Annotated in this window: 41 protein-coding genes (2 of these 41 only partly in view); 15 read left to right on the forward strand and 26 right to left on the reverse strand. The window is 33.0% G+C overall.

Going from position 1 to position 57,671, the window contains the following annotated elements; genetic code table 11:
* The 3 genes from Q0975_RS16520 to Q0975_RS16530 all read right to left on the reverse strand — a co-directional run.
* Positions 1-468 carry the 5' portion of a hypothetical protein gene (locus tag Q0975_RS16520; protein WP_299438654.1) on the reverse strand. It extends 447 nt beyond the left edge of the window, so 468 of the gene's 915 nt are visible here — the first part of the coding sequence; it begins with the start codon at positions 466-468; the stop codon falls past the left edge of the window.
* Between the two features lie 76 nt (positions 469-544).
* On the reverse strand, positions 545-9,115 hold the full coding sequence (locus Q0975_RS16525) for a LamG-like jellyroll fold domain-containing protein (RefSeq protein WP_299438656.1): 8,571 nt from the start codon (positions 9,113-9,115) through the stop codon (positions 545-547).
* A gap of 12 nt (positions 9,116-9,127) precedes the next feature.
* Positions 9,128-9,997 (reverse strand): tail fiber protein, encoded by an 870-nt coding sequence (locus Q0975_RS16530; protein ID WP_299438658.1) that lies wholly within the window; start codon positions 9,995-9,997, stop codon positions 9,128-9,130.
* Positions 9,998-11,249: 1,252 nt separating this feature from the next.
* Between Q0975_RS16530 and Q0975_RS16535 the strand changes: the two genes are divergently transcribed.
* A complete protein-coding gene (locus tag Q0975_RS16535; RefSeq protein ID WP_299438660.1) occupies positions 11,250-12,047 on the forward strand; it encodes a DUF1080 domain-containing protein in 798 nt (265 codons plus the stop codon).
* Between the two features lie 66 nt (positions 12,048-12,113).
* On the opposite strand, the gene Q0975_RS16540 is transcribed toward Q0975_RS16535, so the two are convergent.
* From Q0975_RS16540 to Q0975_RS16590, 11 genes are all read right to left on the reverse strand, one after another.
* On the reverse strand, positions 12,114-12,401 hold the full coding sequence (locus Q0975_RS16540) for a hypothetical protein (RefSeq protein WP_299438662.1): 288 nt from the start codon (positions 12,399-12,401) through the stop codon (positions 12,114-12,116).
* 48 nt (positions 12,402-12,449) lie between these two features.
* Positions 12,450-13,217, reverse strand: a complete 768-nt coding sequence (locus Q0975_RS16545) for a hypothetical protein (protein ID WP_299438664.1) — start codon at positions 13,215-13,217, stop codon at positions 12,450-12,452.
* 87 nt (positions 13,218-13,304) lie between these two features.
* Entirely contained in the window at positions 13,305-13,568 is a 264-nt protein-coding gene (locus Q0975_RS16550; RefSeq protein WP_299438666.1) for a hypothetical protein, read from the reverse strand.
* A 115-nt stretch (positions 13,569-13,683) separates the two neighbouring features.
* Entirely contained in the window at positions 13,684-14,487 is an 804-nt protein-coding gene (locus Q0975_RS16555) for a bacterial transcriptional activator domain-containing protein (RefSeq protein WP_299438668.1), read from the reverse strand.
* 6 nt (positions 14,488-14,493) lie between these two features.
* On the reverse strand, positions 14,494-15,006 hold the full coding sequence (locus Q0975_RS16560; RefSeq protein ID WP_299438670.1) for a hypothetical protein: 513 nt from the start codon (positions 15,004-15,006) through the stop codon (positions 14,494-14,496).
* 60 nt (positions 15,007-15,066) lie between these two features.
* Positions 15,067-16,068, reverse strand: coding sequence for an NAD(P)H-dependent glycerol-3-phosphate dehydrogenase (locus Q0975_RS16565; RefSeq protein ID WP_299438671.1), 1,002 nt, complete (start codon positions 16,066-16,068; stop codon positions 15,067-15,069).
* An 18-nt stretch (positions 16,069-16,086) separates the two neighbouring features.
* Positions 16,087-19,323 carry an HAD-IB family hydrolase gene (locus Q0975_RS16570; protein WP_299438673.1) on the reverse strand — a complete coding sequence of 1,079 codons (3,237 nt, stop codon included), beginning with the start codon at positions 19,321-19,323 and terminating at the stop codon, positions 16,087-16,089.
* An 8-nt stretch (positions 19,324-19,331) separates the two neighbouring features.
* On the reverse strand, positions 19,332-20,495 hold the full coding sequence (locus tag Q0975_RS16575; RefSeq protein ID WP_299438675.1) for an alpha/beta hydrolase: 1,164 nt from the start codon (positions 20,493-20,495) through the stop codon (positions 19,332-19,334).
* Positions 20,496-20,499: 4 nt separating this feature from the next.
* Positions 20,500-21,438, reverse strand: a complete 939-nt coding sequence (locus tag Q0975_RS16580) for an alpha/beta hydrolase (protein WP_299438677.1) — start codon at positions 21,436-21,438, stop codon at positions 20,500-20,502.
* Positions 21,439-23,274 (reverse strand): wax ester/triacylglycerol synthase family O-acyltransferase, encoded by a 1,836-nt coding sequence (locus tag Q0975_RS16585; protein WP_299438678.1) that lies wholly within the window; start codon positions 23,272-23,274, stop codon positions 21,439-21,441. It abuts the gene before it with no gap.
* 314 nt (positions 23,275-23,588) lie between these two features.
* The gene (locus tag Q0975_RS16590; protein ID WP_299438680.1) at positions 23,589-24,473 is read right to left on the reverse strand and encodes a carbohydrate kinase; all 885 of its coding nucleotides are present in this window, start codon (positions 24,471-24,473) and stop codon (positions 23,589-23,591) included.
* A 270-nt stretch (positions 24,474-24,743) separates the two neighbouring features.
* Here Q0975_RS16590 and Q0975_RS16595 point away from each other — a divergent pair, with 270 nt between their 5' ends.
* Entirely contained in the window at positions 24,744-25,151 is a 408-nt protein-coding gene (locus Q0975_RS16595; RefSeq protein WP_299438682.1) for a response regulator, read from the forward strand.
* Between the two features lie 101 nt (positions 25,152-25,252).
* Here the strand turns inward: Q0975_RS16595 and Q0975_RS16600 are convergent, their stop codons facing one another.
* The 12 genes from Q0975_RS16600 to Q0975_RS16655 all read right to left on the reverse strand — a co-directional run bounded on the left by Q0975_RS16600 (position 25,253) and on the right by Q0975_RS16655 (position 38,119).
* Complete coding sequence (locus tag Q0975_RS16600) at positions 25,253-26,398, reverse strand: PAS domain-containing sensor histidine kinase (protein ID WP_299438684.1); 1,146 nt, start codon at positions 26,396-26,398, stop codon at positions 25,253-25,255.
* A gap of 331 nt (positions 26,399-26,729) precedes the next feature.
* Positions 26,730-28,007, reverse strand: coding sequence for an argininosuccinate lyase (gene argH, locus Q0975_RS16605; RefSeq protein WP_299438686.1), 1,278 nt, complete (start codon positions 28,005-28,007; stop codon positions 26,730-26,732).
* A 121-nt stretch (positions 28,008-28,128) separates the two neighbouring features.
* The gene (locus Q0975_RS16610; RefSeq protein ID WP_299438688.1) at positions 28,129-29,313 is read right to left on the reverse strand and encodes a M20 family metallo-hydrolase; all 1,185 of its coding nucleotides are present in this window, start codon (positions 29,311-29,313) and stop codon (positions 28,129-28,131) included.
* 79 nt (positions 29,314-29,392) lie between these two features.
* A complete protein-coding gene (gene argB, locus Q0975_RS16615; protein WP_299438690.1) occupies positions 29,393-30,178 on the reverse strand; it encodes an acetylglutamate kinase in 786 nt (261 codons plus the stop codon).
* 164 nt (positions 30,179-30,342) lie between these two features.
* Positions 30,343-31,287 carry an N-acetylornithine carbamoyltransferase gene (locus Q0975_RS16620; RefSeq protein ID WP_299438692.1) on the reverse strand — a complete coding sequence of 315 codons (945 nt, stop codon included), beginning with the start codon at positions 31,285-31,287 and terminating at the stop codon, positions 30,343-30,345.
* Positions 31,280-32,068 carry a glutamate 5-kinase gene (gene proB, locus Q0975_RS16625; protein WP_299438694.1) on the reverse strand — a complete coding sequence of 263 codons (789 nt, stop codon included), beginning with the start codon at positions 32,066-32,068 and terminating at the stop codon, positions 31,280-31,282. The genes Q0975_RS16620 and proB overlap by 8 nt, the downstream gene beginning before the upstream one ends.
* Complete coding sequence (locus Q0975_RS16630; RefSeq protein ID WP_299438696.1) at positions 32,052-33,248, reverse strand: glutamate-5-semialdehyde dehydrogenase; 1,197 nt, start codon at positions 33,246-33,248, stop codon at positions 32,052-32,054. Before Q0975_RS16630 ends, proB begins: the two co-directional genes overlap by 17 nt.
* A gap of 2 nt (positions 33,249-33,250) precedes the next feature.
* Positions 33,251-34,390, reverse strand: coding sequence for an aminotransferase class III-fold pyridoxal phosphate-dependent enzyme (locus Q0975_RS16635; RefSeq protein ID WP_299438698.1), 1,140 nt, complete (start codon positions 34,388-34,390; stop codon positions 33,251-33,253).
* A gap of 85 nt (positions 34,391-34,475) precedes the next feature.
* Entirely contained in the window at positions 34,476-35,270 is a 795-nt protein-coding gene (proC, locus tag Q0975_RS16640) for a pyrroline-5-carboxylate reductase (protein ID WP_299438700.1), read from the reverse strand.
* Positions 35,271-35,325: 55 nt separating this feature from the next.
* Positions 35,326-36,303 (reverse strand): N-acetyl-gamma-glutamyl-phosphate reductase, encoded by a 978-nt coding sequence (gene argC, locus Q0975_RS16645; RefSeq protein WP_299438702.1) that lies wholly within the window; start codon positions 36,301-36,303, stop codon positions 35,326-35,328.
* Complete coding sequence (locus tag Q0975_RS16650; RefSeq protein ID WP_299438704.1) at positions 36,300-37,490, reverse strand: argininosuccinate synthase domain-containing protein; 1,191 nt, start codon at positions 37,488-37,490, stop codon at positions 36,300-36,302. The genes argC and Q0975_RS16650 overlap by 4 nt, the downstream gene beginning before the upstream one ends.
* Positions 37,478-38,119, reverse strand: a complete 642-nt coding sequence (locus Q0975_RS16655; RefSeq protein WP_299438706.1) for a GNAT family N-acetyltransferase — start codon at positions 38,117-38,119, stop codon at positions 37,478-37,480. Before Q0975_RS16655 ends, Q0975_RS16650 begins: the two co-directional genes overlap by 13 nt.
* 883 nt (positions 38,120-39,002) lie before the next feature.
* Between Q0975_RS16655 and Q0975_RS16660 the strand changes: the two genes are divergently transcribed.
* The 13 genes from Q0975_RS16660 to Q0975_RS16720 form a co-directional block, all read left to right on the forward strand.
* Positions 39,003-39,716, forward strand: a complete 714-nt coding sequence (locus Q0975_RS16660) for a FadR/GntR family transcriptional regulator (protein ID WP_299438708.1) — start codon at positions 39,003-39,005, stop codon at positions 39,714-39,716.
* Between the two features lie 322 nt (positions 39,717-40,038).
* On the forward strand, positions 40,039-43,185 hold the full coding sequence (locus Q0975_RS16665) for a TonB-dependent receptor (RefSeq protein WP_299438710.1): 3,147 nt from the start codon (positions 40,039-40,041) through the stop codon (positions 43,183-43,185).
* An 87-nt stretch (positions 43,186-43,272) separates the two neighbouring features.
* Positions 43,273-44,766, forward strand: coding sequence for a RagB/SusD family nutrient uptake outer membrane protein (locus Q0975_RS16670; RefSeq protein WP_299438711.1), 1,494 nt, complete (start codon positions 43,273-43,275; stop codon positions 44,764-44,766).
* Entirely contained in the window at positions 44,766-47,183 is a 2,418-nt protein-coding gene (locus tag Q0975_RS16675; RefSeq protein ID WP_299438713.1) for a polysaccharide lyase 6 family protein, read from the forward strand. Before Q0975_RS16670 ends, Q0975_RS16675 begins: the two co-directional genes overlap by 1 nt.
* An 18-nt stretch (positions 47,184-47,201) precedes the next feature.
* A complete protein-coding gene (locus tag Q0975_RS16680; protein ID WP_299438715.1) occupies positions 47,202-48,752 on the forward strand; it encodes an IPT/TIG domain-containing protein in 1,551 nt (516 codons plus the stop codon).
* A gap of 51 nt (positions 48,753-48,803) precedes the next feature.
* On the forward strand, positions 48,804-51,065 hold the full coding sequence (locus Q0975_RS16685) for a heparinase II/III family protein (protein WP_299438716.1): 2,262 nt from the start codon (positions 48,804-48,806) through the stop codon (positions 51,063-51,065).
* A gap of 4 nt (positions 51,066-51,069) precedes the next feature.
* Positions 51,070-51,438, forward strand: a complete 369-nt coding sequence (locus tag Q0975_RS16690; protein WP_118457114.1) for a cupin domain-containing protein — start codon at positions 51,070-51,072, stop codon at positions 51,436-51,438.
* 4 nt (positions 51,439-51,442) lie between these two features.
* Positions 51,443-52,717 (forward strand): MFS transporter, encoded by a 1,275-nt coding sequence (locus Q0975_RS16695; RefSeq protein WP_299438718.1) that lies wholly within the window; start codon positions 51,443-51,445, stop codon positions 52,715-52,717.
* Positions 52,718-52,789: 72 nt separating this feature from the next.
* Entirely contained in the window at positions 52,790-53,551 is a 762-nt protein-coding gene (locus Q0975_RS16700; RefSeq protein WP_299438719.1) for an SDR family NAD(P)-dependent oxidoreductase, read from the forward strand.
* A 19-nt stretch (positions 53,552-53,570) separates the two neighbouring features.
* Positions 53,571-54,575, forward strand: a complete 1,005-nt coding sequence (locus tag Q0975_RS16705; protein WP_299438721.1) for a sugar kinase — start codon at positions 53,571-53,573, stop codon at positions 54,573-54,575.
* 1 nt (position 54,576) lies between these two features.
* A complete protein-coding gene (locus Q0975_RS16710) occupies positions 54,577-55,257 on the forward strand; it encodes a bifunctional 4-hydroxy-2-oxoglutarate aldolase/2-dehydro-3-deoxy-phosphogluconate aldolase (RefSeq protein ID WP_299438723.1) in 681 nt (226 codons plus the stop codon).
* Between the two features lie 182 nt (positions 55,258-55,439).
* On the forward strand, positions 55,440-56,507 hold the full coding sequence (locus Q0975_RS16715; protein ID WP_299438725.1) for a T9SS type A sorting domain-containing protein: 1,068 nt from the start codon (positions 55,440-55,442) through the stop codon (positions 56,505-56,507).
* A gap of 98 nt (positions 56,508-56,605) precedes the next feature.
* On the forward strand, positions 56,606-57,671 hold the 5' portion of the coding sequence (locus tag Q0975_RS16720; protein WP_299438727.1) for a T9SS type A sorting domain-containing protein. 59 nt of this gene lie beyond the right edge of the window; the window shows 1,066 of its 1,125 coding nt (coding positions 1-1,066); its start codon is at positions 56,606-56,608; its stop codon lies off the right edge, out of view.

Raw genomic sequence — 57,671 nt, forward strand, 5'->3', positions numbered from 1 at the left:
AAAAATTTTATCTTTAGCAACAATGTTCTCAAAATCAAAATTTATTATTTCTGCTTCATCATTTAAAGGAGGACTAGCTATACTATATGCCTGAAATACATCACCATAATGTTCATCAATTTCAAAATTATGAGTCTTATTTACTGTAATAACTCTATCATTTGAAGAGTCATAAATTTCGAAATTTATAGATTCATTATTTTCATTTGAGAAAACCGTTAAGTAAGCATAATATCTACCTTCAGTTTCTACATACGTAAGGTTTGTTACTCCTCTGCAGATACCATTAACAAAAGCTCCAACTTTATCATTAGAGCTTTCTAAATTATTTCCATCAATATTTAAAAAAGCTACGAATGACATGGTATATTCATAATCATTCTCATTAACCGACCAAGTCGGGTTTTGTCCAAATCCCTGCACCCCTATGAGGAGTAAGATTATGGTACTATATATATATGTTTTCATTTTTTTAGATTTTATGTGAATAATAACTCTTAAATCTTATTGAAAAAAACAAGATTTAAGAGCATTAACTGTATTACTAATTCTTAATGATTTTCCTGTTTATTGTATTCTCATTCATTTCCATTTGAAGTAAGTATATTCCACTTGCCACTTCTGGTGAAATTCTCAAGGAATTTACACCGGATGTTACTTCCAGTTTTTTAGAAAAAATAAGCTGATTCGTTAAGTTAAAAAGCTTAATAAATATCGTTTCACTTTTAACTGTATTTGTCTGAATGATAAAATCATTATTAAAAGGATTAGGATATATAGTAACCGTATCCTTTAATTCTCTTAAGATAATTGGATCAGTAATAGTTCCAAGTACATCGTTACTTTTAAAAGGAATAGTATACGCTGTTGGCTTTTTTTGAAATCCATCTCCAATATAAAATTCTAGATTTTCTGGAACATCACCATAAATGGTAATAAAACTCAATTGAGTATTGCTAACATCCTGATTTAATGCGACTCCTTTTAAGATTCCTTTTGTATCATAAACGAACAATTCATGATACCCTTCAGGTAAAGAAACCACAGCATTCATATTTTGCGAATATGATTTAAATTCTGACATCATATCTTGGTTTCCACCATTATTCAGAATATAATCTTTGGACTTTCCTGCCTTAGTGCTTAGATAGGTAGGATAGCTAAAACTTTGATCTAAGCTTGATTTCATCATGTATCCATTTCCAGCCTCTAGATAGTTTAACGTCCCTTTCCAACCATTAAGTGGATCATAAATCGCAAATGAGCTTTGTGATTTAATAACATCACCTTCTTGAGCTTCAAAATATGCTAATGCTTCGTTAATGGGTTGATTTGCACCAATAGGGTAAGGTAACCAGTTCCAGTTTTCTTTAACGGGGAAATCCCAGTTATCAATATCAACAATATTTCCTCTAATTGTCAACGCTTGTTCTTCAGCTAATCTAATCTTATACATCTTAGAAATTGTCAATCCTCCATCCGCAGTTATATCTCCTGACCAACCCGATCTTGTAGGAACAGATTCATCTTTATAATACGTTTCTAATAAAGAAGGGGAATGACTTAATATTCTATCAGATGTTTCTAAACTTAAGTTCTCAGTAAGTGTATTTAAATTAGAGAAATTAGCATCATTAACATTTAGAGACACCCAGGTCCAACCTTGATTCATTTCAATTTCTTGAACGATGATATCTGTATTCTCAAAAATTGCTGAATTATTCAGGGTACCAATAACTTCATTTTGTTTAAAGCTAATTGTAGCATTTGTATCTATTGATGCGCCTAATACTTTGCCATCAGAAGCATCCCAAATACTGAAATTAATGGATTCTCCAGAAACAGTTTCACTATAAACTGTAACATATATGAAGTATTCTTGGTATAAAGGATCATATATTAAGTTAGCGACTCCTCTGACTTCTCCTTCATGGAATGCGGCTACTTTATCATATAAATCATTGGAAAATACTCCATCAATTTTCACTTTACCTACAATATTCATGCTGTATTCAAAGTCATTAGGATTAACATCCCAATCAGGTTCTGGCGCCAATACTCGAACTTCAAGTTGTAATTTTTCGTCGTATCCAAAATCAGTTTCTAAATACAAGTTTTCTAAATATTCCCCAGCTGTTAATTCTCTATCAATGGTAGCTGTAATTACAATACTACTATCGGGATCTAAAGTCCCAGAAGTTGTACTTAGCGTTAGCCAATTTGGCACATTAGAGATATTGAATGGTTGTCCATTACCCCCTTTATTAAGGACAGTGATTTCAAAAGATTTTTCTTCATCATCATTTTTTACAATATCAATAATTTCATTATATCCTTCTGCAAACCAACTAACTTCATTCCTCTTAATATATGCTGTCCAAGTGATTGGTGATTGTTGCATATTATTAGAAGCATCAAACATTCTGTGAACAGTTATATCAACGATTTGTCCTTCTAAAGATGCCCAATCTGAAATGACAGGTTCCAAAATCATTTCATCTTCATTGATAACTTGATTTACCTGAAATTTAATTAAACTTCTTTCTGGTCTAATACCAGGAACATCATCAGAATAATTGACAGTACCGTTAGAGAGTATTGCATTACTAGGAATAATGGTTAGGTTACTATATGCATGATAATATCTAGGACCATTTCCTGTAGGAGTTTCTGGAGTATTCATCCTTGCATACAGTAACATACCTATGCTTTCGAAATCCACTTCATTAAATCGATCTCTGCTTATTTGCTCTACATTACGCAAGGTATTCCAAAAACGGAATTCATCAATTTTTCCTAAAAATGGTTGATCTATAGTTTCATTTCCCGCTAGATCGATACTTCCTCTTGCTCCTAACCATGCCTTATTTCCAGAAAAGCCTCCTATATCAGCTATTGGATTAGATGAAACTAACTCTGCATCTATGTAGGTCCTTAGCGACCCTATACGATTAAAAAGTAAAGTTACATGATGCCAAGAATCATCCGCTATGCTCTGAGTAGTTAATGGATAGGAATTCCCTTCGCTTTCTAAGTTTAACGTCCCTGTTGTTGTCATGCTTATAGCCCATTTATTAGCTAAGCCATTAGATTGAACAATATCAGAGCCATCACCTCTACCATTAGAAAATATAGTTCCTACCTGTGGAGTATCTGTTTTTACCCAAAATGAAATTGTAGCATCCATTTCATTATTTAACACGACAAAATCTACATTATCCATCTCGAGCGACTGCCCGTCTTGAAACTGATAAGAATTTCCTTTAGGCTTAATATCCCAAGATGCATTTACAGTAGCATGTTTAAATCGAGCTAAATCTTTTGCTAACGTACCTCTACCTTCATTCATCGGCCAATATCCAATCAAACTATTTTCGTTTCCGATTAGTTTTGTAAATCTATTAGCATATGCATCCTCTAGACTTATAGCTTTGCTCCAAATACGTAGGTCATGAATATTTCCTATAAAGGTATTACCTCCAACAACAAGTTCGTTATTAGTGGTGAACTGTGTCTCTGGGGTATCAGTATTTCCAGCTATTTCTGAATCATCTTCATAAATACTAATCTCACCAGTACTATTTTTATGAGTAAAAGTATAATGATGAAAAAGATTATCATTTGATATAACTCCTCTCGTCGTAAGGTCATTAAGCGTATAATAGATCTCTCCATTTTCAAGCCCGATATTTATTCCATCGGTTTGACTAATAATTGAAGCTGTAGAAGATGTAGTGCTGTTTTTCATCCAAAACTCAACGGTAATATCACCTGAAGTAATTCTTGGATTATTAATAACCGCTGTATTAGCGACACCTTCAAAATATAAAGACACATTATTATTGATAGGTAACTGATTCGTCTCTCCTTTTATTTCAATATTACTGACTGCAGAATTATAAAAAACAGATTCGCTAAAGCTCACTTTTAAATCCTCGCCTGAGGATAAAATTCCATCAGTAGGCAACGGTGTACCAAAACGTTGGGGTGCATGGAGATCAACACTACCTGTGATAACCTCTGATATAAATTCAGTACCATTTGTACAGCTACTTCGTGCTCTAATCTCATATTCTCCATCTTGTAATCTCAATCCAGCAATATCTAATCCAAATGACAATGTAGGACTAGATATTAATGAGATATCCGTTTCATTTGCCAAAACTGCTTCATCATAAAATGTCTGATTACTGTAATATGTTTGTAAACGACTCCAGTTTGGTGAAGAAGCTAAACGATATTCCAAATCAATTTTCTGAAAGCTATCAAAAGAAGTATTAAACCCAAATAAATCTATGTTTAATGAGTTTGTTGTACCGTCTAGGTTATAGGCCGTATCTATGTTATATACCCAATTGTCTAGTGGAGCGTTAATTTCTACTTCAGAACAAGAAGGAATAAATTGAGCAGACACATATACATCATCAAATACATTTACAGGGTCACATCGGGATTGTAATACAACTCGTATATCTTTATAATCATATACGTCAGAAACTGATTTACCTAATGTCATCGTATAATACACTGGTTCTCCGTATGGAACATATACGATGTTCGCATTCGCATTAATATTAATTAATGCATTATTAGGATTAGTTGTATTATCAATAAGAAGTTCAAAGTAATTGAAATCTGCTGCATCACTTGTTAAGTCACTTCTGTTCTCTAATTTCAATACGAACTCAGCATTTTGTCCTTCTGGCACATTGCTTACATCTGCTACCTCTACACTTATCAAAGGATCTTCTGCTTTCTGAGTCGCATAACTTAGCTGTTCCTGTTGATCAGAAGAAAGTTCTACTATTTCGGTTGCATCAGGATCATAGGTCGTATGATTATAAAAATTAGATAATTCTGGACCTTCATATGGACAAGATGTTTTCCCTCCAATAGTACTAAAGACAGGTCCATTACCATCAAAAAGATTAACAACATCTACACTTAATAAATTTGCAGGATCATTATCTTTAAAAGTATAACTAACATTTATTGTTGATTCTTCTTCTTCCGTTATTGCTGCATTAATATCCTGTTCGAAGAAAAAAGAAGTAGTACTTATAAGACCTGTACTATTAAACTGAAAACCAAATTGAATCGCAAGATCTTCCTGAATATTCAGGTTGATCTTTTTGGTTGTTGAAGTAATAGTGGATGTTTCTATACTTCTTGAAAATTCACCAACTCCTGCATCAAAAGAAATATTATCCTCAAAATTACTATCTAGCAATGTTTTCAAATTATTGGAGGCTGCCAATCTGTCTTTTAGGTTATTTTCTAGTGCTGGTGTTAAATCGCTATCCTCTAGTGCCTCATTGATTGTACTATTGAAATCATTAATACGATCAGTAACAATTGACTTATACGCAGCACGATCATTTTTGACCACATATTTAAGTTTTTCATTTTCTTGTATAATGCTTCTCCATAATCTGATTTGTTCTACATATTCTCTACGAGTTAATACTCCTTGATCTCCTTCATTAATGATTCCGTTATCAAGATTAGAAATAATCAGTTCTAGCTCTGGTATCAAACTTTCTAATAGGTATTTTTGGGAATACACAAAGAATGTTTCCGAAGGTTCTTCTACGAAATACATTGCTTTTTGCTTACTGACAAAGATACTTTCACCTGCAGTATTTGTTAATTCATAAGAAGGAGAAGTTCCTATTATTGCTGCTGATGTTTGGATATCATCATATGAGCCATAGAAATAATTTTTAGATTGACCTATGTACAGATCTCCTTCAGCTCCTACAAACTCTGGATCATCACTTGTGGATATAGTTTGTGTAAATGTATATTTCTTGGTTACACTCTCTCCATTAGTGGATGTCCTAGAAAGTTTAATTCCTGCGTTTATATTGTCAGTAGTCTCTGCATCTATCACAGGCCCAGCTAAACCACCGCCGGTTTCAAATCTAACACCCAACTTCAATTCTAAATTTACAGACTCTCCAATAGTACTGGCTAAATCTGTTTCTGAAGTAAAAGAAATACTTTCTCCTTCTTCTATAGAAGCAAAACTATTAGATCCAGGTGGATCTCGCAGAATAATATCCGGAGTATCCGGAGCTGCAGTAATAAACGTTTGACTTCCATCAGATTGACCACCTAGTATAATCCCATTTGAGATGTAATTTTCAGCAGGATAATCTACTCCTTTGATTCTGTATTTTATATCCAATGTTTGGATAAATGGAGAAGAAATTGCTGGCAAACCTCCTTTGAACGTATAGTTTATAATACTAGCATCCTGAGGATCATTTTCTACTGTTGTAGACCCTTCTAACGCTAAATTATTATTAATAATTAATTCCCCGTCAATTACAGGAACTAAATCTTCTACCGGCGCATCGTCATTATTTATATAACGTTCAAAACTGTTCAAAACAATCTTATATGATCCAAACTGAGTATATACAGGGTACTCAAAACCATCTGTGCTGATATCTACATCATCTATACTGACCATTTCATCAGAGGTTTGTTCTGTAACTCGTAATACAGGAACCGAACGATAGGTGAAACTTTTTTCATAATGATATGGTTCACCTTCCTCAATACTTCCATCCTCATATACATACTCTGGAGTAGTTACATCGATAACATCAGAGATATTTACAGATTCGTTAGCATCTAATAGGTTAATACTTGTATTAGTATTAATTTTTAACCCTGTTGTTTGATTTATTTCATAATTCAACGGCAAGGCTTCTGTTCTGTATTCTCCAGTTTCACTATTCGTTTCAAAATAAAATTTAGTGTATGGAGTTACATTTGCTCCCACAGGAGCGTAGTCTAAAACAATGTTTGCTATTCCAATGTTGTTTTTAGAACTGATACGTGTCGTTGTCACTATACCGTCATCATCTGTACTAGAAGTTTCGAACAATCCATCTTGCCCAAAACCAATAGGTTTTTGTGCTTCAACAGCACCTCCAACAACTTTACCTACTAGTGTAACTTTAGTATTATCAACAAAAATTACTTGTTCATTAGCATCTTCAAAGAATTCTTGGAACGTTCCTGGATCTGCTGGAAATCTACCATTATAATTGAACTCATGACCATTTTTCTTAAGGGTGATATAATGATTTCCTATAGGAACGCTGATATCGAAATTCCCTTCTACATCAGAAGTTAAAGGAGTATTATTCTCATCCAACACAATCTGACCATCAATATAAATACTAACTCCTTCTGAAGCAATTCTTGCGTACCTTTCTAAATAATCATCCGTATCATCATCAGAAGTTCCTGCGTCATTGTACCAATATTCTCCTTTAGAAAATTTTTCTGAGCCTTTCTGATAGTAATTATAGCCTTCATCAAGTATACCAGGACCACTTATGTATTCATCACCATCTGTTAAGCCTGAGAAATCAGGAACATCTGGGTCAATACTGTTCACATCTACAAAGGATCTAAATACTTCTCTAGAATCAAAGAGCACTTTCCCTTTAAAACTAAAAGAAGATACATCGACAAAATCAATCTTATTAACAACTTCAGAACCTTGCCCTAAAAACACTAACTGTTGATTTGGTTCGAATTGATGTTGTCCGTATAAAGGTGTAATCGTAAAAGATTCTCCTGTACCAGAATAAGGTATCGCAGTTATCTCATAATTTCCATTACTATCACTAACACCCAAAATACCTAATTGATCTGATGTAGGGATATTACCTGCTCCATTTATCCACAAAACTTTATCAGATTCAGCAGTAGAAGCATTCCATAAAACTCCATGATTTTTGTTATAGTTAAATCCATTTCTAGATAAATCATATGCATAGGCACCCACATTTTCATTAGCACTTAAATAACTGATTAATCTAGAATCATTACCACTTATGTAGCGTCTGTAATCTGTTCTGATACTTAATGGATCAACTACTGCATTCCAAATTCGTACTTCGTCTACATCTACAGATTTTCCACTACCGATATATACATCATCCCACTCCGTGGCAACTCCTCCCAAACTTAAAATACTAGGCTGAGTCGGAGTAGAAACTTCTAGATAAGGGCCAGCATAACCTTCATTAAATTCATCCAATTGGGCATTAATTTCATTTTTATAATCATCATTAATAGCACGCCCATTTATATATAACAAAGGAACTTCGCCATCATTAAGCACTATAGAAAAATGCACAAAATTAGTATTGAAATCTGTTATAGGTAATAATTCATCATCTCCTCTAGTATTCAATTTACCAGATGGATAAAAATTCTGTAATTGATATTCACTACCTCCTATATTTACGGATAATGTATTAGAAGAAGGATCTAAATCTATATTAGCATCAAAATAGTTAAACCCAAAATTAACAAGTCTAAATAATTGTATAGAAGGATCTGAACTAGTCGTAAAATTGGTTTCAGGACGTATCCAGGCTTGTATTGTAGCTGCAGTGGTAATCGGAGAATTAAGGTTTTCTATTTTTACTTGTTCTGTACTTGGGATTCGTAAAACACTACCAATAGTACCGTTACTCCCTTCAGAATTAGCTTTGATCGTAACATCTTTAACAGGACTTCCTCCTTCATAACTAATATTTCCGGTGACTACGGCAGTTGGGTTTCTATATCCAATCCCTGTTATATAAGTTGAGTAAAGACTTTCGATTTCACTTACTCCATCAGCTTCTACTTTGTATTCATATAGAACACCACCTTCTACGTACTTATCTTCATACGTTGTCTGGTCAGGAGCAATACTACTGATAGCTAGAAATTCATTGCTACCGTCATCCGTGTATTCTCTACGATATATAACAATTGTACTTATTAAGTCTAGATTACTTCTTAGTGTCCAACTTATAAGTACTTTGTCTCCGAAATACCCTTTAGAAACATCAAAGGATTCTTCTGAAAAGGTATTGAATAAATATAAAACATCCCACGGAAATCTAACATCTGCAGGTGTTGTATTTCTTACTCCGCTACTGGTATCTTGCCCTAAAAAAGGCAGTCCTACTTGTATCGTATATCCACTATTTTGTATGGCTTGTGATACTGGAGCAACTTTAGCTCCTTGGTCGTTCTGTGCATAGAGTCCTATAGAGAAGAGCCCTAAACACAGCAATACTATATGTTTTTTCATACCTATATCGTCTTATAATTTGATGATATAGTTCACTCCATAGTTTACAGGTCGTGTTTCTGCATCTCCTCTATCTTGTACTCCTCCATTCACTGTATGATTATGAGTACCTCCCGATCCTGTAGTTCTAGCTCTATCTGTACCATTAGTTCCGTCACCATCTGCATAATCACCAGAACTTGTACTATCGTTAATATATCTATCATTATAACCATGTGTGTGACTACCTCCATTGGCAATAGAAATATTATCAGGGTGATTATGGCTTTCAAAAGAGTCTTGCTGAGTTCCTTTTAGAGCAGGTCCAGATTCATTGTTTACAGGACTCGTACCTGTTCCTCTAAGAAACATACCTTGTAAATTTGGTGCATTATTAGATCCCAATAGTGTTCTTAAATTAGCGGATCCAGTAATTGCTGTAAGACTTTGTCCATTACAAAGCACCCAACCTGCAGGAGCATCTGTACCTATAAAAGGCATAATAGATCCCGATGGAACACCATTATTGGCAGCAATTGCATAGGGTACATGTTTTAATTGTTCGTCAGAAATAACTGTTGGCCCTTCTGTTATTCGTAAATACGCTTGGAAGTTTGCAAAATTAGCATTGTTCTGAAATGTAGGGTCAATCACATGTGAGAACACACCAAATGCATCTGTTTCTAGATTTGCTGTCTCTGTAGAGATTTGTACTTCTGTAGAAGCTACCTTATGGTAGATAAAAAAGGTAAGGCTTATCGATGCATTTGCTCTAGCTGTATTATTATTGTCTCTGGCAATTCCTTGTACAGCAATTCCTGCAGTAGACGCAGAAGTTTGTGAGTAACTAGCGGAGATAGTAAATAACATTAAAAATGATAGAAAAAGTAATTTTGTTTTCATAATTAAAAAATTAAAAATAGTTAGCTGAATTGTTTTTTTGTTATAAAAGTATTGCCCTAACAAATACATCTAATTGATTGTTAGGATTAATGATGTGAAAATCTAATGTAATATGAATGGAATGTTGATGAGGGTTTTCTCATACATTTTTTTCATACGTTAATGAAATAATTGTGGAATATTTTTTTGATAGTGTCATCATCTTATTATTTTAGGGCTTAATTTTATTTATATACTGCGTAAAACTAGGCATAAATACCTTGATTCGATCCCCGTATAAACCCCCGTTGTACGTTTTAGTGGATAACTAATAAAATGATCTTATTTGTGAAACATAACTCGGTTATTATTCATATTTACGTTTAAGTATATACATCTGTGATGTAAAATGAACTAACAATTTTTGTGTAACACTGAGTGTAATCTCATAAGGGAAATTTTATCAACTGTTCTTTGACGCGTTGAATTTCTTGTACGCTATCTCTTTGTCATAAGCAAAGGCTGTATAGCTTCTGTGATTAAGCCTCCAAAAAAATTCTGTTTTTTTTTAGATTTTAAGATAAAACATATTCTAATTAGAGCTTAACCCTCAATATTATTTCACCAAGGTAAGACAAAAATTATGACTATAAGATTTTTTATGCATTTTATCTGAATAAAAGCGTGTTTTATCGTGTTTCATGTCATTTGTTTTTAGTGAAGTATGAAAAGAATTACAATCATTATATCTGCTTGCGTAGTACATTTGGAGGCATTTACAAAAAAATCATAGAGAGATGTATTTTGATCAATTGGATATTTTGCGAATACGGTTAGTAAATATGTAAATGATTGCGCTATATCTAAATATTTTAGTAATCGAACAATGGGAAATGATTATGGTATCTTGTGCAAATTAAATCAATTGTCTTTTTATTAATTCGGATACCCGTCTGTTTGTAATGAGGTCTTTCTTTTTGAAACGAAATAGCTAAAATAAATTTAAAAATGAGGGATATTTTACCGGATAAACCAATATTCCTTCTCATTCTCCAACATATTACTTGCCTATAAATTAATAAATCAAATGATTAAAAAAACAAGATTATTGATGTCCTTTTTTACATAACCAACAAACACTAGAAATGAAAGTTTTTAGTGTTTGTTTATTATCTATTTAGGTTATCTCAGATTTTCATATTTCAGTATATTTACATATCACATAAAAGTTATTAGATCACAGGGATTGATCTAACTAATCAAAACCATCATAATGAAGAAACTCACATACCTTCTATTAACCCTTCTTGTTATAGTATCGTGTAAAGAAAACGCTACAACATCAATCCAAGAGGAAAACCAAAAGGAAGAAATCACTACTCCACCACAAAAGGAAATCACCGATCCTAAAGAAACCGAAATCTGGGATCCGGAGCCTAAAGCAGTTTCTTTTAACGATATCAATGTACCATCAGATGCTATCCAACTTTTTAATGGAAATGATTTAGACCAATGGATCTCAACCAAAGATTCTACAACGGCGGCTTGGACTATCAATCCTGATAAAACAATGACTGTAAAACCTGGGACAGGTGATATACAAACAAAAGAAAATTTTGGAAGTGTCCAATTACATTTGGAATGGAAAGCTCCTGATATTGTTAAAGGAGAAGGACAAGGAAGGGGAAATAGCGGAGTTTTCTTTCAGAATAAATATGAAGTGCAAATTCTGGATAGTTACCAAAATCGTACTTATGCCAATGGACAAGCTACTTCTATTTATAAACAACATATTCCATTAGTTAATGCTACTAAACCTAACGATCAATGGCAAACGTATGATATCATATTTCACACACCAACGTTTAGTGCAGATGGCAAAAAGACTAAATCAGGATCTTTTACTGTGATTCATAACGGAGTACTTGTGCAAGATCACGTAGAAATTTTAGGAAGTACGGAATACATTGGGCCTCCTAAAAATGAACCTCACGGTAAAGGTCCAATCAAATTACAGGATCATAGTAATCCAGTGCATTATAGAAATATTTGGATAAGGGAGTTGAAGTAACTGAGTGTTTTATAAACAAAAAAAGAGTGCTAAAAGCACCCTTTTTTATTAATATAGTTTAAAAGATTAAGCAAAAAGCTTTGTGAATCTTTTTTTACTTTCTGTAACGTGATCTTTCACCATCTCTAATGTATCAAACACTATCTCTTGTTGGTTATTTAATAATTTAAGACCACCTTCTAAAGCTTTGTTACCAACTTCTTGCCACTGGCTTACTACAGATATTGATTCTAATACAGTAGTTTCAGTAGTTTTTAAAGCATAATTATTTGCTTTTTTTGCAGTTTCTTTAGTAGTATCGATAGCAGTGTTAATAGTACCTACAACACTTACTTTTTTAGCTTTTTTACTCATACTATATATTTTAATATTTTATTACTTCTTTTTCTGATTTACTACAGCTTATTTCTTAGCTTCAGTTACTTTTTCAGTTACAACTTTAGCTTCAGCTTTTTTTGCAGGAGCTTTCGTAGCAGCTGTTTTAGCTACAACTGTTTTTGTAGTAGAAGCTTTCTTAGCTACAGTCTTTTTAGCAGGAGCTTTCTTTGCTACTGTTTTTTTAGCTGGAGCCTTTTTTGTAGGTGCCTTTTTTACTGGAGCTTTCTTTGCTACTGCTTTTTTAGCTGGAGCCTTTTTTGCAGGAGCTTTCTTAGCTGCAGCTTTTTTAGTATCCTTTTTATCACTAAGATCAATATCGATATCTGTATAATCTTCGATCTTTTCTTTTACTTCTTCAATAGTATTAGCAATATCTTTTTTAAGTTTAACAGACATTTTCTCTGCTTTCTTAACTAGTTTATTTTTAGATACTTCTTCCTGAATCTTATTTTTTACTTCTTCTACTTTCTCAACAACTGGATGATCAGTAACCATTTTCTTTACTTGATCAACCATCTTTGGATCATAACCAACTAATGTTTTTAAACGATCAGTTCCGCTTTCTAATTGTCCTTTTAAAGTTTCAGCAGTTTCAACAAACATATTCATTTGTTGTTTTGTTAATGGCTCTGCCTTCTTTATTAACTTAGAAGTTAATTTTTGCCATTTTTCTCCAGTTTCTACTGTAGTTTCAATTGCTTTAAATGATGCATCAATTAAATCACCGTTGATTTTTTTAACGATATCTTTAGCTTTTGCAATTTTGTTATCTTTTTTACTTTTAGCTGCCATAATATATTTTTTTTACTTTAATTCTTAATTTTCTTTTGCAAACATATAAACCACAAGTTGCAAATGAGTTACAATTTTAAATCGGGGTTATTTTTTATTAAAAAAAGATGTCACTTTTTCTTTAGACATATCCAATGTATCAAACATTGTGTTTTGTTGTTTAGCACTAAAACTTAGTCCTTTTTTAATATTCTTATTCGTAAAATCCTGACATTTTTCTGCTACAGATAATCCTTTCATAAATCCTTTTTCTGTAACGTCTAATGCTTTCTTATTTACTGTTAATACAGTATCGATTACGTTTTCTACTGTAAAAAATGCTACTTTAGAATTTCTGTTTTTAGTTTCCATTATTATATTTTTTAATTATTATTTCAATATTTATACTGCAAACATACAATGGTGCAGTTACAAACGAGTTGCAAATAATAATGACGACGTTTAAATGTATACTAAAGGAAGTGATTTAACCTATTTCTTCTATAGCTTTGAGTAGTTCTTTAGTTTCTGGAAGTGGCTCTATACCATACTCCTTATCTAGTATGGTTTCGCATTTTGTGTATGTTTTAATTGCTTGAGGACGATTGCCCTTTATCAAATATGCCCGCATCTGAATGCGATACGCATCTTCCCAGGTAGGGTCTATTGATAATGCATTTTGTGCTAATCTAATACTTTCGATTGGGTTATCGTTTACTAATATTTCGGCTAAAGTGATATAAGCTCCTAACACGAGCATCTGCGTTTTTTCGCGTTCTTCAGAAGACCAATCTTCATAGATGCGATTTGGTAAATACACACCTTTATATAAATCTATGGCTAATTTATACGCAATTTTTGAAATTTCATTATCCGTACCATAAAACTCATTTCCTATGATAATGTATTCTTCTAAAGCTTTAGCATCTATCCATATTTTTTCTAAATCAAGTTGATAGCTTACTCCTTGTCTTACAATATAAATAGGTTCTGTTCTTGAAGCTCTGTCAGGTTCCAAAACTTTATTAATGCCATGTAATGCTACTTTAAAATCACGATCATTCCAATCTTCCCAAAGATTATCCATAATCTTCTCTTTATGCTGTGCATTACGTTGTCTATTAGAAATTAGATATTGTAATAATTGTACCGTTTTATCTCTTCCCCATTCTTTTGATTCTATTTTAGTATCATTACGCCATACGCTAAACTGCCCCAAAGTTTTAATCTGAATTTTGGCGCTGTTTTGAAAAGAAACTAATTCTTGTATACGTTCTGGCAATGGAGACATTAGCGATTATTTCTTTTTAATAGAATCTACTTTTGAGGATAGTTTCTTCAATTCCTTTGATAGTTCATCAATAGATTCCTGAATTTTATTATAATCTGCTCTTGACGCTTTACGCCATTGATCTATCTGTACTTTTTCGCTAATCTCATCCCCTATGTGACTAATCTGATCTTGGATTTGGTCCTGAATTTGTGAGATTTGTTTTTTAGGATCCTTAATCGTATCCATAATAACCTTAGGTCCAACTTCTTTAATCGTTTTCCACATAGAAAAGCTTTTGTCTAAGATACCTTCCCTACTTTCTTCTGATTGATCCTTCGTAGCTTCATTTGTAAGTTCAGCTAGTTTTTTTTGCATAAAAATCAAGGCATCATTAAAGTCTGAAAAATTTTCGTCCTCACCCCCTTGAATATGCGAAATTTTTCCTCGCCACTGTACTTTTGATTCGCCGTCTTCTTCAAATATTTTTTGATTGAAACGCACCATAAACGATGCTGTCTGATCCGGTTTTTTGGCCATAATATTAAATTTATACTATGAATAGTAAATTGATCTTGATTAATTACTTAATCGTATTTTTTATCCAGGTTCTTTTTCAGAGCCAACTTCATATTTCAGTAAACCTCTAAAAGCATCATTTACTGTATTTCCTTCATACAATACTTTATATACTTCTTGAGATATCGGCATATCTATATCATAATCTTTTGCAAGCTCTATAATAACTTTTGCTGTTTTCACTCCTTCAGCAACTTCATTCATTTCATTAATAATCTCTTGCAAACTTTTTCCTTTACCTAATTGAAAGCCTACCTGATAATTTCTACTTTTTGAACTAGAGCAAGTGGCTACCAGATCCCCCATTCCTGCTAAACCAGCAAAGGTTCTGTTTTTTCCGCCCATAGCAACCCCTAACCTTGTGAGTTCGGATAATCCTCTGGTAATAAGTGCTGAACGCGTATTGTCTCCTGCAAATGCTCCATCTCCCATTCCTGTAGCTATTGCCATAATATTTTTTAAGGCTCCTCCTAATTCACAACCAATCACATCGTTATTAGTATACACTCTAAAAAGACCAGAACTAAAAACTGATTGTAATTTTTTTGCAATAGTATCATCAACCATGGCTATTACAGCCGCAGCAGCTTTACCAAAATGTATTTCTTTTGCCAAATTAGGTCCTGTTAATACTCCTGCTGGATGACCAGGCATAATTTCTTCAATTATTTCGGTCATTCTCATTTTAGTCCCGATCTCTAACCCTTTTGCCAAGTTAATAATCGGAACCCACGGTCGAATATAAGGTTTAGCATCTTCTAATACTTTTCTCATACTCTGAGCAGGAACTCCCATAACAATAACATCTGCTTTTTCAACCGTTTCTTGGATAGAATTAGATGCTTTTAAAGAAGATGTAAGTTTTGCATCAGGTAAATATTTCTCATTTGTTTTGTATGCATTTATTTCATCCACAGTTTCAGGGTTTCTTGCCCAAATAATAGTATCACTATTTTTTGCAGTTAACGATGCTACTGTTGTTCCCCATGAACCACCACCCAATAATCCTACTTTTAGCTTCATATTTTAGTAGTTATAAATTTAATTATCTAATTCTTTTTGAAATAAATCTCTTACTTCTTCAACGTATGTATCAATTTTTCTAGGTTTCCATTCTGAAGTATCAATAGGATCTAGCACAACCACTTCAATATGTGTTGGTCTGAAAACGGAACTCCCTTTTGGTATTGCCATATAAGCATTTTTAATAACTATCGGTATCATAGGTACACCTGCTTGCATCGCTAAATGAAATGCTCCTTTTTTAAATTTACCTAAAGTTTTACTACCACTTCTTGTTCCTTCTGGAGCTATCGCAACAGATAATCCATCTTTAATTGCATCTGCCGCTTCCTCCATTGATTTAAGCGCTTTTGCTTTATCAGATCTATCTATAAAAATTGCTCCTAGAGCTTTAAACAATGGACCAATAGGACTATACTCTAATTCTTTTTTTGCAACACCAGTAACATCGTTACGTAATAGTTTCAAGATGATAAAAAAGTCTGCAGAACTTTGATGGTTAAAACAAAAAACAGCAGGTCTAAAATCGTCCAAATTATGTTTTCCTTTTACAGCAATATCCAATCCTGCAAATTTGGTCCCCAAATCACCAATACTAGATAATGTAGCATTTGCAAACTCTTGTCGAGACATCGTACTTACTCCTTTTACCAATCCTTTTAAAACTGATGGATAAATACTTGCTGCCGCTAAACCTGTTCTAAAACTATTAACAACATTACGATCGTTAGTATTTTCAAAACGTACTATCGGCCAGTCATTTTCAAAAGCAAATTGTGATAATCTACTGTCTGGATTAACAGCCTGTGGCTTACCAACGATATCTAACAAAGGATAATCGTCAAAACTATCTGTATAGAAGTAGCTTTTTGATAAATCAATTCCGTTTGCTTTCGCAAATTTCCTACCTGCATTTGCTTTACCTTCTCCCCAACACATTTCACTTATTTTACCCGTAAACCGTCCTTTACGAACTTCCATTTCAGTACAATAAATATCTGTGACACCAAGTTCATCCGCAATTGGTTTTACCTGATACAGGGTTGCTGCAGAAATAATAACAATTTTATGTCCTTTGTCTAAATGTGATTGAATTAACAATCTTGATTCAGGATAGATGGTACTTGCCAAATGATCTTCATATACTTCTTTTCCTAATTTGACAAACGTTTCTTCTTTAATACCTTTTACCCCTAAAGCAGATACGTTTGTTAGTATTTCAAAATCGCGATTTCCCGCAGAATACAATAAAACTGTAGCAAATTGAGAGAGTAATTCTTTAGCCGTAGTTTTTCCACTTAAAAATCTTGTTTGTACAAACTTTTTAGCAGAAAAATCATTAATAAGTGTTCGGTCTAAGTCAAAAAAAGCAGCTATATGTGGGCCTTCTTCTTCCTCTATAGTTTTTTCGGAAACCGTATTAGTTTCAGAACCAGGAACTATTTCTTTTATTTCACTGACTTCTTCTTCAGTATTTATAATAGTTGCCTTTATTTCAAATTGTTGTAATAGATACAGACGTCCTGTTAAGTCATCTAATGTAACCATCCAATCATTTAATTTCTTTAGATCTATCGTTTTATCGATTGGAGTGAGTTTACTATTGGTTGCTAATCGTAGTGCACTTATTAAAAAAGGTTTGGAAATACTTTCTAATCGCGTTATTCTAGATTGCCAATGAAGTTCTTTTCCTTTAAAAAGGCATAAATCGATAAACTCACTTTCTATAAATTCATCTTCTAAATCCCAACTATTTAATGTGTGACAGACCACTTTGTTTGCTTCTAAATAAATAAGAAGTAACCCTTTAGAAACAAAGAGTTCTTGCCTTTTTAGTAAGGCATCAATATCACTTTCTGGATTGATTATGATTTCTCTCCAATTAGGATCAAATAGTTCTAATTCTTCTTCAATCTCACTACTAAATTGTGCTTTATTCGTATAAAAGAACTCAAATTTAAAAAGATTGCGTAAATGCATAATCTCTTCCCAAAAGCTAATAATTCTATTAGATGATTTATCGTCCTTTATTTTTACCAGCGCCATTTCTATAAAGGCTCGATGATACAAATGACCTGATGCCATATTTGCATAATAGGTAGCCGGTAAAAATTCGTTTGGTGCTAAACTGAATTGGGTTTTCCTACCTGCTTTACTTTTATGAATAATTCCCGAGCTTAATAAAAGATTTAATGCTTTTTGGATAGTAACACTAATGTTATTTCCTCTATCTAGAAGTACATCTTCTTTTCTTTGTTCAATGTAATTCATGAGTTTAATTACATTGGCTTCTAATTCTTTTTTTGTTAAAGAAAAATTATTTAATAACACATTACATACTAACGACACTGTAGTTACAGGTGTTATCATATTTGCCTTATGAATGAGTTCAAAAGCAAAACGCGGCAAGGTATTTTTATCAGAATAACTATCTTCTTCAATATCCGGAATTATGGCATTTTTATGAGCTCCAGGTTCAACAGGCTCCCCAAATCGTATGGATGCTCTACCATAATTACTTCTTAGTTTATGAATATAATTTGTAAAATCTTTTAAGGTTTCATCTTTCTTTACTTTTCCTTTTCCCTCTTCTGTCATTTCTTTTACATCAGGAATAAGATCATATACAATAGATACAGGAACGTATTTTATACTACGTGCACTATCACGTTCTCCTTCCATGATGTATTTTAATATACCCATTTGTGGATACACAATTTTACCTGTTCTCGAGCGTGTTCCTTCGATATTCCAGGTTAGGTGATCACCATTTTCAATTAAATAAGAAATATAACGACGTAAAGATGCTTTGTAAACTGTATCATTTTTAAAATTTCTTCTTATAAAGATAAGACCCGAGTTTTTACCTAATTGTTTAACGCCTGGCATCGCCAAGTTTATACCTCCAAAAGTATAAGGAATTGGCATTCCATATCGCGTTAAGGTATTAACAAGTACAACAGTATCCAGGTATGTTTTATGAGTTAAAATAAATGCGACGGAATTTTGTCGCATAAGCTTCATTAGTTTTTTAATCTCCTGCGGATCAACATCTATCTTATCTTCGTAAGCTTTAGACATCAAAAAATCAAAACCTTTGAGTGTCATCATATTGGCAATAGGATGCTGCTCTGAGTATAATTCTTGTATACAAGCTTTGGCTTCTTTCTGAATTTCAGAAAGCTCTTTTTTTTGAGTCTTAGCAATATGCTTAAGCTGTTCTTGAAATTTAGGTTGATCGAGTATATTTTGCATTATATGATTTAGGGTTTTAAAAATAAGTCCTTCAGAATATCGTTTTTATCTTGTTTCCAAAATTTTGGAAAAAACAACTTTTCTATTTTTGTTACAAAATCATTTGGTTCTTGACCTTGGGTGTTTTTAATAAGCGAATTAGCAACAGTTACTAATACGGAAGCATTCGCTCCTAAACCGCAATGGCTTCCATAAACCTCAACATTGGTGATATTTTTTCTTAAGGTTTCTGCTTCCAAACAGTTTTTCCATGGAACTAATCCGTCCGTTTTGGTGTAAATACATGTCACCGGAATATTCGGAACTTGTTCTAATTCTTCTAAAAACTTAGTATTACGCTCTTTTAAACTTTTCCCTCTTAAAAATTCTAATGATTTTACAAGTGGTGTTTGCATATTTTTTACTCCCCAAACAGGAGATCCAATGGTTACCAATTGCTCTACCTTATCTGGATGCCTATTAGCAATAATCTTTGCTAAAATTCCTCCACCACTCCATCCTACAAGGCTTACTTTTTCTTGGTGTTTTTCATATATCTCTTCTAAGCGCTCTACTAATTTAGGTAAATATTTAGAGTCAATCTTATTAACTCCCAACTCCCATTTATAGGTTTTAAATCCTACAGATTTCAAATATTTTCTAACAAAAGTTGTAGAATAGTCATTTCCTAAATATGGTGGCATTAACAATACTGGTTTATTGTTACCTTGTTTTTTCTTTGGAATCACATGATATAATCCTAACATACTAACCCACTCTACAACAGAGCGACTTTCTAACACAACATTAAATAATGGAGGAGGCGGAATACGTTTATTTATTACATTTATATTTTTCTCAAAACCTTTAATCAAATCAGTCGTAACAGACTCATTATAAGACTTCAATGATTTCATTTCATTGATACTCTCTAATATTTTAATCAATGTAACATAATCTCTATCTGGACCAAAATCTTCACAAACATCAATACAATTATCCACTAGAATTGGTAATGGGTTTTTATTAAACTCATCATTATCAATTGAATATATAATATGCTTCTCAAAAGGGTGATCTTCAAATTTTTGGAGTAAAATCTCTTTTGCTCTTTTTAGTGTATACCCTTTTGTTATAGCTAGTTTAATTCCTAGCTTGGTAAATGCGGTATACAATGTTTTGTTGTTTTCCATAATATCAATTTTCCTCTTCCACTTTTTCATTAAGCCAACTTATAACATCTTGTTCTACTTCGGCTTTATTCGTTTCATTGAGCATTTCATGTCTTCCATCTTTGTAAATTTTTAATGTAAGATCCATGATACCTGCCTTCTTATATTGCTTAGCAACTTTCTGGGTCCCCTTTCCCATGTCACCAACAGGATCTTTATCTCCTGAAAATATATATATCGGCAAATTTTTTGGTGTAGCTTTAAATGCGCTTTTTTCGTTTATTTTTTTACTTCCTTTTATCAGATCTATAAAGACATTTGTAGAAAAATCTTCTATCCTATAAGGATCATTATTAAACAAATCTACTTGATCCGGATCGCTACTAATCCAATCCACTTTGGTTCTATTTGGTTTAAATTTTTTATTGAATTCGGTAAAAAACATTGACTTTAAAATAGTATTGCTTTTTTTTCCTCCTTTTAAAAACTTTATAACGTTTGAACTAACTAAACCTAAGGTTCCTAAGCCTTTCATGTAACTAGCTGTTCCAGAAATAATTAAAACCTTAACATCTTCGCCATATTTGGTAACATACTCTCTACTTAAAAAAGACCCCATACTATGACCAAACAAAATGATTTTTTGAGATGGGTGTTCTTTCTTAATAATATTAGTCAATTCTCTCATATCCTCCACAGCATCCTCAAAAAAATCGGCTCCTTCATATACTCCTAAAGAATCTATAGATTTTGAAGACTTACCGTGAATACGATGATCATTAGCATATACTTCATACCCTTGTTCCTGCAATAGTGTAGCAATCCGTTCATAACGTCCTGCATGTTCTCCCATACCATGTGCTATTTGCACAACTCCTTTTGGATTTTTATTTACAGACTTCCATTGGTAATAAAAAATGTGTTCTCCATCTTTCGTAGTATATCTATCGGTACTAAAACTCATTTATTTATTTAAAAATTGTGTTATTAATTGTTCAAGTTTTGTTGCATTTTCATTTTTGCCACTAAACTTTATTCTATCTTGAATTTTTAACTCTTCAAACAATAATTTTCCTTTATATAATGCATTCAAATTAGCATCTTCAATTTCTAATGTAGCCGTTGGTTTGCTACTTTTTTGTTTTTTTAACTCCGCAGTTTTTGCAGTAATATGTAAATTCCAATATGCCTCTGTTTTATCCAAACTTACCTTAAACTGGTATGTGCCTTTGAATTTTTTAATTTGTTCCTGACTGTTTTTTACATATTTATTTAAAGCTGTAAAAAATGCGGTGCTTTTTAATTTTACTGTTGTTGGTTTGGTTGCTTTTCTTCCTCGTTTTTTTATTACTGCTTCTAATTCATTTGCTGATTCACGAATGTAACGAGAAAAGGTGTCCGCATCAGGCATAGTCTTAGCATCTGAGGTAGTAGTAATCGTAACTAACCCATTATAACTAAATGCTGCAATAATTAATCCAAATCCATCAACGACTGGAGTTAACCCAAAAATAGAAACTATTTCATGTCCTTTTATATATAACTTCCCGCTTGGGCCAGGAACATTTGTTATAGTAACATTAAACGGCGGACGATGGAATTCTTTTATATTATATTTGGTATATACATTAGCGGCAAGATTGGCAAGTCCAAATGGAACAGAATCTGCCATTTTAGAGAGTGTTTTTGCTCCAACAGCTTTATTTCTGGTCTTACCTAAATCAGTTTGTTCGTATATAAATTCTAAACGTTTTATTGGATCCTCAATATGAGTACCTATCTGAACAAGCATATTAGAAATTTGATTGTTCATTTTTTGTTTTTCTCCTTTCACTCGAATAGAGATGGGTACGTTTGCTACTAAGGGTTGCGCTGGTAATTTCTCTTTTTCTTGTAAATACTTTCGAATACCGCCTGCACAAATAGCAACAATAACATCATTGATCGTGACATCCATTATTTTTCTCAATGCATAAATACGATCAAACGATAAAATAGCAGTTCCCCAAGTTCTTTTTGGAGAAATGGAACCATTAAAAATAGTCTTAGGTACTGAAAAACTATTTGCTTTAAATTCCTTTTTTCCCATCATTTTACTGGTGGCTTGTCCTTTTACAACGGCATAAGCTGTTTCACCTATAGTTTTAGGGATCCTAAGCGGATCTTTTAAAAATTTGTATGAACTTTTTAATAGTAAACTCAGCTCATCCGGCAAAGGATCGGGATCATACGGTTTAGGAGGTGCAGGAGGCTTATTTTTATCTTCTTCATTCTTATCGAATAGAACTCCCATAATACCTACTCCTGAGCTCCCATCAATCATAACGTGATGAATCTTAATGACTATGGCTACAGAGCCCTTTGGGATTTGTGAAATCTCATCTAAACCTTCAATAAAACTAACTGACCATAATGGCCTGTTTGGATCCAAAGGATCACTAAATATTGAAGAGGTAACTTCTCTCAGTGTTTTCCAATTTGCAGGATCTGGTAATTTTATTCTGTTTAAATGTAAATCTAAATCAAAATTTGGGTCATCTACCCAATACGGGTAATCCAATTTTAAAGGTACATTTAATAAACGCTGTCTAAATTTTGGGATTAAATGTAATTTCGAAGCAATTATAGCTTTAAAGTCTTCAAAATTCAAAGAGTCTTCAACTATCGTTAATGTCCCAATATGCATAGGACTTGTTGGAGAATCCGCATATAAAAAAGTAGCATCTTGTCCAGAAACTTGCTTGATAGTATCATCTAAAGCATCGTCTAAAAGGTTTTTAATGGCTTTCTTTTTTGACATATATTCTTAATTATTTAGATCGGGTTTATAAGAAGTGATATGCAATATAGTTTTTTTTTGGACAAAATATCCCCTCTGAACATAAGGATACCCTATTTTTTTAACATATGAAAATATCAATAATTTAAGGCTTTATAAAACATAACTATAACGATTTCGCCGTTTCTTTTAATTTACAAGTATTTTTTGGTTAAATCACCGATTAAAAAGAATCTATTCAATTACTGAAACAAACCACTTTTTTTAATGTAAGAAAAAAAACGAAACTAAAGTCTATATCATTATTAATCTAATTCATGTAAGTAAGAATTGGTTTATTCTTGGTTTGTGATAAAGTTTGAAATTTCAGTGTCATTAAAAACTGGATTTGCTCCTTCACTTCCTGCTACCATAGCTCCAATTGCACACGCATGATTTATGGCCAACTGAGGTTCGGCTCCTTGTAATAATTTGGAGATTAAAGTAGCCAAAAAAGAATCTCCAGCTCCTACTGTATCTACCACTTCAATCCTATACCCACTATTATGATAAAAAGAATCATTATAATATAGTGTCGCTCCTTTTCCTCCTTTGGTAATACAAATTTCTGTAGTATTCGTATATCCTGCCAAAGCTTTTATTTGCTTTTCTAATGTAGTTTCTTTTATTCCAAAATAAATACAGACTTCATCCAATTCATCATCATTTAGTTTTATAAAGTCAGCTCTTTTCATTAAATCAGTAAGTAATTGATTATCATAATGAGGAGGGCGAAGATTGACATCTAAAATTTTAAATTTCGCTTTGTTTAGTAATTCAAATAATGTATTTCTAGAAACCTCATTTCGTGCTGCTAGGCTACCAAAAATAATAGCATCTGATATCGATACTTCTTTTATAGCGTTATCCTTAGTTTCGATAAAATCCCAAGCAACAGAGTGACTGATCTCATATGAAGCTGTTCCTTCTTCATCTAAGGTTACCAAAACTTCTCCAGTATGGTATTGATGATCTTTTTGAATCGTTCCTAAAGGCAAACCTTGCTTATCTATATATGTAATTATATCATCTCCTAAATCATCAAAACCTACTTTGGTGATAATAGAGGAATCTATCCCCATAGTTTTTAACCGCAAAGCTACATTAAGAGGAGCTCCTCCTATTTTTTTATGATGAGGAAATATATCCCAAAGCACTTCTCCGAAACAGGTTATTTTCATAGCGAAATAGTTTTTAAACTATTTTTTTTTAGTATTAATCTAAAAGTAATAGTGCACATATCCTTATGTTCTTTATTAATTCAATTGCTAAATAGCTTTACCACTTAAAATAAAAGGGAAAATTCCACCTTATTTCACATAAATATTTGTTAAGTTTTACATTTAATCGAATGTATATATCTTTTATCCGAAATCATATTTAAAATAAAATTAGCAATTACAACAATCTAATCATTGTTTATGAAATTTACATCATTAATTTCATAGATCATGATGGTAGAGACAGTATTATTAATAGATGACGATAAAGCAACCCAATACATTCATAAAAGAGTTGTTGATAAACATAATGATTTTAAGAACGTCTTGACATTTTTTGGTGGTGATATTGCCCTAAGTTATCTTAAATCAATAAATGTAAGTTTTATAAAAAAACCTCAACTTATTTTATTAGATTTAAACATGCCTAGTATGAATGGTTGGGAGTTTATTGAAGCCTATAATCAGTTAGAAGATGAGATTATTGAACATAGTAAACTCATTATCCTTACTACTTCTAATGATCCTCGAGATATTTCGAGATCAAAAAATATAAAAGGAGTGAGTGATTACATAATAAAACCTCTTTCTAATGAAAAATTAGATTTAATTTTAGAGTCATATTTTGTCAATTCCTAAAATCAATTCAAATACTTTGAATCTAACACCACCTATTCTTGTTTGAGATATTAAATAGGGTTACAAGTAATTTTAAAATAATTGTTTTCTAAACCTTTTAATTAATTGCATAGTTGGCTTCTTTTGCTAAACAAAATTTTAAAACTTGTACCAATATTAACTTTACTTTCCACTTCTATAGTACCTCCCATGGTTTCTATTTGGCTTTTAGTAAGAAAAAGACCTATCCCTACAGCATCTTTATTTTTATGAAAAGTTTTATACATTCCAAACAAATGTTCTCCATGTTTTTTAATATCAATACCTATTCCATTGTCCGATATCTGTAATATCAATTGATCGTTTTCACAAAAAGCATCAATCTTTATTTCTGGATTACGTTCTGGATGCTTGTACTTTAAAGAATTAGATATCAGATTAAGTAGAATACTTTCGAGATATACAGGATTATATTCAACAAAAATATTCTTGGAGACCTTGTTTATTATTTCAGCGCTTTTTTGATGAATATCTCCTTTTAAAACAAATATTGTTCTTTCTATATATTTATGTAAGTTCACTTGCTTCAATTCCTGATTAACATTTGTTTGAACCATAACGATTTCATTTAAATGTACCATTGTATTGGATAACTCTCCAGAAACCCTCTTTACGTGCCCCATTATTTCTGTTTTTTCTACAGGATCTTTTTCTTCTTCAGCTAGTTCTAGGAGAATTGCTAGATTATTAGAATGCGAACGTAAGTTATGTGTCGCTATATGAGCAAAATTAATCAATCGCTTGTTTTGTGCTTTAACAATATCGAATGTCTTTTTTACTTCTTCCTCTTTTTCTTTTTGAGATGTTATATCCATTACAAATCCATTCCAAAGAAAACTACCGTCTGTCAATTGTACAGGTTGTCCATGTCCCCTTAACCATCGAACACCTTTAGAAGGTAACACTACTCTAAAATCATAACTCCAACTCTCTAGCGTTTTCATTGATTTATTTACGATATTATAAACTGCTTTAAAGTCATCCTTATGCATTCTACTTATAACTGGTCTTGCATCATATTTCACCTCATCTGGCATTACTTCATAAATATTCCACAAACCACTACTGGCAAAAGGGAGTGTATATTTTTTCTTATCTGGAAAATATCGAAATTGATAAATTAGTTCATCCGTATGCTCTAATAAAGATTGAAGTTCAGCTTGCTCATTCGCAATAATATCATTGCCTTTATTCTTGATAACTTTCATTTCCAGGGGTTTAATTGTTGACTTAATGAAAGTATAAAACTCGATTTCTAAACCTAAAGAAATTAATTTCATAATCCAAAATAATCGGCAAGACACAAAAAAACACGACAAAAAACATCTCAAGATCTTATTTGACACAAAATGTCAATCATCATTAACATCTAATTACCTGCATCATATCACCATTATGCTTATAATTCTGCAAAAAAACAACCCTCAGCGGTTAACTACTCCTCTGAGGGTCTAGGTCGAAGCATAAAAAAATTAAACTAACTCAACTTACACTCAATTAACTGCTTCAACTTCTCTTATATACTATACATACCTTTATTTAAACAGATTCTAGCTTTTCTTTAATATTATCCAAACACAGATTATTAATACTACCAATATGACTATGTTTTGTATTTTTTTCTGGTTTGTAATTTCCTTTTTCAATATCCAAACCGATTTTCACATATGCATCTCTAAATGACATTCCCTTCATTACCAATTCATTTAATGTATCTACACTAAATAAATAATCGTATTTATCATCGTCTAATATCCTTTCATTCACTGTAACATTTTTTAAAGCGTAGATAGCCATTTCTAATGATGCTTTTAGATCTTGTATAGCAGGTATGATTCCTTCTTTTAATAACTGTAAATCTCTGTGATATCCACTTGGTAGATTATTAGTCAACAAACTCAATTCATAGGGTAATGCCTGAATTTTATTACACTTTCCTCTAATTAGTTCAAATACATCTGGATTCTTCTTATGAGGCATAATACTAGAGCCCGTTGTAAATTCTGAAGGAATACTCATGAAATCAAAATTTTGACTCATATATACACATACATCCATCGCTAATTTAGATAATGTTCCTGCCACACTACTCATTGCGAAAGCGGTAGATTTTTCGGATTTCCCTCTACTCATTTGAGCTGCTACCACATTATATTTTAAGGTCTCAAAACCAAGCTCTTTTGTAGTAAATTCTCTATCAATAGGAAAAGAACTTCCATATCCTGCAGCACTACCTAATGGATTTTGATCGACAACTTTTAATGCTGCGTTTACAAAATACAAATCATCAATAAAGCTCTCTGCATATGCAGAAAACCATAACCCGAATGAAGACGGCATTGCTATCTGAAGATGTGTGTATCCAGGTAATAACACTTCTTTATATTGTTCTGCAGAACTCAATAAGTTTTTAGATAATTCTTTTACCTGAGATTTTATTTGTTTTAATTCATCTTTCAGATACAAATGCATCGCTACCAAAACTTGATCATTTCTAGATCTAGCGGTATGTATCTTCTTTCCTGCATCTCCTATTTTTTTTGTCAGTTCAAACTCTATCTTAGAATGTACATCTTCGAACTGATCTTCTATTACAAAAGTTCCTTCTTCGATTTGTTTAGCCAATAGCTTTAGTTCTATTTCAATTGCTGAAACATCTTCATCTGAAAGTAATTTTATTTTATGTAACATTTTAGCGTGTGCCAATGTTGCTTGCACATCATATTTAGCAATTACCAAATCTAATTGTCTATCATTTCCGACAGTAAACATATCTATCTTTTGATCTGTTGGTAATCCTTTATCCCAAAGTTTCATAATTATTTAGTATTAAGTAATTAGAATTGAGTATTAAGTAATCACTACTTAAAATTAGATTATGTGTATTTAATACTTCTTTTATTTTCCGCTTTACATTTTTCATTTCTCATTTCTCATTTTAAACAATTCCTTCTAAAGTTTTAATATATAATGCTACACCTTCTTTGACCTCTTCTACATATATAAATTCGTCCGCAGAATGTGATCTGGTTGAATCTCCTGGTCCTAATTTTAAAGATGGACAACTTAATATCGATTGGTCTGATAAGGTTGGTGACCCATAGGTTGTTCTACCTAAAGCTATCCCTGACACTACAATCGGATGATCTTTTGGTATTGAAGAAGATCCCAAATGCAATGATCTTGGTTTTACCTCAACATTATCTGGCATTGCTTGTTTCACTATCTCTAAAACCTCTTCATTTTTATACTTATCATTTACTCTAATATCGACGACTAGATTACAGTGAGAAGGAACTACATTATGCTGATTACCAGCATTGATTTGTGTAACTGTCATTTTTACATCTCCTAAAGTCTCTGATTTTTTTTCAAACTTGTAACCTCTAAACCATTCAATTACTTCTAGCGTATTATAAATTGCATTGTCATCATTAGGGTGTGCGGCGTGACTAGCAGTCCCTTTTACCGACACATCTAATACTAACAGTCCTTTCTCTGCAATCGCCAATTGCATCAATGTAGGTTCTCCGACAACTGCAAATTCTACATTTTTCAAATGTTTCAGGATACTTTTTAATCCCAGTGGGCCACTACTCTCTTCTTCTGCAGAAGTTGCTATTACAAAATTATAGTTTAACCCTTTTCTATCATAGAAATAAGTAAATGTTGCTATCAATGAAACTAAACATCCACCTGCATCATTACTACCTAACCCATATAACTTTCCATCTTCTACAAATGCTTTAAATGGATCGTTCGTATAATTCCCATTAGGTTTTACAGTATCATGATGAGAGTTTAGTAAAATAGTGGGCTTAGCATCATCAAAATGTTTGTTATAAGCCCAGACATTATTGTTTTCTCTTTCGAAAGGGATATTATATTGATTAAACCAATTTTCGATCAACTGCGCTGTTCCTTCCTCTTCTGAAGAAAAAGATTGCGTCTCAATCAATTTATGCAAAAGCTCAATAGCGTTTTCAGTTAGTTGTTTAGTATCTGAATAATTGAGTTTGGTATTAATTGAGTTTTTGAGCAATGGAGAGACTGAGTCATCAAGTATCCGATCACTACCATTATTTTTCAAGGCATTATACTTATTATTATCTATCTCTTCCATTTTTTATTTTTTAAAACTCACTTATTGATACTCTTAATAAATCCCAACTTTTTAACTCACTGACTTACTACTCCCATACTCACAGACTCAAAGTCGTATGTTTTATAGTGCTATCTTTTATAAAATCTGCATTAGCTATATGCACTTTACTTACATCTTTTTGTAGTGCATCAAAGCAATTCTTTAACTTTGGTAACATTCCATCTGCAATAACTTCAGCATCTCTTAGTTCAGAATATTTCTCTAAATCGATATGCTCAATTACCGAATCCTTATCTTCAATATTTTCTAAAACACCTTTTAATTCAAAACAATAAAAGAGTGAAACATCATAGTATTTACCCATTGATGAAGCAATTTCTGAAGCAATAGTATCTGCGTTCGTATTAAATAATTGACCATTCGTATCGTGTGTTACGGCGCAAAAAACAGGGGTTATTCCTAACTCCAAAAATCCTTTTAAGGTTTTATTATTTACACTAGTCACATCCCCAACATATCCGTAATCAACAAATTGTGCAGGTCTTCGCTCGGCTATGATAAGATTAGCATCCGCACCTGTTAATCCCAATGCATTGCATTTATGTTTTTGCAAGCCTGAAACAATGTTCTTATTCAATATACCTGCATACGTCATTACTACGATATCAAGGTTCTCTGCAGAAGTTATTCTTCTTCCATCTATCATTTCTGTCTTAACTCCTAACCTTGAAGCTAACTTAGTAGCAGATTTACCTCCTCCATGAATTAAGATTTTAGGGTCTTCAACATTAGAGAAGTCTTTTAGAAAAGAATGTAAGGCGCTTTCATCTTCTATAATATTACCGCCAATCTTTGCTACTAATAATTTTTGTCTTGTTTCCATCTTCAAATTTATTTTGCCAACCCGCCATCTGGCTCATTCACTAAAAATGTCCACTGGACATTTTCTTAACGTTCTGCCCTCACCAATCTTTGCTACTAATAATTTTTGTCTTGTTTCCATACTAATTATTCCCCTCATTCCAAAGAGAGGGAACAGTAATCGTTTTACTTATTTTCTAATATCTTCTTAAGCACCAATTGAGCTGCATAGGTTCTATTATTCGCCTGTTCGATTACAATAGAATTATTACTGTCTATAACAGCGTCATCTACAACAACATTTCTTCTTACTGGTAAACAGTGCATAAACTTTGCATTATTGGTTAACTTCATTTTTTCTTCGGTAATCATCCAACTTTGATCCTGAGATGATTTCCCATAATCGGTATACGAACTCCAATTCTTCACATACACAAAATCTGCATCTTTAAATGCTTTTTCCTGATTGTAATCAATGGGCACCTCATTAGTAATTTGACTGGCTAACTCAAATCCCACAGGATGGGTAATTACAAAATCCGCTTCCATGCGTTGCATCATCTCTACAAAAGAATTTGCAACAGCTTGGGGTAAGGCTTTCGGATGTGGTGCCCATGATAATACAATCTTTGGTTTATGAATTGGTTTATGTTCTGCAATTGTGATTGCATCTGTTAATGCTTGCAAAGGATGACCAGTTGCGCTTTCCATATTTATCACTGGGATGCTAGCATACTTCATAAAGTTCTTTACTACTTTTTCTTCATAATCTTCTTCCCTATTTTTTAATGTAGCAAAAGCCCTAATCGCCAAAATATCACAATATTGTGAAATCACTTGAGCTGCTTCCTTTACGTGTTCTGAATTGCCTTGATCCATTACTTTTCCATCACCGTATTCTAAAGACCAACCTTCTCCTGTAAAATTCATTACAATAACATTCAAGCCCAGATTTAAAGCAGCTTTCTGAGTACTTAATCGTGTACGTAAACTAGGATTAAAAAATAATAAACCGATAGTTTTATCTGTTCCTAATGTCTTATCTGACAAAGGATTTTTCTTTATCTCGATTGCCTGATTTATCCATGTATCAAGCGAATCGATATCTTCTATTGAAAAGTAATTATTCATTATATACTGCTTTAACTATTTTGGTAAACTGAATTTTATTTTCAATTGCATTTACCATAAAATTATCTTCAAGACCATTAACGATCCAGGCTTCTATATTTGCGTTTTGTGCTATACTAGCTGCTTGTACTTTGGATCTCATTCCTCCGGTTCCATGTGTAGAGATAGAGGAAACAATTTCATCAGTTAATGATTCTATATCCTCTACTTCGTCAATGGTTTCATATGTTCTATTCTCCACTGATTTTTTAGTACAAATACCATTCGTATTGGTAGCAATTACTAATAAATCAGCTTTTAATAAACAAGCTGTTAACGCTGCTAGCTTATCATTGTCTCCAAATTGAATTTCATCAGTCGCCACAGTATCATTTTCATTGATGATAGGGATGTAATTATTAGCTACCAAGACATTAATGGTATTGACAATATTCTTCTTAGATTGTTCTCTTTCAAAATCAGAATAAGACAATAAACACTGTGATGTTAACAGGCCTAAATCTCTAAAACTCTCTTGAAAAATTCTCATCAAATGAGGTTGACCAATAGATGCTAGTGCTTGCTTTACATTTATTTCTTTTCCACTACTTTCTAAATTCACAAATTGTTTAGCTACCGCAATTGCACCTGAACTGACAATCACGAATTCATAGGTATCCTGTAATGCTACAATTTGTCTTCCGATATCTTCTATCTTGCCTCTAGAAACATGGTCCGTTCCTTTAGTCAATACATTAGATCCTATCTTTAGTACAATTCTCTTTTTATCTGATCTGTCCATCTCCATGTATATACCATTTATTTGTCACCAAATGCTGTAACCCAATTGGTCCTCTTTGGTGCAACTTATCCGTACTTATTGCTAATTCTCCTCCTAGACCTAATTGAAAACCATCAGTAAATCTAGTAGACGCATTATGATATACCGCTGCGCAATCCACGGATGACATAAACACATCTGCCTCCTTCTGATTCTTGGTAATTATAGCAGCAGAATGCCCACCGCTATATGCGTTTATTTTTGAAATAGCTTCCGGAGTATTTTCTATTTCTCCGATAACAATTTTATAATCCAAAAACTCTTCTTTCCATATATCATTATTAGTGATAGGATGAACATCTTCATATTTTGATAAAGAAGCATCTCCTAATATTTCTACATTAAAGCCTTTAAGTGTGGTGATAAGGTTTCTAACAAAATCTTCTTTATTAGGAAGGTTTTTATCTATTAAAACTTTATCCACAGCATTACATGCCGAAATCTTATCTGTTTTACCATTGATAATATTATCTAAAGCCAAGGCCCTATCTGCTTCATTATGAACATAAACAAAATTGTTTCCTCTTCCACTTACGATAACTGGACAGGTAGCATGCTTTTTTACAAATGCTATTAATCTTTCTCCTCCTCTAGGAACTATCAGGTCTATATTCTGAGTAGGATTTTCTAGAAATGCTTGAGTCTCTATTCTATTGTAATTCAAGTATTCCACCCAACCTGGCGAAATATCATTTTCTGAAAGTGCCTTATGCCATAGTTTTACTATTTCCAGATTAGAGTGTAAAGATTCCTTTCCTCCTTTTAATAAAATTTTATTTCCAGATTTGAATGCAATTCCAGCAGCTTCAATAGTAACATCTGGTCTTGATTCATAGATAATTAATACCGTACCGAAAGGAGCAGTTTTATTATATACCTGCATACCGTTATCATGCGTAAATCTAAAACGCTCCACTCCTATTGGGTCTTCTTGATTGCTTAACTGTGTAAGTGCTGCAATCATCGTTTCAATTTTACTTTGATCTACTTTTAATCGATCACGCATTGCCAAATCATCTCCTACATAAGATGCGAGATCCTTTAAGTTCGCGGTAATTATGGCATCTCTATGTTGATCTACCAGTACTGCCATCTTTTGCAATACTGAATTTCTCTGTGATATATCTAATGTAATACTCATATTTATATCTTTTCTGGTACTAACACCTTTTGTAATGCCTTAATAAATTGATCTATTTCGGCTTTACCTATAGTCAATGGAGGAAGTATTCGTAATAGCTTTTTGTTGATGGCTCCTCCTGTAAAAATATGCTCATCATAGATCAGTTTTTTTCTAAGATCACCTACCTCAAAATCAAATTCTAAACCTAACATCAATCCTTTTCCTTTTACTTTTTTGACTCCTGGAAGACGAGTCGCTTGGGATATAAAATAGTCTCCTGTTAGTTTAGCATTATCAATCAAATTCTCTGTTTCTAATATTTCCAGCACTGATAATGCTGCTGTACAAGCAAGATGATTTCCTCCAAAGGTTGTACCTAACAATCCATAACTAGGTTCAATGTGAGGCGCAATCAGAATTCCTCCTATTGGAAAACCATTACCCATACCTTTTGCAATAGAGATGATGTCTGGTGTAATTCCATGATGCTGATATGCAAAGAATTTTCCCGTTCTTCCGAATCCCGTCTGTACCTCATCTAGAATAAGTACTACATTGTATTTTCGACACAACTTTTCTAATCCTTTAAAAAATTCAGTGGTTCCTTCATCTAAACCTCCAACACCCTGAATTGGTTCAATGATAACAGCACATACATCACCTTTTTTCAACTCTTTATCCACCAACTCTAAGTCATTTAATGGCAAAAAGGTTACATTTTGTTGTTTATTAAGAGGTGAATTAATCTTAGCATTATCGGTAGCTGCAACGGCTGCAGAAGTTCTCCCATGGAAACCATTATCAAACGAAACAACTCTAGATTTCCCTGTGTAAAAAGATGCTAGTTTTAGCGCATTTTCATTCGCTTCGGCTCCAGAGTTACATAAAAACAATTGATATTCATTACATCCAGATAATTCGCCTAGTTTATCAGCTAATTGAGATTGCAAGCTATTCTGAACAGCATTCGAATAAAACCCAATTTTTTCTATTTGCTCTTTTAATCTTTTTACATAATGTGGATGTCCGTGACCAACTGATATTACTGCGTGACCACCATACAAATCCAAATACTCGTTTCCATCTTTACCCACCACAATACTATCATAGGCGTTAACAGGTTCTACATCGTATAAGGGATATACATCAAATAATTTCATATTCTTAGTTGTTGGTTTATTGTTTATTGTTAATCGTCGATTATTTTCAATATGAAACTATCAATTGAGAACGACTAACTATCAACTATTTTATTGTATTAATTTTTTCATAAGAAGCCATTACTCCTTTTATGACTGAGGAACTTAATCCTTGATGTTCCATTTCATTTAATCCTTCAATCGTACATCCTTGTGGTGTGGTTACTTTATCAATTTCACGTTCAGGATGCGTTCCGTTTTCTGCTACTAATGTTGCCGCTCCAATGGCAGTTTGCACTGCTATAATCTGAGCTTCGTGAGGGTGAAACCCCATTTGAATCCCTCCTTGAATCATAGCTCTAAGAAACCTTAAAAAGAACGCTATTCCACTAGCTCCCAGAACAGTAGCAGCTTGCATCAATCTCTCTTCTATTACTAAAGTTTCTCCTATTGTGTCAAACATTTTCTCCACAATTATTAGTTCTTCCTTTACATCTTCATTAGCTGAAATACAGGTCATCGATAATTTTTTTGCAGCTCCTGTATTCGGCATCACTCTTACCACTTTATTATTTGGAACTACTTCATTAATTTCTGCAATAGAAGTTCCTGTTACTGTAGAAATAAGTATTTGATCCTTAGTTACAACATCCTTAATCTCTTGCAAAACAGTATCTAATTGCCTTGGTTGTACACATAGAATTACCCATTTAACATCTTTTATTGACGCTATGATGTTTTGTGATGTAGATACCCCTAATTTTTCTTCAACCTCTTTTAGGTTATATTTCGACTTATCTACTACTGTAATATTTTTTGCTTCAAAAAGATCACTATCAGACAATCCCGATATTATGGATTTCCCTAAGTTACCTCCTCCTATAATTGTTATTTTATTCATCTTATTTTTTATTAACACCCTTACCCCAAACCTCTCCGTCAATGGAGAGGAGAAATCAGAAAGCGCTTGCTTTTAATTCTAACCCTGTTTTTTCTTCTAATCCAAACATCAAATTCATATTATGAATAGCCTGTCCAGAAGCTCCTTTTATCAAATTATCTATCACTGAAGTGATTAACAACATTCCATCTTTTTTACTAATATGCAGAATACATTTGTTGGTATTTACAACTTGTTTCAGATGAATTTCTGAATCTGAAACTATTGTGAATTTTGCCTTTTTATAATAAGATTTATATAGTTCTTTGGCCTCCTTTTCAGAACCATCATACTTCGTGTACATCGTAGCATAAATCCCTTTGCTAAAATTTCCTCGATTAGGAATAAAGAAAATTGGAGATTGAAAACTGTTTTGTAATTGTTTTACGCTCTGATTTATTTCGTCTAGATGTTGGTGTGTAAATACTTTATAACTAGAAAAATTGTTATCTCTCCAACTAAAATGTGTCGTTCCACCAGGCATTACTCCTGCTCCAGTACTTCCGGTTGTTGCATTCACATGAACAGCATCTGTCAATTTCCCTTCCACAGCTAATGGTAATAACCCCAACTGAATAGCGGTTGCAAAACATCCTGGATTTGCTATATTCTGAGCAGATTGGATTTTTTCTTTTTGTAATTCCGGTAAACCATATACAAAGCCACTTCCCTGAAAGTTCTGATCATTCTCTAATCTAAAATCGTTACCTAAATCAATAATTTTGGTATCATTCGAAAAAGCATTTGCTTCTAGAAATGCTCGTGATCTTCCGTGTCCAAGACATAAGAATAGGACATCTACATTGGTATTAACAGTATCTGTAAATGAAAGATCTATATCTCCGAGTAAATCTACATGTTGCTGGCTAATCGAGATACCTGCATTCGTAGTACTGTATACGAAATCCAGTTCTACTTCTGGGTGATTAACTAATAGTCTTAGTAATTCTCCAGCCGTATATCCTGATCCTCCTATAATTCCAACTTTTATCATGATTCGCTTGGGTTTACATTATGATATATCTTATTAGCATTTCCATAGATTTTAATAAAACCTTTAGCGTCATCAGAAGTCCATGAATTATTCATTTCACCATATTGTCCAAAATCTGATTTCATCATATCAAATTCTGATTCGATTCCTTCCAGAGTGAAATGATATGGTTTTAGTTTTACGATAACATCGCCGGTCACTGATTTCTGAGAATCATCCAGAAATACTTCAATATTTCGCATAACAGGATCCAAATAATTACCTTCATGCAATAGCATACCATACCAATTTGCTAACTGTTCTTTCCAATATTGTTGCCACTTAGTTAACACATGTTTTTCTAATAAATGATGTGCTTTTATAATTACCAATGGCGCTGCAGCTTCAAACCCAACTCTTCCTTTAATACCAATAATAGTATCTCCTACATGAGTATCCCTACCAATAGCAAAGGCACTTGCTAATTCCTCAAGTTTCTGAATATTTTTGACAGGAGTATCCTTTATCCCATCTAATCCAACTAATTCCCCTTTTTCAAAATTAAGAGTAATCGTTTCTTCTTTCTCTTTTTGGAGTTGACTTGGATACGCATCTTCGGGTAATGCATTATGAGATGTTAAGGTCTCTTTTCCTCCTACGCTAGTACCCCAAATCCCTTTATTAATAGAATATTGAGCTTTTTCCCAACTATAATCAACTCCGTGCGTTCTAAGAAACTCAACTTCCTCTTGTCTGGATAATTTCAAATCTCTTATTGGAGTAATAATTTCGATTTCCGGAGCTAGGGTTTGGAAAATCACATCGAATCTAATCTGATCATTTCCTGCACCTGTACTTCCATGTGCTATATATTTTGCACCTACTTTCTTCGCATAATTAATAACTTCTATTGCCTGAAAAATTCTTTCTGCACTTACCGACAATGGATATGTATTGTTTTTAAGTACATTACCAAAAATCAAATACTTAATCGCTTTTTGGTAAAACTCATCCAATATTGTTTTATTAACATGAGAAGTACTTCCTAGTTGATATGCTCTCTTCTCTGTATGTTCTAATTCTTCTTCAGAAAATCCTCCGGTATTTACCAATATTGTGTGTACCTCTAGGTTCTTTTCATGAATAAGATATTTCACACAGTATGAAGTATCTAAACCTCCACTGTATGCTACTATTATTTTTTCCATAACAACAATTGTTTATTACTTGTAAGCATTGTCTGCTTTATTTTTTTTAATCTTTTTAACACTTTCTTATTGTACCATTTTTCTTTTTTTCTAACTTCAATAGTTGGATCATATAACATTCCTGTGCAAAGACACATCTTATGATCTTTGGTTGTCAAAATATCATAGTTGGTACAAGTTTTACAACCAGCCCAAAACTTGGGATCATCTGTTAATTCCGAAAAAGTAACTGGTTTATAACCTAGATCAGAGTTTATCTTCATGACTGCTAATCCTGTTGTAATACCAAAAACTTTAGAATGAGGATACTTTTGTAAAGAATAATTAAAGGTGAATTCCTTAATCTTTTTTGCCAATCCTTGATTTCTATAATCCGGATGCACTATAAGACCTGAATGAGCTACATATTTTTCGTGACCCCAAACCTCTATATAGCAAAATCCTGCAAACTCATCTTGGGATAAAGCTATAATTGCATTTCCATTTCTGATCTTAGTTTTTATATACTCTGGAGTTCGTTTAGCAATACCAGTACCTCTTACTTTTGCAGAATCTGATATCACTTCGCAAATCTCCCGAGCGTAACCCAAGTGCTTATTCGTAGCTATGATAATTTGTATCTGTTTCATCCGCTAATTTCTATTACTCTTTCTTTAAAAAAGATGTAATTTATTATGAACAACTTTTAGATTGATATAATGATCCATTTCATAAATGAATTATATATCAAAAAGTGTAAATACTTAAAGTTTAAATGATATGATTCCTGAGGAGATTCGAAATTAGTAATGCCCGATATCAATAGATAAAATAATACTCTTTTGAGTGGAATTAATAACTAAATCGAAAAAAGGAATGTTTTATAAGGGAAGTAGGACGCACCTACTTCGTAATAATTTTAAACCCCCAAGGGGCGACGAAAGCGGCGTGTAGATATAATGGTATCAACTAACTGGTTCAAGAACTGAACTTTAACTTCTGTAAAAATATAATTTGCCGTTTTCATAATAGTAACTCTAAATCGTCGGCCGTAGCCCCTTTCGTTAACTAGATGGTACAATATTACATAAAAATAATCTTTACCTAAAAAGAAAAAAACTAAAATTCTATAGAATTATGATTTTCGTAAAATCTATACCGTAATACTCATCAAACTTCAAAAAAATAATCCGAAAATTACATTATACTCATTCCCAATAATTTATCAACAGCATAGAAAAGATATTTTTAATCTTAAATACATAAAATAATAAATACTACTTCAAACAAAGTATTACTCAATTAAACATACTGCTTAACTACCCCATAAAAACAAGATACCTTATATTATAAATATCCCAACTGAATACCAATTCCTCAAAACGAAAACCATTTAGAATGTCTATTTGCTTAAAAAACAATGCTTTTTTTAAACTTTCATAACATTTTTAACATATAAATTTTGTGATAATAAAAAAAAACAATACTTTTGGTTAACCAGATTGGTCAACCAGTTAAAATCAAACCCAGTATATGAATATTAAAATAGAAAAGGAAGCGGATGTTATATCCAGTCCCAAAAAGGGTTCCGAAGAATTAATTATCTCTAAAATTAGGGAATTAATTGTTTCTAAGCAACTTGAACCTGGTGATAAACTTCCTGCAGAGCGAATTTTAGCTGAAAAGTTAGGAGTGAGCAGAAATCAATTACGTCAGGCTATTCAGAGATTAGAGTTTTATGGTCTTGTAAAAAAGTATCCACAAAGTGGTACTAGAGTATCCAATATAGGTGTTACCGCACTTAACGGAATGATGACTGATATTTTACAATTACAGGAGCCTGATTTTAAATCATTAGTAGAAACAAGGTTAATATTAGAAACAAATGCAGTTAGATTAGCAGCAACCAGAAGGTCAGATGAGCATTTACGTCAAATACAAGCTGCACATGAAGCTTATAGTGAAAAAGCAATAAAGGGTTTGAATGCGGTAGAGGAAGATTTAATGTTTCACCTTAAACTATCTGAAGCAAGTGGCAACAGTGTGATCAACTCATTAATGTTGGTAATCACACCAGAAATCATTACTCGATTTGTAGCTAATAAAGTATGTAATAAAGATGAAAACCATTTATTGATCAAAGAACACCAAGCTATAATTGATGCTATAATTGATAAAGATCCAGATAGAGCAGTTGCAAAACTTGAAGAACACTTTAAAGATCTTTACAAATTTTGTTATGATTAAGAAAATCTAAATAAAAAGGGAAATAATTTTAATACAAATCTAATATGTAACAAAAAAAATAAAAACAAAAAAAGGGACAGCTACCACACTAATCCCTTTATTTTCGAAACTTTACTTAGTTTAAAAAGTAAAATTATTACTATAATTACTTATAGATAGATTAAAACAAAGATAGGAAAAATAGATAAATCGAAGAACGTTTATCAATTTTTAATGATTTGTTTAAAAATAGGTAATTACAAAAATTAAGTTTTGCTTTTAAAATCGAAAATGACCAATTAGTGATTTAAACTAAAGCATTAAAAAACAAAAATAATTACTTATGTATTTTAAAAAGATTATAACAGTCGTTTTGATTGTTCTATATCATTGTACAATGCTTGCTCAAGATAGCATTACATTAGAAGGAACAGTTACTTCCCAGGAAGATGGAATTCCAATACCAGGAGTGAATGTATTAATATTAAAAACAAATACTGGAACTACTACTGACTTTGATGGACTCTACCAACTTAAAGTAAAGAAGGGCGATGTAGTTTCGTTCTCATTTACAGGAAAGAAAACAATAACTATAGTTATTGACAATCAAACAAGACTTGATGTTGCCCTTGAGGAAGAAGCTTCTGAACTAGAACAAGTTGTAGTAATAGGATATGGAGTTCAGAAAAAATCTAGTTTAACAGCCTCTGTATCTAAGTTAGAAAACAAAAATTTAGATGAATTACCATACTCTGATGTTTCTAATAGTATCAAAGGAAAAATTGCAGGAGTTCAGATTAGAAATACCAGCGGTAATGTAGGTGATGAACCAGAAATATTAGTAAGAGGTATTGGTTCCATTAGTCTTAGTTCTGCTCCATTGGTAGTTGTTGATGGATTTCCATTTGATGACGGTCTTCAATTCATTAATCCTAGCACCATAGAATCTATAGAAGTTTTGAAAGATGCTAGTTCTACCGCAATCTACGGATCTAGAGGTGCTAATGGTGTTATTCTTATAACTACTAAAGAAGGAAAATCAGAAAAGACTTCATTTGAGTTTAAATCATTATCTGGTTTCAAACAAGCAGCTAGAAGTATTGACATCTTGGATGCAATTCAATTCTCTGACTTAGATCGAAATAGAGATCAATTAGTAGAAAACTTTAATGCTCAGCAAGAAAACAGAGAACCAACCCTTGTAAATTATGATAATGTTCAAATAGGAAAAAGGACTATTGCACAAAACATTGGCGGGCCTACTAATTGGCAGGATGAAGCATTAAGAAATCCGGCTAGAATTGAAAATTATCAGCTAAACGTATATGGAGGAGGAAGTAAAACTAATTACTTGATATCTGCAAACTACATTTACAATGAAGGACTTAGAAAAGATAATGATTTAGAAAGATTAAATTTATCTGCCAGACTTAAATCTAAATTATCAGATAGATTAAGTTTTGATCTAAAAATCAACCCTTCTTATACACTTACCAGAAGATCTTCTATTAATTTCACGGATACCGGAAGATATGAAACTTGGATTCCTGTTAGACATAATCAATATACATCGGATTTAACAGGACAACCTCTAGGAAGTTTTGCACATGCATTACATTTTAGAAATCTCAATTTCGACTATGTAGATGCTGTAACTGGTCAGGTAGAAAACACTGGGAATTTAGAAAATCTTTGGTCTTCATCTAATTTCAACCCTATCTCTAGACAAGAAGCTAGTAGACGTAATCGTTTTGAATATAGATTGCTAACTAATGGTTCTGTTAAATGGAAAATAGCTAAGGGACTTACTTTAAGATCCTCACTTGGAGGATATGTTAGATATCGTACTGGAGAAGAATTTTTTGGATCCGATGGTGATAGAGATGGTGAAACGGAAGGATTATTAGCTGATCAACTCACAGTAAAATACATTAATGAAAACACATTAAATTATAATCGAAATTTTAACGGACACGATCTCGGATTGCTATTAGGTATTACTTATGAGAATACAACAGAACGTCTTAGCAATCTTAGAATTACCAATTTTGATGATGAAACCATAACAACACTTAATGGAGGAACTATCATAGATTTAGACAACACTTTTACCATAAAAGATAAAACTGTACTATCTTCTTATTTAGCAAGGGTTAATTATGCCTATAAAGATCGTTATTTAATTTCTCTAGCTGGAAGAGCAGATGGTTTTAACAAATTTGGAAAAAATAATAAATACGGGGTTTTCCCATCTGTTTCGATTGGTTGGAATGTTGCCAACGAGAATTTCTGGAAAAATAGTATTGGTAACACGGTGAATAATCTGAAATTGAGATCTAGTTGGGGGATTAGTGGATCTGCTCCTGCTCTATTCGATTTCTTAGCGCCTACCATAGTAGATTTCAGTAACTATAGTTTAGGAAATACGGGTGGTGTTACCACAGGTCAAGGCGAAGTAGACTTTCTACAAGGAAATCCAGATATCACTTGGGAAACGAACACCGAATTTAATAATGGTATTGATTTAGGTCTTTTCAATGGTGCTGTTAACCTTACTGTCGATTATTATTATAAGTTATCAGAAAAACTTTTATTAAGACAACAAATTTCTAATGCTACCGGTTTTGACGAACAATGGAACAATATTGGAAAAGTTCAAAATTCTGGTTGGGAATTTGACTTATCTACAAACCTTGGAAGAGGAAAACTAAAGTGGCAAGGAAATGCTAATATTTCTTTTAATGAAAATAAACTTATTTCCTTTGGAGGATCCGAAAGAATAATCAATAATGGAGAGCGAACTGATCAATACATTACTCGTGTAGGAGAACCTTATATTCAGTTTTATGGATATCGTACAGATGGTATTTTTCAAAATGCAGAAGAGTTAGCAAATAGCCCTAGTGGTATTACAGATGCTGTAGGAGGACTTAAAAGAGTGGATGTTAATGGTGATGGAATCATAAACGAAGATGACAGAACTGTTATTGGTGATCCATTTCCTGATTTTATTTGGGGATTCACTAATACATTTACTTACGGAAATCTAGATCTTAACTTTTCTTTTCAAGGATCTCAAGGAGGTGAAGTAGTATGGGGAGAAGCCTTTTATAATGAAGTTGCTCGCTACGGAACAACATATGCCGAAGATCAATGGTTTAACGAAAATATTCCTGCGAGTAGACCAGGGATAAGAATTGGTGTTCCATGGTTAGAAACAGATTATGCTGTACAGGATGCCTCTTATATATCGCTAAGAGAAGTAGTATTAGGGTATACACTTCCTGTTCATTCTACTAAGAAAATGGGATTAGAAAAATTGAGAATATTCCTCTCTGGACAAAACTTATGGTATAGTGCTGCAGATGAATATCTAGGAAATAATCCAGAAGGTAGTACGGATAGAGGTAATGTTCTAATTAGAGGATATCAAAGAGGAGTTACACCAATACAACGTCAGCTTGCTCTTGGATTAGATATAAAATTCTAAATGGTAATTAATTATTGTCAAATTCATACATATTCTTAGCTAAGGCTATTAATATAATATTGAAATATTGATTAAAAAATATACACAATGAAACATATTTTTAAACTTCCAAACATATTCATAAATTTTAAGATTTATGCATTGTCCCTGACATTACTTATGGTGTCTTGTGATCTTGAAGAAGATGTGACTTCCTTTAGAACGGATGAAAACTTCTATCAAAACCAAGAAGAATTAAACAGAGGAGTAATAGCTTCATATTCTAGCTTATATGATGTAATGTCTGTAGAATGGAATATCACAGAGCTTCGTTCTGATAATACATTTACCAACCCAGATAGATCTCCAGAATCAGATGCTCCTCGCTTTACATTGGATCGTCTTACTGTGGATACTAATAACTCCATTAATCAAGCATACTATGCTAATTGTTATAAAACTATTGCTTTAGCCAATAGAATTATAGCTAATCTCGATGTTGCGGAGGATCAAGACTTAAGAAATCAATATGAAGGTGAAGCTAAATTCCTAAGAGCATTAATGCATTTTAACTTAACGCGACTATATGGAAGTATTGTAATTGCTGATAGGGTATTGATTGGTGAAGAAGGCTTTGAATTATCTCGTAGACCTCAATCGGAAGTATATCCTTTTATCATTCAAGATTTAGAAGATGCAATAACGCTTTTACCTGAGGAATATGATGATTCTGAATTTGGAAGAGCAACAGGAATTGCGGCTAGAACTATTTTAGGAAAAGTTCATTTAACAAGCTCAACTAGAGATTTAGAAGCTGCAATCACTCAGTTAGAATATGTTAGAGACAGAGGGATAAATGATCTTTTAACAAATTATGATGATCTTTTCGAGCCTGGTAATGAACTAAATAATGAAGTTATTTTTTCCGTTCGTTACGAACAAGGGCTTATTGGTTTAGGTTCTCCTTTCCCTAACTTCTTTGCTCCTTTACAGAGTGATGGAAATGTAGTTTTTGGAAATGGTGACGGACTCAATGTTCCAACTGAGGATGTGTCTAATTTATACCTAACCGAAGATCAAAGAAAGCTTTCATCTATGGCTGATAGTTATATCGCTACCAATGGAACAGAAATCTTTAATAAACATGTAACAAAGTATAATTCAGATTTTAATGCATTAGACGATGGTGATGTAGACTGGCCAGTTACAAGATTTGCCGATGTGCTATTAATGCTTTCTGAAGCTTATATAGATGCTCGAGGAATTACTGAAGCACTCATAGAGCTTAATAGAGTAAGAGAACGTGCAGGTCTAACTGCCTTAACTGAAACAGAAGTAAGCTCTAGCTTTGCTTTTAAACTTGCTTTAGAAAATGAAAGACGTTTAGAGTTTGCCTTTGAAAATCATAGATTCTTTGATTTACTAAGAACCAACAGAGCTTTAACTGTTATAAATGAACACTTTATCACAGAGTTTGCATACAACAATCCAGATAATCCTGATCTTGATGCAAGTCCTATTTCTGATTTTCAGTTATTATTACCTATACCACAAAGAGAAATCGATCTAAACCCAAACTTAGCTCAAAACATAGGTTATTAATGTCTATCAACAAACAACATATCATTCCTAGAGCACTATCAATGCTACTGTTTTTCATTGGATGCATCGGTTTTGCCAATGAGATTAAAGTGGCGACTATTGATGAATTCAATAGTGCTATACAATCCGTAAAAGCAGGAGATCGCATTATTCTTAAAAATGGAGAATGGAAAGATGTCAAATTAGTAGTAAAAGGTCAAGGGACTTCAGATAATCCAATTATAATTCAAGCAGAAGAATCCGGTAAGGTATTCATTACCGGAGATTCTAGCTTAAAAATGGCTGGAACTCATTTAATAGTTAAAGGCTTATGGTTTAAAAATGGTTTTACTTCCGGTAAATCTGTAATTTCCTTTAGAATAAACTCTAAGGAATTCGCAAATCATTCTAGACTAACCGATTGTGCTATTACATATTATAATCCTAGCTCTAAAGCAACAGATTCTAAATGGGTAAGCATTTGGGGTAAGAACAACAGAGTAGATCACAATTATTTTGCGGGAAAAACCAATTCTGGTACAACTCTAGTCGTTTGGTTAAAAGGAGAAAAACATATTCAGAATAATCACAGAATTGATCATAATTATTTTGGAGAAAGACCTTCTTTAGGATTTAATGGTGGTGAAACGATAAGGATAGGAACCAGTAAAAATTCCTTATTATCATCCAGAACGATTGTAGAAGATAATGTTTTTGAAAAATGTAATGGTGAAGTAGAAATTATTTCTAACAAGTCCTGTGACAACGTATATCGTAATAATCTTTTTTTAGAAAGTGAAGGCGTATTAACATTAAGACATGGGAATAGGTGTTTAATAGAAAGTAATGTATTTATTGGAAATCAAAAACCAAATACAGGAGGTATTAGAATCATTAACGCAGGTCATGTAGTTAGAAATAATCTAATGATGAATCTAACGGGAGATGGGTTTAGAGGTCCAATTGTAGTTATGAATGGTGTACCTAATAGTCCCGCAAACAGATATCATCAGGTAAAAGATGTTAGCATCCAAAATAACACCATTATTAATTGTTCTCCTATTCAGTTTTGTGCTGGTAGTGATGAGGAAAGATCATTAGCTCCAATAAATACTATTTTTGCTAACAATCTAATTTTCAATGATAAAAACGGTGATATTGCAACTGTACATGATAAACTAGATGGTTTTAAATTCTATGGGAATATTCTTGATTCCCAAAAAGATTTCAATCAATCAGGTTTTTCAAAAGTTAAAGTCAACTGGGATACTTTAGATGATATTCTTTACATACCAAAAACCGACAATGAGGAATTAATCAAAAATTCCAAACCTGAAGGTAAATCGACCAAACTTGATATCACTGGAACAGCGAGAAATACTTTTGTAGCTGGAGCCTATAATCTTGGAAATAATAAGCTTCCAAAGGCACTTGTTCTTAAAAGTGGAACTTCATGGGATTCAAAAGTAGCACCTCAGAAACCAAAAGTAGTATCAGAAATTATCGAAATTGAACCTGGTGTAGGGACATTACGTAAAGCATTAAAAAAAGCTTCTGCTGGTAGTGTCATCAAATTGAAACCTGGAGAATACGTTTTTGAAAAAGGAATAAAAATCAATAATAATGTAACTATTCAAGGAAATTCTAAAGACAAAAAACCTGTATTAAGAATGAAAGAAGGATTAGAAAAAAATCCTACTTATATCTTTAGAGTTGAAGGAGGTAGTGCATTACGATTAAATAATCTGGAAATATCTGGAGACTTAAGTACTCCTATAAAGTATGCGGTAGTTTCCCCTGACAAAGGTGCATCTGAGCCTTATTCTGTATTCATTGACAATTGTTATATCCATAGTTTTAAAAACAAAAAAGGTGGTAGCGTATACAAAGCCTACAAAGGAACATTTGCAGACACTATTAACATCGTTAATTCCAGAATTGAAAACGCTTACAGAGGTATTAACCTATCAGAAGAAAAAGATGATAACGGAAAATATAGCGCTCAAGTAGTACATATTGATAATACAATTTTTAAAGATATAGAACAATGGGCAATAAATTATTACCGTGGAGGAACTGACGAGTCTACTTTAGGAGGTAAACTTATCGTTGATAATTCCATATTTAGTAATGTAGGTAATAAAGAAAAAGGTACAGTATTACGAACTAAAGGTATTGTATCAGTTGACATCAAAAACTCTGTATTCGAAAAAAGTTATAAAGTAGTAAACCCCGTTAACCTACAAGGAAATAAAAATACGATTAGTAACTGTGTCATTTTTGATTGTGGTACAGTAAAAGCAACAAAAGGAGCATCAGCAAAAGATATCCTATACAAAAACCCGAAATGGGAAGATAAAAATAACTTCATTCCAAGTGAGAAATCACCGCTGCGAAAGCAACAACATATTGGATTGAAATGGGAAGCTAAAAAATAAAATAAACACCATAGAATTATGAAAAATTACGAAGCATCTTTCAAGAGAATCTTAGCAGGGCTATTGGTTTTCTGTTTAATGTTGATATTTGTAATATCCTCATCTTGTGATGCGGATATAGAAGTAGATCAAACCGTAGAAGAAATTGAATCCGCTACTCCAATAATCTCTAGTTTTTCTCCATCAAGCGCAGAAATACTTAAAGCAGTGCTTGTAGAAGGAGAGTTTCTACAATTCGTCGATAGAGCAACTATTGGTGGTATACCAACAGAAATAAAAAGTAAAATTAGTGATACTCAAATTTTACTTAGAATTGACCCTGCAGTTGTCTCAGGACCAATTGTACTTATCAATGATCTAAGCAGACAAGGTGCAGAAAACCTTGAGTTTACCGCTACATCATCAGAAAGCTTAACTGTATCTTATCCTGTACCTTCAGTTACTAGTGCAATACCTAATGAAGCTACTGCTAATGATTTATTAATCATAGAAGGTACTAATCTTGGTGTTGTATCTAGTGTTACTTTTGGAAGTGTTGCTGGTGTTATATCTTTCCAGGAAAATGATGTAATAGTAGTTACTGTTCCAAATCCGGGAACCTTAGATCCGGTTTCTATAAATTTAACGTACAATAGCAATAATGGTGAAATCGCACAAGAATTAAGTCCTTCTTTTCTAGTTAACATTCCAACTCCTGAACCGAGTAATGTACCTAGAATAATGACAAGAGATAATGTTGTGACAATCATCGGAAACAATATTAATTTCACAACATCCGTAACTGTAGATGGCACTGAAGCAACAATTACCACCACCGCCACCGAGTTAACTTTTATGGTTCCTGCAGATGTTCAAACGGGTATTGCTGAAGTAATCATTACAGATACTGAAATGCGTCAAACAACATATAATATACCATATATTAATGGACCATATTATGAGTATTATGATTTTGATACTAAAGCTCTTGAAACTGTAAGAGATAATAAAAATGGTAATCCTGATGAAGTAGTCTTGTCACTTGGAGAAGAAGAATCGGAACAACCAAGATTTACCGGAATGACAGAGTCTTTCGGAAGTAGATATTTGCATTTAGATTACCCCAAAGCAACTACAAGTACTTTAGCATCTATATATGGCTATGATTTTAGCGATGACTATGGAACGGAAGAAATGGGAGAAGAATCAGCAGCTTTAGCAGATCCAGCGGGTAAATTTGGTGGGAATCCCGTTTTACATTTCTGGATGAGAATAAATGGTGCAAATTGTAGAACAAAAATTTACCTCGGTACTTCTAGTGCGCAACGTAGAGAATCTAATGGACCACTTTTAGATACAGGAGGAGAATGGGTTTTAGTTGCCGTAAGACTTAATGGCTTTATGGATAGTGCGGCAGACTTTTCCAGATTCCATTTGAGACTCACAGCTGGTAGTTCATCAGACAATATTCCTAGGTCAGCAGATTACGATTGGATAATTGTAACTGATAGAGTATTAACTGAGTTCGGAGCGGTAGACTATTCAGCTGCTTCTATTACCGATCAAACTAACTGGAAAGATCAAGGTTAAGATAACAAAATCAATATCTAGAAAAGAAGAATAGTTTCTAAAAATAGAAAAATGATCCAATCACCCTTACATACTATACGGTTAAGGTTAGGCATTCTCTGCCTAACCCTAGCCCTTGGTATCTTAAGCTTTAGCTGTAATAAAAAAGAACTTGCAGAAGTTAAAACAGAGATTAAAAATCAAAAACCTATACTTTCATTATCAACTTCAGAAGCTAATGAAATAAAAGAGTTATTAAGTACAAACGAAGTTATACAAATCTCATTTGAACAGCATAAAAACAAAGCAGACAATGCTATTAAAAATAGTATCAAAGTACCAGTACCTAAAGATCCTGGTGGTGGGTATACACATGAAAAGCATAAGCGTAATTATAGCGATATGTATTCAGCTGGAATTTCATATATAATTACAAAGGATACTAAATATTCCAAATTTGTAACGGATATGTTATTGGCATATGCAAAAATGTATCCTAATTTACCTTTACATCCTAAAAGCAAAGAAAATCATCCGGCAGGAAAGCTTTTTTGGCAAGGACTAAATGAAAGTGTTTGGTTAGTAAATTCCATACAGGCGTATAATCTGGTAAGTGATGCTATTTCAGAAGAAAACAAAACAATAATTGAAGATAATGTTTTTAAGAAAGTAGCTGAATTTATTAGTGTCGATTCTAAAAAAACTTTCAATAAAATACATAATCATGGAACCTGGGCAGTAGCGGGCGTTGGTATGACGGGATATGTTCTCAAAGATCAGGATATGGTAGACCGTGCCCTGTACGGAAGTAATAAGGATAAAGAAACTGGTTTTCTTAAACAGATAGATATGCTTTTTTCACCTGAAGGATACTACTCTGAAGGTCCTTATTATCAGCGATATGCAATGATGCCATTTATGCTTTTTGCACAAGCTATTCAGAACAATCAACCTGATCTAAAAATCTTTGAATACCGAGATCAATTATTAGGTAAAGCGGTAACCACAGTATTGCAACTAACTGATGAAAATGGAGCATTCTTTCCTTTTAATGATGCATTAAAAGAAAAGAACTATTTAACCAGTGAATTGATATTTGCCAGCAATATTGCATACACCTATTATAAAGATAGCTCGCTACTACCCATTATTCTAGAACACAATAAGGTAAGTATATCGGGAGCAGGACTAGAAGTAGCCAAAGCTCTAAAAGATTCTGAACCTAAAGCCTATAAAAAAGTACCATTACTAATTACAGATGGTAATAATGGTACTGATGGAGGATTAGCATTATTAAGAATGTCTAATGGAAAAAAAAATGAAAAAATTACTTCAGTTTTTAAATTTGCTTCCCAAGGAATGGGGCATGGACATTTTGATAGACTCTCTTTATTCTTATATGATGGTAAACAAGAAATTCTTCAGGATTATGGTGCTGCCAGGTTTCTGAATGTAGAATCTAAAAAAGGAGGAAGATATTTACCCGAGAATAAAACATGGGCAAAGCAAACGATAGCTCACAATACTGTAATTGTTGACCAAACATCTCAATTTAATGCTAATGTAAAAGCATCCAGTAAGGTGAGTCCTGAATTACTTTTTTCTAATCTAAAAGATTCAAATCTTCAAATTGTTAGTGCCAAAGAAGAGAATGCATATGAAGGAGTCAAAATGCAAAGAACATTAACCTTAGTTAAAAGTCAAACTACAGAAAGACCTCCTTTTATAATTGATGTATATGCCATTAAGTCTAAAGAAACACATCAATATGATCTTAATTTCATGTACCAAGGACATGTAATGGAAGCTAATTTTGAGTATGCAAAAGAAAATACATTATCCGCTCTTGGAACTAAAAATGGATACCAACATTTATGGAAATTAGCTGAAGGTAAAAGCGATAACAACTTTGCTACACTAACTTGGTTAAATAAAAACAGCTTCTACTCTATCTCAAGTTTGATTAGTTCAGAAAGTGAAATGATTTTTTCCAGATTGGGAGCTAATGATCCTAATTTTAATCTTAGAAATGATGCTTCTTACATGGTAAGAGAAAATGATAAAAAAGATCATGTTTTTGTAAACATTATAGAGCCTCACGGAAATTTTGACCCGAAGCTTGAATCAGTACAAAATCCTCATTCTGATGTTAAAAACATTGAATTGATCTCCTCAGATAATAATTATACAATTGTAAAAGTGACATTCAAAAATGACGACCATTATATATTAATGATTGTTAATCAAGAACACGATCCGCATAAAAAACATAAAATTACTATTGATAATCAAGTATATCAATGGACAGGAAATTATAATCTAAAAACTAACTAAACACATGAGTTATTCAAAAATAAAGAGTGATGTATTCTTTGTAACCAAAGACAAACCTTGGGAACAGGCTGCAGAAGGAATCAAACGCCAGATGATTGGCTATGATGTAAACATTATGATGGTAAAAGTCGACTTCGAAAAAGGAGCTATTGGATATATCCATGACCATTTTCATTCACAAACCACCTATGTAGAATCCGGAAGTTTTGAAGTTACTATAGGAGAAGAAAAAAAGGTACTAAATGCTGGTGATGGATTCTTTATTCCACCAAATGTTCCTCATGGAGCAGTCTGCCTGGAAGCCGGAGTTCTTATTGACGTATTCAGTCCAATCAGAGAAGATTTTTTAGAAATTTCACATCAAAAGAAATAATTAGATGACCAAATTAAAAGGATTACGTTGGTGGATCATTGTATTAATTTTCCTAGCAACGGTTATTAATTATATCGATAGAACTGCATTTGCACTTTTATGGCCTGAAATGGGTAAAGACCTAGGGATGGATAACTCCGATTACGCTCTAATGCTTAACTTCTTTCTGGGTGCCTATGCCATCGGTAAATTTGCTTCTGGAAAATTATATGATGAAATAGGCACACGCTTGGGATTTACAGTTTCTATTATCGTTTGGTCCGTAGCGTCAGTTTTTCACGCATTTGCAAGAGGGTTAGTTAGTCTTTCCATCTTTAGAGTATTACTAGGATTGGGAGAAGCAGGTAATTGGCCTGGTGCTGTAAAAAGTAATGGAGAATGGTTCCCTATAAAAGAACGTGCAATTGCTCAAGGAATTTTTAATGCCGGAGCCTCCATAGGAAATGTAATTGCTCCTTTCATTATTATATTCTTATATGCGCAATATGGCTGGAAAACTACCTATATTATTTTAGGTTTTGTTGGTATATTATGGGTAATCCCTTGGTTATTCATTAATAAAGCCAAACCAGAAAAGCATCCGTGGATTACAGATGAAGAAAGAGCACTGATCATAAAGGATCGAATAGAAAAAGTCGAAGTAGAATCTGATATAAAAGAAAAAGGACTAAGTATTGGCCAAATATTGAGTCATAAAGAATCTTGGGGTGTTCTATTCTGTAGGTTTTTTATAGAGCCAATATGGTGGTTTTTTGTAGGATGGATGCCTATTTATTTAGGAGCAAAATTCGGATCTGACATAGAAGAAACCAAAAGCATTTGGATTTCTTATTTAATGGCAGCAGCCGGAAGCATAATAGGTGGAATGTTTACCAAAGCTTTAATGAAAAAGTTTTCAGTAGACACATCAAGAAAAATTACAATTGCATTAGGAGGTATTTTAATTTTAATAGCATTTGTATCCATCATTAATTTCGTTACAGAAGAGAATTTCATGATGTTCATATATCTGGCAGGATTGGCGTTATTCGGATTTCAATTTGCAATTGGAAACATCCAAACGATTTCCAGTGATTTATTTAGAGGACCTTCTGTAGGAACACTGGCAGGATTAGCGGGAACAGTTGCTGCTGTATCACCTATGATTATGAACTGGTTTGTTGGTCAGATCACCACGAGCTCATACACACCTGCATTTGTAGCAATATGTGTTTCTGTAATACTTGGAGTCTTGTCTATTTTCTTGTTTATCAAAAAAATTGGACCTGTAAGAAAATAACAAACTATAGCAGATTGACATAAAATAAAATTAATCAACTATCAATAATTTATAATAAATAAAAGAAAAAAAATGAGTTTAAAAGGAAAAGTTGCCATTGTAACCGGTGCTACCGGCGGAATAGGCTTCGCAGTTGCAAAAAGATTAGGCAACGATGGATATACGGTAATCTTAAACGGTATAGAGGATGATAAAGGAGCTGAAAGAGTAAAAGAGCTTACAGCAGAAGGAATAACTGCAGAGTACTATGGATTCGACGTTACAAACGAAGAGGCAGTTACCTCAAACATAGAAAAAATTGGAGAAAAATATGGTAAAATTGACCTACTGGTAAATAATGCTGGTGGATTAGGTGGAAGATCCAGATTTGAAGGAATGACAACAGAATTTTACAGATCTGTAATGGCATTAAACCTTGACTCAACATTTTTTGCTTCTAGAGCTGCTATTCCTTATCTTAAAAAAGGAGGAAATGCTTCTATCATTAACTATACATCCAATGCAGGATGGACTGCAGGAGGTCCTGGAGCAGGAATTTACGGAACATCTAAAGCTGCAGTTAATGCTATAACCAGAGCATTAGCAAAAGACCTTGCAGAATATAGCATCAGAGTGAATGCAGTATCTCCTGGTACTATTGATACTCCGTTTCACGCGCAAATTAAATCCACAAAACCTGAAGTTTTTGCATCGTGGAAAAACAACATTATGTTAGGAAGATTAGGGCAACCAGAAGATGTAGCTTCTGTTGTTTCTTTCTTAGCAAGTGATGACGCTGCTTTTATAACTGCCGAAACTATTCAGATTGGTGGTGGACAAGCCTTAGGTATTTAAATATAAAGAAAAACACAAAATGAAAAAAGTAGTAACCTTTGGAGAAGTTTTAATGCGTATAGCTCCTTTAGGGAACAAAAAATTAAAACAATCTAACCAATTAGAATACTACTTTGGTGGAACCGAAGCGAATGTAGCAATATCGCTCGCTCAATTCGGAAACAATACACAACATATTACAGCAGTATCCAACAATTTTGTTGGTGATGCAGCAAAGAGCTACTTGCAGAAACTGGGAGTAGATACTGGTTTGATTATTGACTCGCGTCATCCTCTGGGATTATATTTCCTGGAGGTTGGTGCAGTCATGCGATCAAGCACTATAGCTTATAACAGAGCTAACTCAGCTTTTTGTAATATAAATCCTAATGAAATTAATTGGGAAAAAGCCTTAGAAAATTGTGATTGGTTCCACTGGACAGGTATTACCCCTGCTCTATCTCTCAATGCATATCAAGCATTAAAAGAGGGGATAGAAATTGCTCATAAAAAAGGAATCACGATATCAGCAGACCCAGCATATAGAAGTGGGTTGTGGAATTACGGTCACAAAGCGAAAGATATTCTCAATGAATTAGTAGGATTATCTAATGTATTTATTGGAGGTCCAAATGAAATCAATGAGTTACTAAAAACTAGTTTCTCTTATGATAATGACGATTTTATAAAAGCAAGTAAGCTTTTAATGGAGAAATACACTAATATAAAAGGGGTTTTTGACAAAACAAGAGTTTCTCTTAATGCAAGTTGGCATAAGATCAGAGCCAGAATGTGGAATGGAAAAGAATTTTCTGAAACCACTGAATTAGAAATCACACACGTAATTGATAGAATTGGTACAGGAGATGCATATGCAGCTGGATTAATCCATGGACTTTTACATTATGATGATACTAAGGCAATGGAATTTGCTAATGCCTCATGTGCTCTAAAACATACCATAGAAGGAGATGCAAACCTGGTAACAGAAGCAGAAGTATTAAGTATTATTGAAGGTAATCTATCAGGACGAATAAAAAGATAACATGGCACAGTATACAAGAATTGAAGTCGCACAAATAATGCAAAAAACTGGGATTGTACCCCTATTCTATCATAAGGATATTGATATTGCAAAAAAAGTAGTTAAAGCCTGCTACGATGGCGGTGCCCGAGTATTTGAATTTACCAATAGAGGTGATCACGCCCATGATATTTTTACAGAATTATCCAAGTGGATTAACAAAGAACTTCCGGGTATGATTTTAGGAATCGGATCCATTGTTGATGCTGGAACTGCTTCTTTATATATTCAGAAAGGAGCGAATTTTATAGTCTCCCCTATTCTAAATCCTGAAATAGCAAAAGTTTGTAATCGAAGAAAAATAGCGTGGCTACCTGGTTGCGCCACATTAACCGAAATAAATTACGCTGAAGAACTAGGTGCAGAAATTGTAAAGATATTTCCGGCTGCTCAAGTGGGTGGTCCTGATTTTATTAAAGGAATTAAGGCACCTTGTCCTTGGAGCAGTATCATGCCCAGCGGTGGAGTAACTCCCGAAAAAAAGAATCTTATCGATTGGTTTAATGCAGGTGTTCACTGTGTAGGTATGGGATCAAAGTTAATCGTGAAAGATAAAGATGGAAACTTTGATTACCATAAGATAACAGAACTAACAAAAAGCTCACTTCAGATTGTTGAATATCTAAGAAAAGATAATCTCTAAAACTTCAGTAAAAACAATCAAGCAAACTCACCTCCCACTGAAATAATGTTAAAAAATTAAGGTTAACACAACATTTTCAACAAAAGTTGTGTTAATAAAAATAATTTTATATATTTGGTTGACCAAATTGGTTAACCAAATATATAATAAACAAGATCACTCTATCATTAAATAAGCTAATTATGAAAAAAATAGTACTTCTAATAACTTGTGTTGTTGCATCTCAAGTTATCAACGCTCAATTTTATATCAATGAGATTATGGTTGATCCTCCAGGAACTGATAATCCAAATGAATATATTGAAATTCGTGGCGCAGCGAATGCTGCATTAACCAATACATACCTTTTAACGATTGAAGGTGATGGAAATGATCCGGGAGATGTAAATGAAGTTATTGATTTAACCGGTCAAACCACTGGATCAAATGGATATTTAGTATTACTTACTACTGGTCATCCATATTCGGTTGATGCTTCTGCTAATATAGCTTTGGATTTAACAGATGGAGAACTAGAAGGTCAATCTCATACGTTACTTTTAGTACAAGCTACTACAGCTCCTACTACCGGCGACGATATAGATAGTGACGATGATGGTACTCCTGATGGAACGCCTTACACGGACTGGACAATTTTAGACAGCTTTGCGCTCTTAAAAGACAATGATGCCTCAGCACAAGCCTATGCATATGCTCCAATCGGGTTTCTTGAAGATGATGCAGCTCAAGCCGATCCTACTTTATTTGCTCCAAGTGGCGCTAATATAGTTGTTACCACTGGATCACAATTTGATTATGCTGCAAGAATTGGGAACTCAACAGGTTCTGCTTTAACAAATGACGCAACAACCTCTGACTGGTATGGAGGAGATTTACCTTCAGGAAATTTACCTAATTGGGTAATTAGTACATCCAGTACAGGTATCAAGGCGTATCCTAGTACTTTTGCAGGTGTTGCATTGAATCATATTGGTGCAGATAATCCAACTGCCGCACTCTTATCCATTACAGAGCAAGAATTAACCGCTAATATTTCTTTTTACCCAAATCCAACTACTAACGTAATTAATATAAATTCTAAAAATGACATAATTTCATCTATCGAAATTGTGGATGTAACTGGTAAAATATTAGTTCAGAAAAAAAATAATTTAGATGTTGTTGATTTAACAGCTTTCTCTACTGGTTTATACTATATGAATGTATATGCTGATGGGGCTATGCTTACCAAAGCTGTCGTAAAAAACTAAAATACTTTTATAAATAGTTTGATTTTAATTTGAGTTAGTAATACCCTTGTAAAATATACAAGGGTATTGTTCTTAAAAAATATCCCAAAAACATTGTTATGAAATCATTCATTCTTTTTGTATCACTACTTTTTATTAGCCTTGGAGCGAAAGCTCAAGTGACACTTGATGCCAATGGTCCTGGCAACACGTATGAACTCATTAACAGCGTTTTTGCGCCTACCAGTGGCGATGTAGTAGAAGCACCAGGAATTACCGGAAGTACTTGTGACAATCATTCTACATACTCTGGTTCTGATGGGAATCGCCATATCGATGAAGTATTTGATACAGACTTAGGTATTAATGTATTTAAATTTATACTCCATGTAAATGAGGATATTGATCGAGATAAATGTGCTACTACAGATCGACAACGTAACGAAATAAAAACCTATGCTCCCTCTCCTGATAATCTTAAAGGAGTAATTGGAGAGACCGTACAATACAAATGGAAATTTAAACTGGATGCCGGTTTTCAGCCTTCTGGTAGTTTTACACATTTACATCAATTAAAATCGGTAGGTGCTGATTCTGCAGAAGAAAGTCAACCTCTAATTACCTTAACGGCCAGAAAGGGCTCCGAGGATCAATTAGAATTAAGATATGCACCAACTACCTCTCAATCCACCATCACTTCAGTAAATCTTTCATTGCTTAAAGGCAATTGGGTAGAAGTTGTCGAAACAGTTACTTATGGAGAAACTAATAATGCAATCTATAACATTATTATTACCAATGTGAATACGGGAACAGAAATTCTAAATTATTCATCTTCAGAATTAAGAATGTGGAAAACTAATGCAGATTTCATAAGACCAAAATGGGGAATATATAGAAGCTTAAATTCCCCATCTGATTTAAGAGACGAAGAAGTACTTTTTGCAAACTTTTCCGTCGAAGAGAGTGCAACATTATCAATTCCTGAAGTATCTGATATAGATTTGTTTAATGTGTTTCCTAATCCAACTACTGGTGTCGTCAATTTTCAATTTCTTGAAAACACAAATAATTATAATATATCGGTTATCAATGGATCAGGAAAGATTGTTAAAGATATAAATGAAATTGGTGTAGAAAAGAGAATTGACCTTGCAAATCTGTCGAATGGGCTTTATTTTATTA

The organism is uncultured Aquimarina sp. (assembly GCF_947500065.1).
Lineage (GTDB): Bacteria > Bacteroidota > Bacteroidia > Flavobacteriales > Flavobacteriaceae > Aquimarina.

Excerpts from the sequence above, each read along its gene's own strand:
- Q0975_RS16525 (WP_299438656.1), bottom strand. The coding sequence starts at position 9,115 with ATGAAAAAACATATAGTATTGCTGTGTTTAGGGCTCTTCTCTATAGGA.
- Q0975_RS16530 (WP_299438658.1), bottom strand. The coding sequence starts at position 9,997 with ATGAAAACAAAATTACTTTTTCTATCATTTTTAATGTTATTTACTATC.
- Q0975_RS16535 (WP_299438660.1), top strand. The coding sequence starts at position 11,250 with ATGAAGAAACTCACATACCTTCTATTAACCCTTCTTGTTATAGTATCG.
- Q0975_RS16540 (WP_299438662.1), bottom strand. The coding sequence starts at position 12,401 with ATGAGTAAAAAAGCTAAAAAAGTAAGTGTTGTAGGTACTATTAACACT.
- Q0975_RS16545 (WP_299438664.1), bottom strand. The coding sequence starts at position 13,217 with ATGGCAGCTAAAAGTAAAAAAGATAACAAAATTGCAAAAGCTAAAGAT.
- Q0975_RS16550 (WP_299438666.1), bottom strand. The coding sequence starts at position 13,568 with ATGGAAACTAAAAACAGAAATTCTAAAGTAGCATTTTTTACAGTAGAA.
- Q0975_RS16555 (WP_299438668.1), bottom strand. The coding sequence starts at position 14,487 with ATGTCTCCATTGCCAGAACGTATACAAGAATTAGTTTCTTTTCAAAAC.
- Q0975_RS16560 (WP_299438670.1), bottom strand. The coding sequence starts at position 15,006 with ATGGCCAAAAAACCGGATCAGACAGCATCGTTTATGGTGCGTTTCAAT.
- Q0975_RS16565 (WP_299438671.1), bottom strand. The coding sequence starts at position 16,068 with ATGAAGCTAAAAGTAGGATTATTGGGTGGTGGTTCATGGGGAACAACA.
- Q0975_RS16570 (WP_299438673.1), bottom strand. The coding sequence starts at position 19,323 with ATGCAAAATATACTCGATCAACCTAAATTTCAAGAACAGCTTAAGCAT.
- Q0975_RS16575 (WP_299438675.1), bottom strand. The coding sequence starts at position 20,495 with ATGGAAAACAACAAAACATTGTATACCGCATTTACCAAGCTAGGAATT.
- Q0975_RS16580 (WP_299438677.1), bottom strand. The coding sequence starts at position 21,438 with ATGAGTTTTAGTACCGATAGATATACTACGAAAGATGGAGAACACATT.
- Q0975_RS16585 (WP_299438678.1), bottom strand. The coding sequence starts at position 23,274 with ATGTCAAAAAAGAAAGCCATTAAAAACCTTTTAGACGATGCTTTAGAT.
- Q0975_RS16590 (WP_299438680.1), bottom strand. The coding sequence starts at position 24,473 with ATGAAAATAACCTGTTTCGGAGAAGTGCTTTGGGATATATTTCCTCAT.
- Q0975_RS16595 (WP_299438682.1), top strand. The coding sequence starts at position 24,744 with ATGATGGTAGAGACAGTATTATTAATAGATGACGATAAAGCAACCCAA.
- Q0975_RS16600 (WP_299438684.1), bottom strand. The coding sequence starts at position 26,398 with ATGAAAGTTATCAAGAATAAAGGCAATGATATTATTGCGAATGAGCAA.
- argH (WP_299438686.1), bottom strand. The coding sequence starts at position 28,007 with ATGAAACTTTGGGATAAAGGATTACCAACAGATCAAAAGATAGATATG.
- Q0975_RS16610 (WP_299438688.1), bottom strand. The coding sequence starts at position 29,313 with ATGGAAGAGATAGATAATAATAAGTATAATGCCTTGAAAAATAATGGT.
- argB (WP_299438690.1), bottom strand. The coding sequence starts at position 30,178 with ATGGAAACAAGACAAAAATTATTAGTAGCAAAGATTGGCGGTAATATT.
- Q0975_RS16620 (WP_299438692.1), bottom strand. The coding sequence starts at position 31,287 with ATGAATAATTACTTTTCAATAGAAGATATCGATTCGCTTGATACATGG.
- proB (WP_299438694.1), bottom strand. The coding sequence starts at position 32,068 with ATGGACAGATCAGATAAAAAGAGAATTGTACTAAAGATAGGATCTAAT.
- Q0975_RS16630 (WP_299438696.1), bottom strand. The coding sequence starts at position 33,248 with ATGAGTATTACATTAGATATATCACAGAGAAATTCAGTATTGCAAAAG.
- Q0975_RS16635 (WP_299438698.1), bottom strand. The coding sequence starts at position 34,390 with ATGAAATTATTTGATGTATATCCCTTATACGATGTAGAACCTGTTAAC.
- proC (WP_299438700.1), bottom strand. The coding sequence starts at position 35,270 with ATGAATAAAATAACAATTATAGGAGGAGGTAACTTAGGGAAATCCATA.
- argC (WP_299438702.1), bottom strand. The coding sequence starts at position 36,303 with ATGATAAAAGTTGGAATTATAGGAGGATCAGGATATACGGCTGGAGAA.
- Q0975_RS16650 (WP_299438704.1), bottom strand. The coding sequence starts at position 37,490 with ATGGAAAAAATAATAGTAGCATACAGTGGAGGTTTAGATACTTCATAC.
- Q0975_RS16655 (WP_299438706.1), bottom strand. The coding sequence starts at position 38,119 with ATGAAACAGATACAAATTATCATAGCTACGAATAAGCACTTGGGTTAC.
- Q0975_RS16660 (WP_299438708.1), top strand. The coding sequence starts at position 39,003 with ATGAATATTAAAATAGAAAAGGAAGCGGATGTTATATCCAGTCCCAAA.
- Q0975_RS16665 (WP_299438710.1), top strand. The coding sequence starts at position 40,039 with ATGTATTTTAAAAAGATTATAACAGTCGTTTTGATTGTTCTATATCAT.
- Q0975_RS16670 (WP_299438711.1), top strand. The coding sequence starts at position 43,273 with ATGAAACATATTTTTAAACTTCCAAACATATTCATAAATTTTAAGATT.
- Q0975_RS16675 (WP_299438713.1), top strand. The coding sequence starts at position 44,766 with ATGTCTATCAACAAACAACATATCATTCCTAGAGCACTATCAATGCTA.
- Q0975_RS16680 (WP_299438715.1), top strand. The coding sequence starts at position 47,202 with ATGAAAAATTACGAAGCATCTTTCAAGAGAATCTTAGCAGGGCTATTG.
- Q0975_RS16685 (WP_299438716.1), top strand. The coding sequence starts at position 48,804 with ATGATCCAATCACCCTTACATACTATACGGTTAAGGTTAGGCATTCTC.
- Q0975_RS16690 (WP_118457114.1), top strand. The coding sequence starts at position 51,070 with ATGAGTTATTCAAAAATAAAGAGTGATGTATTCTTTGTAACCAAAGAC.
- Q0975_RS16695 (WP_299438718.1), top strand. The coding sequence starts at position 51,443 with ATGACCAAATTAAAAGGATTACGTTGGTGGATCATTGTATTAATTTTC.
- Q0975_RS16700 (WP_299438719.1), top strand. The coding sequence starts at position 52,790 with ATGAGTTTAAAAGGAAAAGTTGCCATTGTAACCGGTGCTACCGGCGGA.
- Q0975_RS16705 (WP_299438721.1), top strand. The coding sequence starts at position 53,571 with ATGAAAAAAGTAGTAACCTTTGGAGAAGTTTTAATGCGTATAGCTCCT.
- Q0975_RS16710 (WP_299438723.1), top strand. The coding sequence starts at position 54,577 with ATGGCACAGTATACAAGAATTGAAGTCGCACAAATAATGCAAAAAACT.
- Q0975_RS16715 (WP_299438725.1), top strand. The coding sequence starts at position 55,440 with ATGAAAAAAATAGTACTTCTAATAACTTGTGTTGTTGCATCTCAAGTT.